48 protein-coding genes and 2 tRNA genes (2 of these 50 only partly in view) are annotated in these 56,540 nt (G+C 65.5%); 28 read left to right on the forward strand and 22 right to left on the reverse strand.

All coding sequences use genetic code 11. The annotated features are described in order from the left end of the window. From lon to ACODRW_RS16220, 8 genes are all read left to right on the forward strand, one after another. Window positions 1-713, forward strand: the end of a protein-coding gene (lon, locus tag ACODRW_RS16185; protein WP_107799210.1) for an endopeptidase La. 1,705 nt of this gene lie to the left of the window's left edge; 713 of the gene's 2,418 nt are visible here — the last part of the coding sequence; its start codon lies beyond the left edge, outside the window; it ends in the stop codon at window positions 711-713. Window positions 714-767: 54 nt separating this feature from the next. Next, window positions 768-1,157: an HU family DNA-binding protein gene (locus ACODRW_RS16190; protein WP_474456863.1), complete on the forward strand. Its 390-nt coding sequence runs from the start codon at window positions 768-770 to the stop codon at window positions 1,155-1,157. A gap of 44 nt (window positions 1,158-1,201) precedes the next feature. Beyond that, window positions 1,202-1,277, forward strand: a tRNA-Val gene (locus ACODRW_RS16195). A 10-nt stretch (window positions 1,278-1,287) separates the two neighbouring features. Beyond that, window positions 1,288-1,364: transfer RNA gene (locus tag ACODRW_RS16200), tRNA-Asp, on the forward strand. A gap of 72 nt (window positions 1,365-1,436) precedes the next feature. Then, window positions 1,437-3,272: a SurA N-terminal domain-containing protein gene (locus ACODRW_RS16205; protein ID WP_488906174.1), complete on the forward strand. Its 1,836-nt coding sequence runs from the start codon at window positions 1,437-1,439 to the stop codon at window positions 3,270-3,272. A gap of 370 nt (window positions 3,273-3,642) precedes the next feature. Further along, window positions 3,643-4,380 (forward strand): methionine ABC transporter ATP-binding protein, encoded by a 738-nt coding sequence (locus ACODRW_RS16210; protein WP_107799208.1) that lies wholly within the window; start codon window positions 3,643-3,645, stop codon window positions 4,378-4,380. Further along, window positions 4,380-5,066 carry a methionine ABC transporter permease gene (locus ACODRW_RS16215; RefSeq protein WP_107799207.1) on the forward strand — a complete coding sequence of 229 codons (687 nt, stop codon included), beginning with the start codon at window positions 4,380-4,382 and terminating at the stop codon, window positions 5,064-5,066. The genes ACODRW_RS16210 and ACODRW_RS16215 overlap by 1 nt, the downstream gene beginning before the upstream one ends. 67 nt (window positions 5,067-5,133) lie before the next feature. Continuing rightward, window positions 5,134-5,943, forward strand: a complete 810-nt coding sequence (locus ACODRW_RS16220; protein ID WP_107799206.1) for a MetQ/NlpA family ABC transporter substrate-binding protein — start codon at window positions 5,134-5,136, stop codon at window positions 5,941-5,943. 338 nt (window positions 5,944-6,281) lie between these two features. On the opposite strand, the gene ACODRW_RS16225 is transcribed toward ACODRW_RS16220, so the two are convergent. Next, on the reverse strand, window positions 6,282-6,557 hold the full coding sequence (locus ACODRW_RS16225) for a metal/formaldehyde-sensitive transcriptional repressor (RefSeq protein WP_107799205.1): 276 nt from the start codon (window positions 6,555-6,557) through the stop codon (window positions 6,282-6,284). 125 nt (window positions 6,558-6,682) lie between these two features. On the opposite strand from ACODRW_RS16225, the gene ACODRW_RS16230 reads away from it, so the two are divergent. Continuing rightward, window positions 6,683-7,825: a HoxN/HupN/NixA family nickel/cobalt transporter gene (locus ACODRW_RS16230; RefSeq protein ID WP_488906175.1), complete on the forward strand. Its 1,143-nt coding sequence runs from the start codon at window positions 6,683-6,685 to the stop codon at window positions 7,823-7,825. 141 nt (window positions 7,826-7,966) lie between these two features. Here ACODRW_RS16230 and ACODRW_RS16235 read toward each other — a convergent pair whose 3' ends face one another. From ACODRW_RS16235 to ACODRW_RS16250, 4 genes are all read right to left on the reverse strand, one after another. After that, window positions 7,967-10,411, reverse strand: coding sequence for a S9 family peptidase (locus ACODRW_RS16235; protein ID WP_488906176.1), 2,445 nt, complete (start codon window positions 10,409-10,411; stop codon window positions 7,967-7,969). Window positions 10,412-10,513: 102 nt separating this feature from the next. Then, window positions 10,514-11,509 carry an LD-carboxypeptidase gene (locus ACODRW_RS16240; protein WP_233246670.1) on the reverse strand — a complete coding sequence of 332 codons (996 nt, stop codon included), beginning with the start codon at window positions 11,507-11,509 and terminating at the stop codon, window positions 10,514-10,516. Window positions 11,510-11,718: 209 nt separating this feature from the next. Further along, complete coding sequence (fliD, locus tag ACODRW_RS16245; protein ID WP_107799201.1) at window positions 11,719-13,077, reverse strand: flagellar filament capping protein FliD; 1,359 nt, start codon at window positions 13,075-13,077, stop codon at window positions 11,719-11,721. Between the two features lie 216 nt (window positions 13,078-13,293). Further along, a complete protein-coding gene (locus ACODRW_RS16250; protein ID WP_488906177.1) occupies window positions 13,294-15,342 on the reverse strand; it encodes a site-specific recombinase in 2,049 nt (682 codons plus the stop codon). A gap of 223 nt (window positions 15,343-15,565) precedes the next feature. On the opposite strand from ACODRW_RS16250, the gene ACODRW_RS16255 reads away from it, so the two are divergent. From ACODRW_RS16255 to ACODRW_RS16265, 3 genes are read left to right on the forward strand one after another with little or no spacing between them, the layout of a single operon-like run. Beyond that, window positions 15,566-16,150, forward strand: coding sequence for a TetR/AcrR family transcriptional regulator (locus ACODRW_RS16255; protein ID WP_488906178.1), 585 nt, complete (start codon window positions 15,566-15,568; stop codon window positions 16,148-16,150). Window positions 16,151-16,206: 56 nt separating this feature from the next. Next, window positions 16,207-16,701, forward strand: coding sequence for a DUF4442 domain-containing protein (locus tag ACODRW_RS16260; protein WP_227108215.1), 495 nt, complete (start codon window positions 16,207-16,209; stop codon window positions 16,699-16,701). After that, window positions 16,698-17,513: a crotonase/enoyl-CoA hydratase family protein gene (locus ACODRW_RS16265; RefSeq protein ID WP_488906179.1), complete on the forward strand. Its 816-nt coding sequence runs from the start codon at window positions 16,698-16,700 to the stop codon at window positions 17,511-17,513. The genes ACODRW_RS16260 and ACODRW_RS16265 overlap by 4 nt, the downstream gene beginning before the upstream one ends. Before the next feature lie 150 nt (window positions 17,514-17,663). Here the strand turns inward: ACODRW_RS16265 and ACODRW_RS16270 are convergent, their stop codons facing one another. The 5 genes from ACODRW_RS16270 to ACODRW_RS16290 form a co-directional block, all read right to left on the reverse strand. Next, window positions 17,664-18,887, reverse strand: a complete 1,224-nt coding sequence (locus ACODRW_RS16270; RefSeq protein WP_019101420.1) for a branched-chain amino acid ABC transporter substrate-binding protein — start codon at window positions 18,885-18,887, stop codon at window positions 17,664-17,666. A gap of 279 nt (window positions 18,888-19,166) precedes the next feature. After that, the gene (gene hemH / locus ACODRW_RS16275) at window positions 19,167-20,255 is read right to left on the reverse strand and encodes a ferrochelatase (protein ID WP_488906180.1); all 1,089 of its coding nucleotides are present in this window, start codon (window positions 20,253-20,255) and stop codon (window positions 19,167-19,169) included. A gap of 59 nt (window positions 20,256-20,314) precedes the next feature. Further along, a complete protein-coding gene (locus tag ACODRW_RS16280) occupies window positions 20,315-22,612 on the reverse strand; it encodes a DNA translocase FtsK (RefSeq protein ID WP_488906181.1) in 2,298 nt (765 codons plus the stop codon). Between the two features lie 116 nt (window positions 22,613-22,728). Then, complete coding sequence (locus ACODRW_RS16285) at window positions 22,729-23,826, reverse strand: anhydro-N-acetylmuramic acid kinase (RefSeq protein WP_107799196.1); 1,098 nt, start codon at window positions 23,824-23,826, stop codon at window positions 22,729-22,731. Next, entirely contained in the window at window positions 23,826-25,160 is a 1,335-nt protein-coding gene (locus tag ACODRW_RS16290; RefSeq protein ID WP_107799195.1) for a M23 family metallopeptidase, read from the reverse strand. Before ACODRW_RS16290 ends, ACODRW_RS16285 begins: the two co-directional genes overlap by 1 nt. A gap of 240 nt (window positions 25,161-25,400) precedes the next feature. Between ACODRW_RS16290 and ACODRW_RS16295 the strand changes: the two genes are divergently transcribed. From ACODRW_RS16295 to ACODRW_RS16335, 9 genes are all read left to right on the forward strand, one after another. After that, window positions 25,401-26,408: a hypothetical protein gene (locus tag ACODRW_RS16295; protein WP_488906182.1), complete on the forward strand. Its 1,008-nt coding sequence runs from the start codon at window positions 25,401-25,403 to the stop codon at window positions 26,406-26,408. 6 nt (window positions 26,409-26,414) lie between these two features. Continuing rightward, complete coding sequence (gene recJ / locus ACODRW_RS16300) at window positions 26,415-28,130, forward strand: single-stranded-DNA-specific exonuclease RecJ (RefSeq protein ID WP_107799193.1); 1,716 nt, start codon at window positions 26,415-26,417, stop codon at window positions 28,128-28,130. 19 nt (window positions 28,131-28,149) lie between these two features. Further along, window positions 28,150-28,419 carry a hypothetical protein gene (locus ACODRW_RS16305; protein WP_488906183.1) on the forward strand — a complete coding sequence of 90 codons (270 nt, stop codon included), beginning with the start codon at window positions 28,150-28,152 and terminating at the stop codon, window positions 28,417-28,419. Then, window positions 28,416-29,897, forward strand: coding sequence for a DNA recombination protein RmuC (locus tag ACODRW_RS16310; protein ID WP_233246669.1), 1,482 nt, complete (start codon window positions 28,416-28,418; stop codon window positions 29,895-29,897). Before ACODRW_RS16305 ends, ACODRW_RS16310 begins: the two co-directional genes overlap by 4 nt. Window positions 29,898-30,031: 134 nt before the next feature. After that, window positions 30,032-32,743: a DNA gyrase subunit A gene (gene gyrA, locus ACODRW_RS16315; RefSeq protein ID WP_488906184.1), complete on the forward strand. Its 2,712-nt coding sequence runs from the start codon at window positions 30,032-30,034 to the stop codon at window positions 32,741-32,743. Then, window positions 32,740-33,207 carry a PaaI family thioesterase gene (locus ACODRW_RS16320; protein ID WP_107799189.1) on the forward strand — a complete coding sequence of 156 codons (468 nt, stop codon included), beginning with the start codon at window positions 32,740-32,742 and terminating at the stop codon, window positions 33,205-33,207. Before gyrA ends, ACODRW_RS16320 begins: the two co-directional genes overlap by 4 nt. A gap of 8 nt (window positions 33,208-33,215) precedes the next feature. Continuing rightward, a complete protein-coding gene (locus ACODRW_RS16325; RefSeq protein ID WP_319792930.1) occupies window positions 33,216-33,644 on the forward strand; it encodes a PaaI family thioesterase in 429 nt (142 codons plus the stop codon). A gap of 107 nt (window positions 33,645-33,751) precedes the next feature. Next, on the forward strand, window positions 33,752-34,840 hold the full coding sequence (serC, locus tag ACODRW_RS16330; RefSeq protein ID WP_488906185.1) for a 3-phosphoserine/phosphohydroxythreonine transaminase: 1,089 nt from the start codon (window positions 33,752-33,754) through the stop codon (window positions 34,838-34,840). 136 nt (window positions 34,841-34,976) lie between these two features. After that, complete coding sequence (locus ACODRW_RS16335) at window positions 34,977-35,321, forward strand: MliC family protein (RefSeq protein ID WP_199225858.1); 345 nt, start codon at window positions 34,977-34,979, stop codon at window positions 35,319-35,321. Window positions 35,322-35,360: 39 nt separating this feature from the next. Here ACODRW_RS16335 and ACODRW_RS16340 read toward each other — a convergent pair whose 3' ends face one another. The 8 genes from ACODRW_RS16340 to ACODRW_RS16375 all read right to left on the reverse strand — a co-directional run bounded on the left by ACODRW_RS16340 (window position 35,361) and on the right by ACODRW_RS16375 (window position 44,108). Further along, window positions 35,361-36,965 carry an EAL domain-containing protein gene (locus ACODRW_RS16340; RefSeq protein WP_488906186.1) on the reverse strand — a complete coding sequence of 535 codons (1,605 nt, stop codon included), beginning with the start codon at window positions 36,963-36,965 and terminating at the stop codon, window positions 35,361-35,363. Window positions 36,966-36,998: 33 nt separating this feature from the next. Next, entirely contained in the window at window positions 36,999-37,523 is a 525-nt protein-coding gene (locus tag ACODRW_RS16345) for a DUF2165 family protein (RefSeq protein ID WP_488906187.1), read from the reverse strand. Between the two features lie 122 nt (window positions 37,524-37,645). Then, window positions 37,646-40,402 (reverse strand): magnesium-translocating P-type ATPase, encoded by a 2,757-nt coding sequence (gene mgtA / locus ACODRW_RS16350; protein ID WP_488906188.1) that lies wholly within the window; start codon window positions 40,400-40,402, stop codon window positions 37,646-37,648. Window positions 40,403-40,644: 242 nt separating this feature from the next. Then, window positions 40,645-41,004: a hypothetical protein gene (locus tag ACODRW_RS16355; RefSeq protein WP_107799183.1), complete on the reverse strand. Its 360-nt coding sequence runs from the start codon at window positions 41,002-41,004 to the stop codon at window positions 40,645-40,647. A 231-nt stretch (window positions 41,005-41,235) separates the two neighbouring features. Further along, window positions 41,236-41,601: a hypothetical protein gene (locus ACODRW_RS16360; RefSeq protein WP_107799182.1), complete on the reverse strand. Its 366-nt coding sequence runs from the start codon at window positions 41,599-41,601 to the stop codon at window positions 41,236-41,238. A 292-nt stretch (window positions 41,602-41,893) separates the two neighbouring features. After that, complete coding sequence (locus ACODRW_RS16365; protein WP_048414716.1) at window positions 41,894-42,265, reverse strand: hypothetical protein; 372 nt, start codon at window positions 42,263-42,265, stop codon at window positions 41,894-41,896. A gap of 664 nt (window positions 42,266-42,929) precedes the next feature. Then, the gene (locus ACODRW_RS16370; RefSeq protein WP_227108252.1) at window positions 42,930-43,604 is read right to left on the reverse strand and encodes a glutathione S-transferase family protein; all 675 of its coding nucleotides are present in this window, start codon (window positions 43,602-43,604) and stop codon (window positions 42,930-42,932) included. A 30-nt stretch (window positions 43,605-43,634) separates the two neighbouring features. Continuing rightward, entirely contained in the window at window positions 43,635-44,108 is a 474-nt protein-coding gene (locus ACODRW_RS16375; RefSeq protein ID WP_227108254.1) for an Lrp/AsnC family transcriptional regulator, read from the reverse strand. 136 nt (window positions 44,109-44,244) lie between these two features. Between ACODRW_RS16375 and ACODRW_RS16380 the strand changes: the two genes are divergently transcribed. Further along, window positions 44,245-45,285, forward strand: a complete 1,041-nt coding sequence (locus tag ACODRW_RS16380; RefSeq protein ID WP_488906189.1) for a histone deacetylase family protein — start codon at window positions 44,245-44,247, stop codon at window positions 45,283-45,285. 131 nt (window positions 45,286-45,416) lie between these two features. Beyond that, window positions 45,417-45,611 carry a hypothetical protein gene (locus tag ACODRW_RS16385; protein WP_488906190.1) on the forward strand — a complete coding sequence of 65 codons (195 nt, stop codon included), beginning with the start codon at window positions 45,417-45,419 and terminating at the stop codon, window positions 45,609-45,611. Between the two features lie 220 nt (window positions 45,612-45,831). On the opposite strand, the gene ACODRW_RS16390 is transcribed toward ACODRW_RS16385, so the two are convergent. Continuing rightward, complete coding sequence (locus tag ACODRW_RS16390; protein ID WP_235088768.1) at window positions 45,832-46,938, reverse strand: acyl-CoA dehydrogenase family protein; 1,107 nt, start codon at window positions 46,936-46,938, stop codon at window positions 45,832-45,834. 210 nt (window positions 46,939-47,148) lie between these two features. Here ACODRW_RS16390 and ACODRW_RS16395 point away from each other — a divergent pair, with 210 nt between their 5' ends. The 3 genes from ACODRW_RS16395 to sbcC all read left to right on the forward strand — a co-directional run bounded on the left by ACODRW_RS16395 (window position 47,149) and on the right by sbcC (window position 52,338). Then, the gene (locus ACODRW_RS16395) at window positions 47,149-47,622 is read left to right on the forward strand and encodes a hypothetical protein (protein ID WP_107799176.1); all 474 of its coding nucleotides are present in this window, start codon (window positions 47,149-47,151) and stop codon (window positions 47,620-47,622) included. A 73-nt stretch (window positions 47,623-47,695) separates the two neighbouring features. Beyond that, window positions 47,696-48,916 (forward strand): exonuclease subunit SbcD, encoded by a 1,221-nt coding sequence (gene sbcD / locus ACODRW_RS16400; RefSeq protein WP_488906191.1) that lies wholly within the window; start codon window positions 47,696-47,698, stop codon window positions 48,914-48,916. Continuing rightward, window positions 48,913-52,338 (forward strand): exonuclease subunit SbcC, encoded by a 3,426-nt coding sequence (gene sbcC, locus ACODRW_RS16405; RefSeq protein WP_488906192.1) that lies wholly within the window; start codon window positions 48,913-48,915, stop codon window positions 52,336-52,338. The genes sbcD and sbcC overlap by 4 nt, the downstream gene beginning before the upstream one ends. A gap of 141 nt (window positions 52,339-52,479) precedes the next feature. On the opposite strand, the gene ACODRW_RS16410 is transcribed toward sbcC, so the two are convergent. Next, on the reverse strand, window positions 52,480-52,959 hold the full coding sequence (locus tag ACODRW_RS16410) for a GNAT family N-acetyltransferase (RefSeq protein WP_107799173.1): 480 nt from the start codon (window positions 52,957-52,959) through the stop codon (window positions 52,480-52,482). Between the two features lie 83 nt (window positions 52,960-53,042). On the opposite strand from ACODRW_RS16410, the gene ACODRW_RS16415 reads away from it, so the two are divergent. Further along, entirely contained in the window at window positions 53,043-53,981 is a 939-nt protein-coding gene (locus tag ACODRW_RS16415) for a LysR family transcriptional regulator (protein WP_235088764.1), read from the forward strand. A 152-nt stretch (window positions 53,982-54,133) separates the two neighbouring features. On the opposite strand, the gene ACODRW_RS16420 is transcribed toward ACODRW_RS16415, so the two are convergent. Next, on the reverse strand, window positions 54,134-54,802 hold the full coding sequence (locus ACODRW_RS16420; RefSeq protein WP_488906193.1) for a class I SAM-dependent methyltransferase: 669 nt from the start codon (window positions 54,800-54,802) through the stop codon (window positions 54,134-54,136). Between the two features lie 144 nt (window positions 54,803-54,946). On the opposite strand from ACODRW_RS16420, the gene ACODRW_RS16425 reads away from it, so the two are divergent. Beyond that, the gene (locus ACODRW_RS16425) at window positions 54,947-55,612 is read left to right on the forward strand and encodes an O-methyltransferase (protein WP_488906194.1); all 666 of its coding nucleotides are present in this window, start codon (window positions 54,947-54,949) and stop codon (window positions 55,610-55,612) included. A gap of 179 nt (window positions 55,613-55,791) precedes the next feature. Here the strand turns inward: ACODRW_RS16425 and ACODRW_RS16430 are convergent, their stop codons facing one another. Beyond that, window positions 55,792-56,540, reverse strand: the end of a protein-coding gene (locus tag ACODRW_RS16430; RefSeq protein WP_488906195.1) for an MFS transporter. The gene runs 805 nt beyond the window's last position; the window shows 749 of its 1,554 coding nt (coding positions 806-1,554); its start codon lies off the right edge, out of view; it ends in the stop codon at window positions 55,792-55,794.

Below are 56,540 nucleotides of genomic sequence, written 5' to 3' on the forward strand. Positions count from 1 at the left end.
AGGTGACCGTCAGCGGCCGCAACCTGGACAAATTCCTGGGCGTGCGCCGTTTCGATTACGGCATCGCCGAGGACGAGAACCGCATCGGCCAGGTCACCGGCCTGGCGTGGACCGAGGTGGGCGGCGAACTGCTGACCATCGAGGCGGTGTCGCTGCCGGGCAAGGGCAACATCATCCGCACCGGCCAGCTGGGCGAGGTGATGCAGGAGTCCATCACCGCGGCGATGAGCGTGGTGCGCAGCCGCGCGCGTTCGCTGGGCATCAAGCCGGACTTCTACGAGAAGAGCGATATGCACATCCACGTGCCGGAAGGCGCGACGCCCAAAGACGGGCCCAGCGCCGGCATCGCGATGACCACGGCCCTGGTGTCCATCCTGACAGGCATTCCGGTGCGCGCCGACGTGGCGATGACCGGCGAGATCACGCTGCGCGGCGAGGTATTGCCCATCGGCGGCCTGAAAGAGAAGCTGCTGGCGGCGCATCGCGGCGGGATCAAGCACGTGTTGATCCCCAAAGGCAACGAAAAAGATTTGGTTGAAATTCCCGCCAATATCAAGCATAAAATCGAAATCCATGCCGTTAAGTGGATAGACGAAGTCTTGGCTTTGGCCTTGGAGCGGCAACCGGAGCCTTTGTCGGAAGAAGAAAAGCCGGCGGAGGAGTTGCGAGGGACGCAGGAGGCAGCGCAAGGCGTGTCCGTGATGAAGCATTAAGAATCATGGCCTTAGCCGAACGCTGAATAACTTGTGTTCAAGCGGCTTTCCAGTGTGTTTGCGAAATGGCAAAATGCCCGTCAAAGCCGCTTGACACAAGGATTTCGCCCTTGCTATAAAGCAAGCGGTTTTTATCCGAATTACGTAGACCGAGAACGACGAAAGGGGACTTACGTGAACAAGTCTGAACTGATTGACGCTATTGCCGCTGAGGCCGATATCTCCAAAGCCGCCGCCGCCAAGGCGCTGGACGGCATGGTGGCCGCTGTAACCGACGCTCTGAAAAAGGGCGACACCGTGACCCTGGTGGGCTTCGGCACCTTCTACGTTGGCGAACGCGCTGAACGCAGCGGCCGCAACCCGAAGACCGGCGCCACCATCAAGATCCCGGCAGCTCGTTCGCCGAAGTTCCGTGCTGGCAAGGCACTGAAAGACGCGCTATAATTAGCGGCCTTGGCAGCCCCTAGCGGCTGGCAAGGTGTTTCGAGGGGCGTTTAGCTCAGTTGGTAGAGCGTCTGCCTTACAAGCAGAATGTCGGCGGTTCGACTCCGTCAACGCCCACCAAGTTTCGGTTGGAGTGGTAGTTCAGTTGGTTAGAATACCGGCCTGTCACGCCGGGGGTCGCGGGTTCGAGTCCCGTCCGCTCCGCCAGAACTCACAAAAAGGTGAACGAAATACAGCGTTCACCTTTTTTTTTGACAAGGGTGGCTCAAGCCAATCGCCATGTTCGAGTTTGTCCAGAACAATAAAGTCTTCATTCAGGTTGTATTGGGAGCTGTTGCGTTGACCTTCGTGGGCTTCGGCGTGGGCAGCTATGAAGCAGCTTCCGACGACCCTTATCTCGCCAAGGTAGGTTCCGCCAAGATTTACAAGCGCGATCTGGATCGAGCCTTGGAGGGCCAGCCCACCGATCCGGCCAGCCGCCAGGCCGCGCTGGAAAACCTGATCCGCCAGGAACTGCTGCTGTCCGACGCGCATGACCGCGGCGTCACCGTCAGCCCCGAGCAGCTGCGCAAAGTCATCGCCTCCATTCCCGCCTTCCAGGACAACGGCAAGTTCAGCCCGGAACGCTATCGCGAATTCCTGCAAAACCGCTATCCGTCTCCGGAAGCCTTCGAAGCCCAGGTCAAGCGCGACATCGTGCTGCAAAGCCAGCTGACCGGCATCGCCGGCACCGAGTTCGTCGCCGGCACCGTGGTCAACCGTCTGGCCGGCCTGTTGGGCGAGGGCCGCGAAGTGCGCTCTTTGCTGTTGAAGCAGGCGGATTTCGCCGCCGAGGTCAAGACCGACGACGCCGCGCTCAAGGCCTTCTACGACGCCAACCTGAAGCGTTTCCGCGTGCCGGAGCGGGTTAAGCTCGACTACGTGCTGCTGTCCCAGGACGCCTTGGCCCAAGGCCTTAAGCCCAGCGACGCCGAGCTGCAGAAATACTACGAAGAACACAAGGCCGAGTTCAGCAATGAACAGCGCCGCGCCTCCCATATCTTGCTGACGGTGGCCAAGGACGCCAAGCCGGAGCAGAAGGCCAAGATCAAGGCCGAAGCCGAGGCCTTGCTGAAGGACGTGCGCGCCAACCCGGCCCGTTTCGCCGAACTGGCCAAGGCCAAGTCGCAAGATCCGGGCTCCGCGGCCAATGGCGGCGATCTGGGTTTCTTCGGTCACGGCATGATGGTCAAGCCTTTCGACGACGCGGTGTTCCGCATGAAGCCGGGCCAGATCAGCGAAGTGATCGAAACCGAGTTCGGTTATCACATCATCAAGCTGGACGAAGTGAAGGCTCAGGACTTCGCCGAAGTGAAGGCGGCTATCGCCGAGAAGCTGCAGCGTCAGCAGGCGGGCAGCCTGTTCCGCAGCCAGGCCGACAAGCTGACCGAACTGGCCTACCAGCAGGGCGATTCGCTGAAGGCGCTGCAAGAGCAGCTGAAGCTGCAGCCGCAGCATTCCGATTGGCTGAGCCGCGGCAAGCCGGCGGCGGACCCGCTGCTCAACAGCCCCAAAGTGCTTGAGGCGGCGTTCAGCGAAGACGTGCTGAAGAAGAAGCACAATAGCGAGCCGGTGGACATCGGCAACAGCCGCCTGTTGGTGGTGCGCGTGGCCGAACATCAGCCGGAGCGTCAGCAGACGATGGACGAGGTGCGCGAGGTGATCAAGGCCGAGCTGGTGGCCAAGGAAGGCGCCAAGCTGGCCGAGAAGAAGGGCCAGGCGCTGTTGGCCGAGCTGAAGGCCGGCAAGGGCGAGGGCAAGGCTTGGAGCGAAGCCAAGACCCTGCTGCGCCGCGATCCGGCCGGTCTGCCCATCGCCGACGCGCGGGCGGTGTTCGCCGCTCAGGCGGGCAAGCTGCCGGCCTTCGCCGGCGCCAAGCGCGACAACGGCGAATACGCGCTCTATCGCATCGACAAGGTGATTCCGGCGCCGGCGGCCAGCGAGGCAGAACGCGGCCAGCTGAGCGCGATCCTGGGCGAGATGAACGCCAACGCCCAGCTGTCCAGCTATCTGGACACCTTGCGTCAGAAGTACAGCGTGACGATGGGCAAGCAGGGTTTGTCCGACGCGCAATAAGTCCGGTTTGAACGATGTCCGATCGCCGCCGTCAGCGTTTGCTGGCGGCGGTTTTTCATATGCCGCGCGCTGATTTGCTTATAAGTTTGAGCGCTAAGCGGGCGGTTTTTTTGAGCGGGATGAGATAATTTCAATCTTTTTTAGTCGGAACTATTGACTGGAAACGAAAATAGATGTTCAATCATAAACAAATTTAGTCGCCGATTTGAACACAGCTTGCGGGCGTAAAACAGCTAAAGCGTGGGTAAGCAGCCCCAGGACGTGATCCAGCATCTGCTTACAGTAATCTCGATTCCGTAGTGATTCCGAAGATTCCCATGCAAGGCCCGCCAAGTTCATTGGCGGGCCTTGTGTTTTTGGAGTATTTGGAATGATTCATCTGCAAAATGTTCGTAAGCGTTTCCGTCACCCCGAGGGGGGCTGGTTCGATGCGGTCACGGACACCTCTCTCACGATTCGTCCGGGCGAAGTCTTCGGACTAATCGGCTTTTCCGGCGCCGGCAAATCCACCTTGCTGCGCCTGATCAATCTGCTGGAGCGTCCGGACCACGGCGCCGTCATCGTCGACGGCGAAGACCTGACCAGCCTGTCCGCCAAGGCCTTGCGCCGCGCGCGCCAGAATATCGGCATGGTGTTCCAGCAATTCAATTTGATGGCCAACCGCACCGTGGCCGGCAACGTCGCCTTCCCGCTGGAAGTGGCGGGCTGGGCCAAGGCGGATATCGACAAGCGCGTCCATGAATGCCTGGAAGTGGTGGGCCTCTTGGACCGCGCCAATCACTATCCGGCACAATTGTCCGGCGGCCAGAAGCAGCGCGTCGGCATCGCCCGCGCGCTGGCGCCCAATCCCAAGGTGATCCTGGCCGACGAGCCCACGTCGGCGCTGGACCCGAAAACCACTCAAGCCGTGCTGGATTGTCTGAAGGACATCAATCAACGCTTTGGCGTCACCATCGTCATCGTCACCCACGAGATGGGCGTGGTGAGGGCGATCTGCCATCGCGCGGCGGCCCTGGACGCCGGCCGGGTGGTGGAAGTGGTGGATGTGTCGAATAACGAGGTGGCGGCGGATTCCGATCTGGCGCGCTCGCTGCTGGAGGCCGCGTAATGGATGCCGCAACCCTGAACGAAGCATTGCAAAACCTGGTGAGCATGGGGCCGGAAATCTGGCAGGCCTTCCAGGAAACGCTGGTGATGCTGGGCATAGGCCTGAGCGCGGCCGTCTTGCTGGGCGGTCCGCTCGGCATCGTGCTCTACCTGACCCAGCCGGGCCAGCAGTTCGCCAACCGCGCGCTGAACGGCGTGCTGGGCTGGGTGGTGAACCTGGTGCGTTCCTTCCCCTTCATCATCCTGATGGTGTCGCTGGTGCCGCTGACGCGAGCGCTGGTGGGCAGCACCATCGGTCCGGTGGCGGCTTCGGTGCCGCTGGCCTTTGCCGCGATTCCGTATTTCGGCCGTCTGGTCGAGCAGACGCTGCGCGAGATTCCGCGCGGCGTGGTGGAGGCGGCCGAGGCGATGGGCGCCAGCCCGCTGCAGATCATCTGCAAGGTCTTGCTCAACGAGGCGCGCTCCGGCCTGATTTCCAGTCTGACCATTCTGACCATCAGCTTCCTGAGCTATACCGCGGTGGCGGGGGTGGTGGGCGGCGGCGGCATCGGCGATCTGGCCATCCGTTACGGCTACTACCGTTATCAGACCGATGTGATGGTGGCCATGGTGCTGATGCTGGTGGCGCTGGTGCAAGTCATCCAGTTGCTGGGCAACCGGCTGGCCGCCAAGCTGGACAAACGTTGACATCCGCCGGCGCCAGGCGCCGGCAGGGCTAAGCTTTTACCTATCAATGGACAAGCAGGAGAAACAAATGCGTAGATTCGTGATCAAGGCAGTGGCGGCGTCGGTATTGGGCTTGGCGACGGCGGGCGCGGCGCTGGCGGCGGACCCGGCCAAGAAGGACATCGTGATCGGCACCACCGTCGGCGATTTCGGCGACATGGTCAAGCAGTCGATCAAGCCCATCCTGGAAAAGCAGGGTTACAAGGTCAAGCTGGTGGAGTTCACCGATTACGTGCGTCCTAACCTGGCCTTGCAGGAAGGCGCGCTGGACGTGAATGTGTTCCAGCACAAGCCCTATCTGGACAACTTCGTCAAAGAGCACAAGCTGAACCTGAAAGAAGCGTTCCAGGTGCCGACCGCGCCGCTGGGCATCTACGCCGGCAAGATCAAGGCGCTGAAAGACGTCAAAGTGGGCTCCACCGTGGCCGCCCCCAACGATCCGTCCAATTTCGCCCGCGCGCTGGTGATGCTGGCCGATCTGGGCTGGGTCAAGCTGAAACCGGGCATCAACCCGCTGACCGCTTCCGAGCGCGACATCGCCGTCAATGTGAAGAAGATCAAGATCATTCCGCTGGAAGCCGCGCAACTGCCGCGTTCGCGCAGCGATGTGGACTTCTCGGTGATCAACGGCAATTACGCCACCAGCTCCGGCATCAAGCTGACCGAGGCGATCTATCAGGAAAAGAGCTACGCCTACGTCAACTGGGGCGCGGTGCGCACGGCGGACCTGGCCAAGCCCTGGGCCAAGGACGTGGTGGCGGCTTACAACTCGCCGGCGTTCAAGGCTTTCGCCAAGCAGAAGTACGCGGGCTACAAGCTGCCGCAGAACTGGAACTAAGCGAGATCGCTTATTTGCGCGCCGGCAGACGGCCGGCGGTGCAGGATTTCTTGTAACACTCCTGGCTACAAGACTTGATGGGAGGGCTTAGCCCTCCCAATTTTTTTGCGCGCTTAGAACGTGTTTACGATCTCGCGAGCTAAAGTGTACACACGGTACATGAGCATTTCGAAGGGGCACTCACCGTGTAACGCTCCACAACGCGCAGCAGATCGTAAACAGGTTTCTCAGGCCCGCTGACAAAACCTCTGATCCTGCGTTGCGCCTCCTTGTCGTACTGGTACTGTCTGTGTCGGCGCGCCTTGGCTCAGGTGCGCAGCGCGGTTTTGTTAGGGCTCTTATTTCAGATAGGAGCGCAAGACGCCCACCACCTGTTCCAGGTCCCGGCTGCGCTGCAGCGGGTCGTCGGCCTCAGGGCCAAGATGTTCGCGCAGATGGCCCTCCATCACTTCCATCATCAGCCCATTGACGGCGCCGCGCACCGCGGCGATCTGTTGCAGCACGGCCGAGCAATCGACTTCCTGTTCCAGCGCGCGTTCCAGCGCTTCCGCCTGGCCCTTGATGCGGCGGACGCGGGTCAATAATTTCTTCTTGTCTTTCACGGTATGCGGCATGCGCGCAGCTTCCTTCTATTGATAATATACTGGGGTATAGTATATTGACGCCAATCCGCCACTGGACGCATTGATTCCAATCGTCCACGGCGGCCAAACGGAACTCATTGTAAAGAAGGTCAAAGATGCCGCCAATCGCCGAGCTGATCCAACAGGGCAACATCAATCTCTGGCTGTTCATTCCGTCCGCCATCCTGTTGGGTGCGCTGCACGGGCTGGAGCCCGGGCACTCCAAGACCATGATGGCGTCTTTCATCATCGCCATCCGCGGCAGCATAGGCCAGGCGGTGCTGCTGGGCTTGTGCGCGGCCTTGTCGCATTCGCTGATCGTCTGGCTGCTGGCGGCGCTGGCGCTCCAATACGGTAATCAGTTGATCGCCGAGCAGGCGGAGCCGTATCTGATGCTGTTTTCCGCCGTAGTGGTTTTGGCGGTGGCGGCCTGGATGTTGTGGCGCACCCGGCGGGACAATCTGGCGGCGCGGGCCATGCGGCGGCCGCCAAACGGCGGCAGCATGATAGACACCGGCCATGGTCTGGTCGAGGCCTTGCTTCTGCGCGAGGACGGTCTGCGCGTGGCCTTGTACCAGTACGGCGCCGGCCTGCGACGGCTGAAACCCGATGGGCGCGGCTTGGCGCTGGCGTGGCAAGGCGAGGAGGAGGCCGGGGAACTGGCTTTTGAAACTGAGGGGGAGTATCTGCTCAGCCCGCGCTTGCCGGCCGGGGCGATGGCGAAGGCCTTGCTCCTAAGCCATGGCGGCCACGTTCATCGCTATCCCGTGCGTTTCGCGCCGGCGGTGGCCGGCGTCGAGGGGGCGGGGACGTATCGCCGGGCGGTGAGCGCGGGGCCGGCCAAGCCGGCGCGAAGAGCGACGGCGACGCTGCCCGCCTATCAGGACGCGCATGAACGCGCGCACGCCGAGCACATCCAGCGGCGCTTCGCCGGCAGGAAGGTGGGTAATGCGCAGATCGCCTTGTTCGGCCTGACCGGCGGGCTGATACCGTGTCCGGCCTCGGTGACCATTTTGCTGCTATGCCTGCATCTGAAGCGCTTCTCCCTGGGCGCCACCATGGTGGCTTCGTTCAGCCTGGGGCTGGCCTTGGCGCTGGTCAGCGTCGGCGTGCTGGCGGCCTGGGGCGTGCGCCAGGCGGGCGCCCGTTTCGGCGGCCTGGGCGAGTGGGCGCGGCGCGCGCCCTATCTGTCCGCCGGCCTGATGTTCCTGGTGGGCTTGGCGATGGCCGCGCAGGCCGCGCGCGGCCTCGCCGCTTAGCGCTTGTTCAAGGTCTGCCGCGCTTCGTGGGACGCGGCGCGGCGAGTACGGCTTCGAAATGCCCATGCAGCGCTTGCACGCTCCGCTTTCTCCGCCGCAAGGCCTTGTCCCGCTCGTGCTCGCGCGACTCTGAACGGTTTCCTAGGACGGCTGCCGCGCGGCGCCGGCGCGGCCCAGGTAACGTCCCAGCCAGCGGTCCTGTTCCCACAGCATGTGCAATATCGATTCGCGAGCGCGGTAGCCGTGGCTTTCCGCCGGCAGGGTCACCAGCCGCGCAACCGCGCCCAGGCCTTGCAGCGCCTGGTATAGACGCTCGCTTTGCAGCGGGAAGGTGCCTGGGTTGTTGTCCATTTCGCCGTGGATCAGCAAGAGCGGGTCCTTGATCTGATTGGCGTAGTTGAACGGCGACATGGCTTGATAAACCTCTCTGGCCTGCCAGAAATTGCGTTCCTCCGATTGGAAGCCGAAGGGCGTCAGCGTGCGGTTGTAGGCGCCGGAGCGGGCGATGCCGGCATGGAACAGCCGGGTGTGCGCCAGCAGATTGGCGCTCATGAAGGCGCCGTAGGAATGGCCGCCGACGGCGATGCGGGCCGGGTCGGCCACGCCCAGGCGCACCACTTCGTCCACCGCGGCCTGGGCGTTCATTTTCAGCTGCGGCAGATAGCTGTCGTTCGGCTCTTTCTCGCCTTCGCCGACGATGGGCATGCCCGGATCGTCCAGCACCGCGTAGCCGCGCGCCAGCATGGCCAGCGGTCCCCAATAGCTGATCCGATTGAAGCGGTAGGGCGATTCCGTCACCTGGCTCGCCGCGGCGGCGGTTTTGAACTCGGTGGGATAGGCCCACATCAGCAGCGGCAGCGGGCCGTCGCGCTTGGCCTCGTAGCCGGGCGGCAAATAGAGGGCGGCGGTCAGCGCCACGCCGTCGGCGCGCCGGTAGCGCAGCAGTGTCTTGGCGACGTCCTTCAATTGCGGCGTCGGGTGCGGCACATGGGTCAGCGCCAGCGGTCCGGACGCTTGCCCCAGCGCCAGACGGTAGAGATTGGGCGGCTGGCTGACGGATTCGCGGCTGAGCAGCAGGTCCCGGCCGGCGTCGTCCAGCAGCGCGGCCGGCCGTTCGAACCAGGGCGCTTGCGATTGCCACAGCCGCGTGGCGGGTTTGTCGTCCAGCGCGTAGCGGTCGACGAAGGGACGGTCGCCTTCGGGGCCGGCGCCTTCGCCCAGCAGATAGATGGCCTTGCCGTCCGGCGTGGTTTGCAGTACGGATTGTCCGTTGGCGTTGCTGATCATGGCCGCCTCGCCGGGGTCGCTGTAGCGGTCTTCCGATTTGCGGCTGCTCAGCAGTTCCGGCGGCCGGTCCTGGTCGGGGCGCGCGCGCCAGACTTTCAGTTCACGGCTTTTCCACCAGTGTTCGCGCACCAGGGCCAGGTCGCCGCGGCCCCAGCGGACGTCGGCGAAGCGGCTGGCCAGCCGCTGCAGCTGCCGCGGCGCTTGCTGGAAGGGCGCGGCTTGCAGATAGAGCGCGTCGCGTTCGGCGGCGTTTTGTCCGGGGTCGCCGCCGTCCAGCGCTTCGACCCAAAACAGGCTGGCCGGCGCGTCGGCGCGCCAGGCGATTTCGCGCGGGCCGGTCTCCACCGCGTCGTTGCCGGAAGGCATGCGTTCCAGCAGCGGCCGCTGGGTCACGGTATGCGCGATGCGGCCTTGCCGGTCCAATACGTCGACGCGCTTGGGGAAGCGGGAGATCGGCACCAGGCCGGAGTAGGGGCGTTGCAGGCGGGTGGCCAGCAGGTATTGGCGATTGGGCGAAGCGCTGACGCCGAGATAGCGGTCGGGTTGGCCGATGGGGCTGAGCTTGCCGTCCAGGCTGAGCAAGGCCAATTGGCTTTGCAGCTGGTAGTCCAGCAGGTCGGCGTCGTAGGGGGTCTTGAGCAGGTCGGGATAGGTCCGGGTCTGGGACGGCGCGCCGCCTTCGCTTTGCTGGATATTGGGGCCGCTCGGAGCCTGGGGCGGCCGCGGCGCCGGGCCTTGCTTCGCCGGCACGCGCTTGATCAGCAGCTGTTCGCCGAACCAGGCGAAGCCGGGGCCGGTGGCGGCGTTGAGGTGGACCTCGCCCAGCCGGCGCGCGCGGGCGTCGGCCACGTCCAACAGCCACAGCTCCACGCCCTTGGCGCCCCATAGGCTGAAAGCCACGCGGCTTTCGTCGGCGGACCAGGCGCTGTCGGCGATGCGGGCCCCGGCGGGCAGGCCGCGCACCGCGCGGCTGCGGCCCTGTTTCACGTCCAGCAGGCTTAGCGCGTTGCCGAAGTCGAAACGGCTGGCGGCGCGCATGGCGGGATTCAGGCGCAAGCCGGCCAGCTTGAGTTCGGGCTGGGCGACGTCGGCGATGCCGGGCAGACCGGGGCGATGGATTTGCAGCAGGGTCCGGCGCTTGGGGCCCAGGCTTTGCAAGGGCGGGCGCGGCGCGTCCACCAGGGCGCGCAATTCGGCGGGCGGGGTCTGATAGCCCTGTTCGGCGGCGCTTGACGGCGCAGCGGCCAGCAGGCCGGCGATCAGCGGCGCGCCGGCCAGCAGCGGAATACGAGGGGGCATGCGGGGCTCCTGTGAGGGATGGCGGGCAAGCGGAAAAACTTGCCCTAGTCTCGCAGGAGCGTCAAGGCGCGCCGCGCGCGGGCGGCGGGAGGCGCGAGCGCCCTAGAGCGGCGCGGAAACGCTAAGTAGTTCTTTTTGTTGCGGATTGGCCGGCGTCACCGGGTAGTCGAAGAACTGCAGCGTCAGGCCGCCGCCGTCCGCGCTGAAGCGGGCCGGGAAGCCCATCGGCAGCGTGGTCTTGTCGTGGACATGACCAAAAGGAATGCCTGTCAGCACCGGAACGCCGGTCAGACGGCGGATTTCCGCCAGCACCGCGTCCAGGGTGTAGCCGGGGTCGTAGAGGTCGACCTGGCGGCTCATATTGAAATCGCCGATGAAAATGGCGCGCTGTTTGGCCAGTACGCCGGCCAGATGCAGCTGCTGCAGCATGCGTTCGATGCGGTAGGGCTGTTCGGCGACGTCCTCCAGGAACAGCAGGCCGCCCTTGATGTCCGGCAGATAGGGCGTGCCGACCAGGCTGCTGAGCACGCTGAGGTTGCCGCCCCAGAACACGCCTTCGCCGCTGGCGTTGTGGCGCTGCGGCGCGTCGACGCGCAGCTGGCGGTTGGCCGTGGTGGTGGTGGTCAGGAATTCATTGAGGGTGAAGGCGCTGGGTTGTTTGGCGCCGAAGTCGCTGACCATGGGGCCGGCGAAGCTGCCCAGCCCGCCCTTGGCCAGCAAGGCCAGCTGAATGGCGGTGAAGTCGCTGTAGCCGATCAGCTGGCTGCCGGATTCGCGCAGCAGCGGGCAGAGCCGGCCGTAGTCGATGTGGGGCAGCAGTCGCGTGGCGCCGTAGCCGCCGCGGCCGGCCACCAGCAGCTGCGGCGCGCTGCGGCGCGAGATCAGCTGATTGAGGTCGGCCAGCCTTTGCGCGTCGCTGCCGGCGAAACGTTGATGGCGGCGGTCCAGCGCCTGGACGTTTTCCAGCTGATAGCCGGCCAGGCGCAGCCGCTCCACGGCTTGCTGCTTTTGGCGCGCGTCCGGCAAGGGGCCGGAGCAGGCGGTGAAATAGAGGCTGCTGCCGACGGCTGCCGGCGCGGGAAGGGATTGGTCAACCATGGTGCGACATCCTTGCAAGAGGCCAAGGCCGGCGCTGAGCGCGCCCATCTGGAGTAGTTGGCGACGAGAGTATTGAATGCGGGCAGTCATTGAATCCGGGGCCGAAGGGCCGGTGCAAACGGGGTTCGACAGCGCGAGGCTGCGTGAGTTGCGTCAGTATACGGCAAACGCCGCGACGGCGCAGAGCGCCGCCGCCGGCGTCGCCGCGCTCAAGCCAGCAGATTGGCCAGGCTGGAGGTGGACTGCTGCATGGCCGACAGCTCGCTGTTGAGCGCGGTGTATTCGTTCAGCAGCGAGCTTTTCTCGTTGGCCAACTGGTTGTTGAGCTGAGCCTGCAGATTGGTTTCGTCGTTGATCTTGACGTTGATGTCGCCCTGATCGGCGGTGATCATGCCGTTGGGGCCCAGCAGATTGTTGATGGCGGTGTTGAAGGCGTTGGCGTAGCCGTTGTTCTGGGCGTTGCCGAACAGATTGGCCACCGCGCCGGGATCGGCGTTCAGCGCGGTGGTGAAGGCGCTGGAATCCAGTTTCAGCGTGCCGTCCGCCTGCTGAGTGATGCCGACCTGGGCCAGGTAGGCATAAGAGGAGGAGGCGTTGACGCCCGGCACCGGCGTGCTGAGCAGGCCGGACAGCTGCTCTTGCAGGCCGATGACGTCGCTATTGTTCTTCATGCTGCCGTTGAGGGCGGCGTTGCTGGCGCTGATCACCTGGTTGTAGGCGCTGACGAAGGTTTGCAGCGTGGAGGTGACGTTGGCGGTGTTCTGGCTCATGTTCAGCGTCACCTGGCCCAGCTTGTTGAGGTTGACCGTGGCGCCGTTGATCACATTGCTCAGGGTGTTGCTGCTGCTGGACACATTGACGCCGTTGACGGTGAGCAAGGCGTCCTGGGCCGCCGCGGATTCGCCGGCGGCCGCGCTGCTTTGGCTCAGGCCGGCCAGAGTGTTGCCGGACGCGGCGCCGCTGTCGCTGCCGCCGGCGGCGATGCTGAAGGCGTTGGCGGGGCCGGATTGCGCGGAGGCCAGTACCAGCGAGAACTTGCTGTTGTACTCCACCACCGAGGCGTTGACGCCGATGCCGGCGCTATTGATGCTGTCGGCAATGGAGGACAGCGAGACGGCGGAGCCGTTCTGGCCCAGTTGCACGGTGCTGGTGGTCCCGTTGACGGTGAAGCTCAGCGCGCCGGGCGCGCCGGCCAGCGCGGCGTTCTGGTCGGTGATGGCTTGCCCGCCCGAGGTTTGGTCGAACACCAATTGTCTCGGCTGGGCCAACTGGGTGACGTTGAGCGCGTAATTGCCGGCCACGCCGCCGCTGGTGGCGCTGGCGCTGGCGATGGTGTTGTCGGTGGAGGCGATCTGGAATTGCTGCAGAAAGCTGCCGGAGGCCATGGCGGTGGAGGCGGTCTGCAGGCTGGACAGCGCGGAGCTGATCTGGCCGATGGAGCTGAGCTGGGACTGATAATTGCTGACCCGGCTCTGGCTTTGGGTCAGCGGTTGCGAGTCCACTGCGATCAGCTGGCTGACAATGCTTTGCACGTCCAGCGGCCCTACGCTGGTGGTGATGGATGCCATGACGACGCCTCCCTGGCGCGCCGCTGCCGCTGGCGCGCTTGTCTTGCGAGAAAATCAAGCGTTGTGGTCGTTGCGTGTTCCATCACGGGGCCGCCGGCTGCCAGCCGGCGGGGGAATACTGTCATGTTATCGGCCGTTTGGCCGTCAACTTTAATCCCCGGCCCGACTCTCGCAATAACGCGGGCCGGGCCGGGCGGTTGACGGCCCTGCAGCGGCTCAAGAGTGGTTTTTGAGCTCGGCGGCGGGGTCCGCGGCGGCGTCTTCCTGCGCAACGGTCTTGGGCGGCAGGAAGAAGGACAGCGGCGCGCTGAGGAAGCGCTTGAGCAGCATCGGCACCAGCGGCCACAGCAGGCTGCCGGACAGCTTGCGCGAGCGCAAGGCCACCCACAAAGCCAGCGAGAAGCTGACCGCCAGATTGGTCAGGCCGATCAGCGCCACGCCGGCGCAGCCGAGCAGCACGGTGGCCAGGGGCAGCTGGAAGTCCTGCGCCACGGTGGCGAAGGCCAGATTGGCGGCGGAGAAGGTGATGTGGCGGATATCGATGGGCAGGCCGAGGATGAAGCCTATGGTGCCGGTCAGGCCCAGGAACATGCCGAAGTAGAAGTTGCCGGCCAGTGCGCCCAGATTGTGTTCGATATAGTTGCCCAGTCTCCAGGCGCGGTTTTCGCCCAATAGCCGCTTCAGCCCGGCGTGGGAGGCGATGCGCTCAGGAATGCGGCGGTAGATCGCCTTGTTGTCGTAATAACCGGCGATCAGGCCGGACAGGAACAGAAACACCCCGGCGATGGCGGCGTGGGGCAGCGCCAGGCTGTGGATGGGGTCGATGTCGTGCAGCAGACTTTGCGCCTTGGCCACGTCCACCACCGGCGCGCCGAAGGCGGCCTGCCAGGCGAAGGCGATCAGGCCGGCGGTGGGGATGGCCAGCAGCACATTGCCGAGGATGGCGACGAACTGGGTGCGCATCACTTTGACCACCAGGTCGGCCAGGTCCTCCAGCTGCTTCTTTTGTCCGTTGTTTTCGTGCAGCACCGCGGCGATGCGCGCGGCGGTCATCGCCGGCTGCTTGGTGGCGATGGTCAGGTGCAGGATTTGCACGATGATGAAGCCGATCGCGTAGTTGAGGCCGAAGGCGATGCCTTCCCACAGCGGCGGCAGGTGGCCGCGGCTGAGCATCAGCTTGATCAGCGCCATGAAGCCGACGATGAGGCCGGCGCCCATCGCCGCCTTGGCCATGGCGGACCACTCCTTGCGGCTTTCCGCGATGTAGTGCTCGCCGTGGCGGCCGGCGTGCTCGGTGACTTGCAGCGCCAGCAGCTCCACATTGGATTTGAACAGATCGCGCAGGCTGTATTTGCGGTTTTCCGCGCGCGCGAAGGTGACGATGAGCTGGAACAAGTGCGGTTCCGCGGCCGGGTCGTGTTCCGGGTCCAGGATGGCCAGCAAGGCGCGGATGCGGGCGATGCTCTGCGCCAGCCGCAGGCCGTGGTAGGTGAGGTTGACCGAGATGCCGAAGCGGCGCGCGTTCTTGCGCACCTTGTTGAGTATGCTTTCGCACTGGTCCAGCAGCACCAGCACGTGCTTGTCGTCCTCGGCGCGCGGCAGGCCCTCGATCAGATCGCGGCGGTAGCCGTCGACGTAGCGCTGAACCTCGGCGTTCAGATTGAGAAATGGCGATTCGAAGCGTTCGATGTCCGGATTGATGCGCACCAGCTCCGGCTCCAGGCCGATGGCGGTGATCTGGGCCGACAGCACTTGCACCGATTCCAGCAACTGCAGGCGGGTCTGCTGCCAGCCGTCGGCGTTGTCGTTCTCCTGCCAGGCCATCGCCCGCCACAGCGCGTGCCAGGTGGCGTCGGGGATGGCCGCCAGCCAGATGTAGTCCTGCTTCCAGCTAAACAGCCGGCTGAAGCGGTCCTGCAGCGAATCCGCCTTATAAGGCATGGGCAAAATGCGTTCGCCGACGCGTCGCAGCAAGGTGGAGCCGAAGCCTTCGTTGGCCAGGATGCCGCATTCGGTGTACAGCGGAATCTGCCGGGTTTCGGTCAGCAATTGCAGCAGCGCCTTGCGCAGGGCCGCGCGGTATTCGGCATGGTGTTCCAGCAGATAGGACAGCGCCTGCAGATTGACGACGGCTTGTTGCGGCTTGCCGGCGTCGTCGGGGCGCAGGCACTGCAGCAGCGCGGACAGGGCGTCGAGCTGGGCCGGCGCTTGGCTGACCTGGCGCAAGGCCTGCTCCAGGCTGGGGGACTGATTGTTTTCGCTCATCTAGGGTGCTGGTTAGGGGGCTAGTGGGTGATGGGGGCGCGATTCCGGCCCATGACCTTAATGGTAGGCGCAAGCGGGCTGATTTTCCGACGCGGCGCGGACGGCCGGCGGCGCGTGGAATCGGCATCGGGGTTTAGAGATGGGGACGATTGATTCAGTTTCCAGCTTTGCTTGCAAAATCGCGCAATTGACACCTTACTGACCAGTAAGTAGAGTGCTTCGCATGACTCAAGGCCCAGATCCCAAGACCGACACCCGCAAGCGCATCCTGGACATCGCCGAGCAATTGCTGCTCAGCCGGGGCTTCAACGCTTTCAGCTACCAGCACATCAGCTCGGAGCTGGGCGTGCGCAACGCCGCCATTCATTATCACTTCCCCAAGAAAAGCGATCTGGGCGTGGCCTTGATCCAGCGTTACCGCCGGCGTTTCCAGCGCTTCATCGACCAGCAGGCGGCGCTGGATCCCCAGGCGCAGCTGGAGGCGTATTTCGGTCTGAGCGACAGCTATTACCGGCAGCACCGGCTGATCTGTCCCAGCGGCATTCTCAGCACCGAATTCCTGACGCTGCCGGAGGAAATGCAGCGGGAAGCGGCGGCCTTCATCGACGAGATGCGGCTGTGGGCGGTGGACATCACCAGGCGCGGCGCGGCCAGCGGCCAGATGCGTTACGCCGGCACGCCGGAGGCCATCGGCATGATGCTGTTTTCCGCCTTGCAAGGGGCGCTGCAGCTGGCGCGCATAGACCAGCACGCGCTGGAGACCATCAAGCAGCAAGTGCGCGCGGTGCTGGGCCTGGGCGGGCATTGAGTGCCGGAATCACGACAACAACAGAGGGGCGCTACATGGAGTACAAGAAAAACAGCATGAGCCGCATTGCCGACAAAGTGGGCAAGTTGCCGGCGGGAATGCGCAGCACGGTATTGAGCATGATGTTCGGCAAGATCGTGCCGTTTCTGTCCACCGCGGGCCTGCGTTTCGAGGAGGTGGGCCATCAGCGTTTGACGGTGTCCATCCGCAACCGCAAGAAGGTGCAGAACCACATCCGCGGCGTGCACGCCGCGGCGATGGCCCTGCTGGCGGAGACCTCGACCGGCTTCGTCGTCGGCATGAATATGCCGGACGACAAGCTGATGCTGCTCAAATCGATGAAGGTCAACTATGTGCGCCGCTCGCAAGGCGATATGCGCGCGGTGGCCAGCCTGAACGCGGAGCAGATCCAGCTGATGCACGACACGGAAAAGGGCGAGGTGCTGGTGCCGGTGCTGGTCACCGACGAGTCCGGCGAATCGCCGATCGAATGCGAAATGCTGTGGGCGTGGATTCCCAAGAAACGTCCGGAACAAGGAGCGGCGGCATGATCAATCTGGAAACGATACGGATCGAGCTGAACGAACACGTGGCCTTGATCCGCCTCAATCGCGCGGACAAGGCCAATGCGCTGAACCAGCGGATGTGGCAGGACTTGCGGGCCGCCTTCGAGTGGCTGGACGACACCCCGGCCGCGCGCGTGGGCGTGCTGGCCGGCGAGGGCCGTCATTTCTGTTCCGGCATCGACCTGGGCATGCTGATGGGCGTGCAGGCGGAGATCGCCGACGACTGCGAGGCGCGCAAGCGCGAGAAATTGCGCCGTCTGATCCTGGATCTGCAGGGCTGCGTCAATAGTCTGGAGCGTTGCCGCAAGCCGGTGATCGCCGCGGTGCACGGCGCCTGCGTCGGCGGCGGCCTCGACATCGCGCTGGCGGCGGATTTCCGCTTTGCGGCCGCGGACGCGGTGTTTTCGGTGCGGGAGATCGACGTCGGCATGGTGGCGGACGTGGGCTCGCTGCAGCGGCTGCCGCGGGTGGTAGGCGAAGGCCTGGCGCGCGAGCTGGCCTTGACCGGCCGCGACGCGACGGCGGAAGAAGCGTTGGCCATCCGCCTGGTCAACCGCGTGCTGCCGGATGCGAACGCGGTGCTGGCGGCGGCGTTGGAATCGGCGCGGCTGATCGCCGGCAAGTCGCCGCTGGCGATGCGCGGCTGCAAGGAGGTGCTCAATTACAGCCGGGACCACTCGGTGGCGGACGGCCTTGAATATGTGGCGAACTGGAACGCGGCGATGCTGATCTCCGAAGACATCCAGAAGGCCGGCATGGCCATCCTGACCGGGCACGCGGCGCAGTTCCGCGACTGAAGCGAGGCTTGTCTCGCGGGTTTCCAATGGCGCCTTAGGGCGCCATTGTTCGTTCTTGGCCCCGTTCACCCGCCGCCGCGCTTCGAGAGCGGCGGGGCGTAAAAAAAAGAGGCGCGGAGCGCCTCTTCGGTTCAAGCGGTAGGACTGGGCTTACTGGGCGGCGCTGGCGGCCGGCGCGGCGGCGGCTTCGCCGCCGACGGTGGACACCACTTCCCACTTGCCGCCCTTGACCTGGTACACGGTCACCGCGCCGTTCTTGATGTCGCCCTTGTCGTCAAAGGCGATCTTGCCGGTCACGCCGGTGTAGCCGGTCTTGCCCACTTCGGCCAGATAGGTTTTGGGGTCGGTGGATTTGGCGCGTTTCATCGCGTCCACCAGCACCATCACCGCGTCGTACTCATACGGTGCGTAGATCTGCACCTCGGTGTTGAATTGCTTCTTGAACTTGTCGTTGAACGCCGCGAAGCCCGGCATCTTGTCGCGCGGCACGCCGCAGCTGGACGCGTACTGGCCGTCGGAAGCCTCGCCGGCCAGCTTGATGAATTCCGGCGTCTGCCAGCCGTCGCCGCCCATCAGCTTGGCCTTGAGGCCCAGGCGCTGCATCTGCTTGGCCAGCGGGCCGGCTTGCGCGTCCATGCCGCCGTAGAAGATCAGGTCCGGCTTGCTGGCCTTGATCGAGGTTAGAATGGCGTTGAAGTCGGTGGCGGTGTTGGTGGTGAACTCGCGTTTCACCACTTCGGCGCCCTTGCCCTTGACCGCGGCCTCGAACTGATCGGCCAGGCCCTGGCCGTAGGCGGTGCGGTCGTCGATGATGGCGATCTTCTTGGCTTTCAGACCGGTGGCAGCGAATTCGCCCAGCGCGCGGCCTTGCTGCACGTCGTTGGCGATCACGCGGAAAGTGGTCTTGAAGCCTTGCTTGGTGTAGTCCGGATTGGTGGCGGACGGAGAGATCTGCGGAATGCCGGCGTCGGAGTAAATCTTGGACGCGGGGATGGTGGTGCCGGAGTTCAGGTGGCCCACCACGCCGGCCACGCCGGCGTCAACCAGGCGCTGCGCCACTTGGGTGCCGATCTTCGGGTCGCCCTGGTCGTCTTCCGACACCAGTTCGAATTTGAGCTTCTTGCCGCCGATCTCCACGCCGGCGGCGTTCAGGTCGGCAATGGCCAGCTTGGCGCCGTATTCATTGTCCTTGCCCAGATGGGAAATCGGACCGGACATCGGCGATACCTGGCCGATCTTGACGACGGCGCCGTCGCCTGCGGCTTGAGCCGGGGCCGAAGCCGCCTGGTTGGCGGCCGGTTGCTCTTGCTTGCCGCAGGCGGCCAGGGTCATGGCGGCAGCGGCAATGACGCTGAGGCGGACATATTTGTTCATGTGATGTATCCCCTGATTCTCTATTCTGTAGACTCTAGTCATCTCTTTGTGGCCAACGGTATTTGGTGAAAATGACCATTGGTTGCGTTTGATTATGGGTAGCTGTTTGCGCGAGTGTCAATGTCAAAACCGGGGAGGGGTGCAACTATTTGTAAACTTCTTGGGTAATGGTGTGTCTAAAGCGCAAACGCCACCTGGAATAACTGCCAGGTGGCGTTTCTTGTTTTTCAAGTTTTTGAATTTAAACGACTTGTTCGGATTTTTGCCGGCAGTCCGGTTTCAGATTTTGGCGCCCAAGGCCTTGGCCCGTTCCTGGCGCAGCGGGGCGTTTTCCTCCGGGGCCTCGCACCATCCCGCCAGATTCTGTTTGATCATAGTCGAGATTGCGTGAATCCATTGCGGGTTTTCATTCAAACACGAAATGTATCGATATTCGCCGCCGCCATGGCTGAGAAAGGTCTCCTTGCCTTCCATCGCGATTTCTTCCAGCGTTTCCAGGCAATCGGCGATAAAGCCGGGACAGAGAATATCCAGCTTGCCGGTCTTGTCTTTGCCCAACTGAGCCAATACTTCGCTGGTATAAGGCTGCAGCCATTCCGCGCGGCCGAAACGGCTTTGGAAACAGACTTGGTACTCCTGTTGCGTCAAGCCCAGCGCTTCCGCCAATAAGCGTCCGGTTTTCTGGCATTCGCAGTGATAGGGGTCACCCTTGTCGCGGGTGAAGCGCGGCACGCCGTGGAAGCTCATCACCAATTTGTCGCCGCGGCCGTGTTCGCGCCAATGCGCGCGCACTTGTTCCGCCAGCGCGCGGATATAGCCGGGGTCGTCGTGGAAATGGCGAATGGTGCGCAGCTCCGGCATATTGCGCAGCTTCATCAGCGCGCGGAAGACCTGGTCCAAGGCGGTGGCGCTGGAGGAGGCCGCGTATTGCGGATACAAGGGCAGCACCAGCAGCCGTTCCACGCCTTGTTCGCGCATGCGGGCGATCACATTTTCCACCGAAGGCTCGCCGTAGCGCATGGCGAAGTCCACCACCAGATTGCGCAAGCCCATCTCGCCCAGCTGGCCCTTGATCAGCGCCGCCTGTTGGCGGGTGTGGGTGTAGAGCGGCGAACCGTCCTTTTCCCAGATCGCCGCGTATTTCTTGGCGGATTGGGCCGGGCGGGTGTTCAGGATCACGCCGTTGAGGATCAGCCACCAGAGCGCGCGCGGGATTTCGATCACGCGGCGGTCGGACAGGAATTCTTTCAGGTAGGGGCGCAGCGCCTTGGCGGTGGGCGCTTGCGGCGTGCCCAGATTCATCAGCAGCACGCCGGTCTTGGGCGCGTAGTCGTGACGAAACGGGGGTTCGGGCTTGAAATCCGCCATGCGGGACCTCTTGGTTGAGGCCGGGCGGCATGGCGCCCGGCCGGGTTTGGTGGCTTGTCTTAGTCTTCGCGGGACGGCGCCAGCACTGCGCGGTTGCCGTTGCTTTCCATCGCCGAAACCAGGCCGGCGGACTCCATTTGCTCGATCAGCCGCGCGGCGCGGTTGTAGCCTATGCGCAGATGACGCTGCACCGAGGAGATGGACGCCTTGCGCGTCTTGAGCACGATGGCGACGGCTTCATCGTAAAGCGGGTCGGCTTCGCCGTCGGATTCGCCGTCGAGGCCGGAGGACGCGCCGTCGTCGCCCTCGCTTTGGCCGGTGAGAATGCCTTCCACGTAGTCCGGTCCGCCGGTGCTTTTCAGGAACTCCACCACATGGTGGACTTCCTCGTCGGCGACGAAGGCACCGTGCACCCGCACCGGGTAGCCGGTGCCCGGCGGCAGATAGAGCATGTCGCCCTGGCCCAGCAGGGTTTCCGCGCCCATCTGGTCCAGAATGGTGCGGCTGTCTATCTTGCTGGACACCTGGAAGGCGATCCGCGTCGGGATATTGGCCTTGATCAGGCCGGTGATCACGTCCACCGACGGCCGCTGGGTGGCCAGGATCAGATGGATGCCGGCGGCGCGCGCCTTCTGCGCCAGCCGCGCGATCAATTCCTCGATCTTCTTGCCGGCCACCATCATCAGGTCGGCCAGCTCGTCGATCACCACCACGATCAGCGGCAGGGTGTCCAGCGGTTCAGGCGTTTCCGGCGACAGGCTGAAGGGGTTGGGGATCTTCTCGCCGGCCTTGTCCGCGTCCTTGATCTTTTGGTTGAAGCCGGCCAGATTGCGCACGCCCAGCTTGGACATCAGCTTGTAGCGGCGCTCCATCTCCGCCACGCACCAGTTCAGCGCGTTGGCGGCCTGCTTCATATCGGTGACCACCGGGGCCAGCAGATGCGGAATGCCTTCGTAGATCGACAATTCCAGCATCTTGGGGTCAACCATGATCAGCCGCACTTCCTTGGGCGTGGACTTGTAGAGCAGGGACAAGATCATCGCGTTGATGGCCACGGATTTGCCGGAGCCGGTGGTGCCGGCCACCAGCACGTGCGGCATCTTGGCGAGGTCGGCGGACACGGGCTGGCCGGCGATGTCCTTGCCCAGCGCCATGGTCAGCCGGGAGGCCATGTTCTGGTAGCCGTCGGAGCCGACGATTTCCGACAGACGCACGATCTGGCGTTTGGGATTGGGCAGCTCCAGGCCCATATAGGTTTTGCCGGGAATGGTCTCCACCACGCGGATGGACACCAGGGACAGCGCGCGCGCCAGGTCCTTCATCAGGTTGACCACCTGAGCGCCCTTGACGCCCACCGCGGGCTCCACCTCGTAGCGGGTGATCACCGGGCCGGGATAGGCGGCCACCACTTTGACGTCGACGCCGAAGTCGGCCAGCTTGCGTTCGATTAGCCGCGAGGTGTATTCCACCGTGTCCTGCGATACCGGCTCCTGCTGCTCCTTGGGCGCTTCCAGCAGCGTCAGGCCGGGCAGCGCGCCGTCCTTGGGGTCGGCGAACAAGGAGTGCTGCACCGGCTTTTGCGCCTTGGTGGACAGCGGCACGTCCAGCACCGGCGGTTCGATGCGCAGAGGGATTTTCTCTTCGTTCTTCTTTTTCTCGGTGGTGATCTTGGCTTCGCGCTTCTGCGCGATTTCCTTGCCGATTTCCCTGTCCTTGCGCGCCTGCCAGCTGTGCCACAGCTTCAGGGCGCCGTCTTCCAGCGCGCCGCCCAGGCGTTCCATGATGTCCAGCCAGGACAGGCCGGTGAACAGGGAGAAGCCGATGGCGGCCAGCACGCTGAGCAAGAGATAGGCGCCGGACAGGCCCAGGCCGTGGGCGATGCCTAGGCCGATGAAATGTCCCAGCATGCCGCCGGCGGACAGCGGCAGATTCAGCGCTTTTTCGGCCAGGATGATGGCTTCAATGCTGGCGCTGGAAAACAGTAGCAGCAGAAAGCCGCCGATGGCGGCGACGGTGATGGGATTGAGCTTGAAGCCCAGGGTTTCCATCCGCTGATAGCCCCAGGCGATGGCCACCAGGCAGAACACCACCAGCCACCAGGCGGACAGGCCGAACACATAGAGCAGCATATCGGACAGCCAGGCGCCGAAAGCGCCGCCGTAGTTGCGCACCGTGGGGTCGGAAGAGCTGTGGGACCAGGAGGGGTCGAGCGGGGAGTAGCTGGCCAGCACCAGCACCAGATAGACGGCCAGCACGGCCATCAGCAGCCACCACGCCTCGCGCAGCAGCGAGGCCAGCTGCGGCGGCAGCGGCGTCTGGCTGTTTTTGACTACGGCTTTGCGCTTGAAAAGTCGCATTTTTCTCTTGTTCGGCTATGACTGTCGCTGATTATAGCCTGACACGCCCGGTTTAAGCGTGTCGGAATGTATTCAGCTCCGCTGACAAGACTTGATGGCGTTCCCTATTGAAACGCTTAGCGGGGATACAGCGCGCCGAGCACGCGTCCGCCGGCGGCGCCGGTCACTTCCGGCAGGTTGCCGGCCAGGCGGCGCAAGAAGCGCCAGCCCAGCCAGGCGAAGGCGGCGGCCTCCACTTGGTGCTCGGGCAGGCCCAGCGCGGCGGTGCCGGCGATGGCTTGCTCCGGCAGCAGCGCGGCCAGCCGGCGCATCAGCGCGCCGTTGCGCGCGCCGCCGCCGCAGACGAAGACCGTCTGATTGCCGGGGCAGTGCAGGGCGATGGCCTGGGCGATGCCGCGCGCGCTTAATTCCAGCAGCGTGGCTTGCACGTCCGCGGCGGGCACATGGCGGCCCAGCAGCTTTTGCTCCAGCCAGGGCAGGTCGAACAGATCGCGTCCGGTGCTCTTGGGCGGCGGCAGACGGAAGAAGGGTTCGTCCAGCAAGGCCTGCAGCAGCGAGTTCTCCACCGCGCCCTGGGCCGCCCACTGGCCGTCGGCGTCGTAGGGCCGGCCCTGGTGGCGCAGGCACCAGGCGTCCATCAGCATATTGCCGGGGCCGCAGTCGAAGCCGACCACCGCCTGGCCCGGATGCAGCCGGGTCAGATTGCTGATGCCGCCGATGTTCAGGATCACGCGGTTTTGTTCCGGCGCGCCGAACACCGCCTGGTGGAAGGCCGGCACCAAGGGCGCGCCTTGGCCGCCGGCGGCCAGGTCGCGGCTGCGGAAGTCGGCGATCACGTCGATGCCGCTCAGTTCGGCGAGGCGGGCCATATTGCCGATTTGCCAGGTGTAGCCGGCGTCCGGCGCGTGACGTATGGTCTGGCCGTGGCTGGCGACGGCGGCGATGTCGGCCGGCTTCAGCCCCTCGGCCGCCAGCAGGCCGTTGACGGCCTGAGCGTAGAGTTCGGCCAGTTCATTGGCCAGCCGGGCGGCGCGGTCCAGTTCGTTGTCGCCGATCGCCTGCAGCGCCAGCGCCTGTTCGCGCAGCCGCGGCGGGTAGGCGACGAAGTGGTCGGCTTCCACGCTGGGCGCGCCCTGTTCGTCGAAGCGCACCAGCACGGCGTCGACGCCGTCCAGGCTGGTGCCGGACATCAGTCCGATCAAGCGTTCATTCATCAGTCTAGCAATGCGATATTGGTGGGCAGTTCGCGCAGCAGTTTCAGGTGCGCGGTCAGCGATTGGTTGCCGGATTTGAACTCGGCCAGCTGGGTGGCGCTCAGGCCCGGGGTCGGCAGCGCGTTGGTGGCCGGGTCCACCGCCTGGCCGTTGATCCGCACTTCAAAGTGCAGATGCGGGCCGGTGGAGCGGCCGGTGCTGCCGACATAGCCTATCACCTCGCCAGCCTTGACGCTCTTGCCGGAGCGGGCGCCTTGGGCGAAGCGGCTCATGTGCGCGTACAGCGTGGTCATTTTCTGATTGTGGCGGATTTCCACCATATTGCCATAGCCGTTTTGACGCTCCACCTTGACCATGGTGCCGTCTGCCGGGGCGATGATGGGGGTGCCGGTGACGGCGGCGTAGTCCACGCCGGAATGCAGGCGCAGAGAGCGCAGGATCGGGTGTTTGCGGAAGCCGAAGCCGGAGCTGATGCGGGCGTTGGCCACCGGCTGGTGGCTGAAGCCCTGTTTGATCGGCTTGCCTTGCGCGTCGTAATAGGCGCCGGATTCGCTGTCGTGGGCGAAGTAGAACGCCTGGTGCAGCTTGCCGGAGCGCTGGATTTCCACCGCCAGCAGGTTGCCGGCGGCGATGGGCGCGCCGTTGTAGAGCAGGGTTTCGTACACCAGATTGATGCGGTCGCCCTTGCCCAGGGAGTTGATGTTGAACTGATCGGCGAAGATTTCCGTCAGCTGGGCGCGGATGTCGCGCGGCACCTGGGCCTTGGCCAGCGCGGCGCCGACCGAGCGGGTGATCAGCAGCGAGCGCACCGTCTGCACCGCCTCGGTGGCGATCGGGTCGGCGCTGGCCTGCCATTCGCCTTTGACCTTTTCGATGGCCACCAGCACCTGTTCGCCGTTCTCGTCGTCATTGAGGAAGCGCAGGCCGAAGAGTTCGCCCAGATCGTTGGTTTGCACCGACAGCGTGGCGCCGGTCTTCAGCTTGAGCAGGTCCTTGGACAAGGGGCTGGAGTGCAGGAAGCGGTTGGCTTCGCTGTCGCGGATGCCCAGCCGGTTCAACACGCGGGCGATGGTGTCGCCTCGCTGTATCGCCTCGTCCCGCCAATAACGGGTGCCGCTCTCGCTGAAGCTGAAGGCGGGCAGGCTGAGTTGTTCGGTCACTTCTTTTTGCTGGATGTCCGCGGCGGCGGGTTGGGCGCCGTTCTGAGCTACGGCGAAAGCGGTGGCCATGCCGAACAAGGGCAGGGAGGCGGCCGCGCCGATCAAGCTCAGATGGTGGTTCATCAGCTTGTGGAAGCATTTTTGCGGGATATGTAGCAGTTTGCGATAATCCATCGTTCACTATAAAAGGCTGGCCATGAGCCAACCTTATGTAAATTCCGTATTTGCCAATCACAGGCCTTGCGGCCGCGTCTCAACATTTGGGGAGCTTGCGCGGCATAAGTTCCTGTGCAAACTGTAAATTATAGCCGCGATTCCGGATGCTATCCGCCTGATTTCGCCGGGCGCCCATGCCAGGGCGTTTTTGCAAGGCTTTGATATTACTTCGATCTTGTCATCCATGTGTAGCGATAAATGAAATTGACATTGTTGTTGCCCGGTCTGCTCTGGCTGGACGGCCACGACGGCGCCGATGTGTGCAAGGGCCTGGATTTGCCCGCCTTGCAGCGTCTGCTGGGCCAGGGCGAACGCGCCGCCAGGCCGGCGGCGCTGAGCGAACTGTTGACCGCGCCGTGGCGCGGCTCCGCGGCGGGTCTGGCGCGGCTGCGGGCGCGCGGCGCCGGCCTGCCGGCGGAGCGGGGGGACTGGCTGCTGGCCGATCCGGTGCATGTGCGCGTGGACCGCGACCGCGCCTTGCTGGCCGATATCGGCGTGATGAGCTTGAGCCAGGCCGAGGCTGAAATCCTGGCCGACGCGGCGAACCGTCATTTCGCCGACGACGGCTGGCGCATCCACCCGCTGGAGCCGGGCCGCTGGCTGCTGCAGCTGGACGCGCCGGCCGCCGCGAGCTTCAGTCCGCTGCCGGACGTGGTGGGCGAGGACATCAACGCGCATTTGCCGCAGGGCGAGCGCGGCCTGGACTGGAGCCGGCTGCTGAATGAATTGCAGATGCTGTTGTACGCCCATCCATTGAACGACGAGCGCGAGGCGCGCGGCGAACTCGGCGTCAACAGCCTGTGGCTGTGGGGCGGCGGCGCGGAGCCGGGCTGGCGCGCGCCGGCCGAGCAGGTGTTCGCCGACGAGGACTGGCTGGGCTGGATCGCCGCCGAGGCCGGCGAACCCTGCTTGCCGGCGCCTTACGATTTCTCCGGCTTCGTCGAGCAGGCCGGCGGCCGCGACAGCCTGCTGGTGCTGGACGCGCTGCAGGCTGCGGCGCAGTACCGCGACGCCTGGGGCTGGCGCGAAGCGCTGCAGCGCCTGGAGAGCGACTGGTTCGCGCCCTTGCTGCAGGCGCTGCGCCAGGGCCGGATCGACAGCCTGGTCTTGCGCGCGCACGGCCCCGAGGGGCTGGAGCTGAGGGCGCGCCGCAACGACCTGTGGAAATTCTGGAAGCGGCCGCTGCCGCTGTCCGCCTTGTATTGAGAAAACATGTCCCAAATCGTTTCCCGAACCATTCCCGCCGACACGCATGAGCAATTGCTGCGCCAGGGCCTGAGCCCGCTGATGGCGCGGCTGTACGCCGCGCGCGGCATCTGCGACTGCGCCGAGCTGGATTACGGCCTCAAGGCCTTGCTGCCCTATCAGAGCCTGAAAAACATCTTGCCGATGGCGCGCCGCCTGGCCGACGCCATCGCCGGCCGGCAACGGCTGCTGGTGGTGGCCGATTACGACGCCGACGGCGCCACCGCCTGTGCGGTGGCGGTCAAGGGCCTGTCCATGCTGGGCGCGCGCGTCGACTTCATCGTGCCCAACCGCTTCGAATACGGCTACGGCCTGACGCCAGAGATCGTTGAGCTGGCCGCACGCCAAAGCCCGGACATCATCGTCACCGTGGACAACGGCATCGCCAGCGTGGACGGCGTACTCGCCGCCAAGGCGCGAGGCATCGAGGTGCTGGTCACCGATCACCACCTGCCCGGCGACACCTTGCCGGAGGCGCTGATCGTCAACCCCAATCAGCCGGGCTGCGAGTTCCCGTCCAAGAACCTGGCCGGCGTCGGCGTGATGTTCTACGTGCTGATGGCCTTGCGCGCCGAAATGCGCCAGCGCGGCGTCTTCGACGAGCGCGGCCAGCCCAATCTGGGCGAACTGCTGGATTACGTGGCGCTGGGCACGGTGGCCGACGTGGTGCGGCTGGACCAGAACAACCGCACCCTGGTGGAAAACGGCCTCAAGCGCATGCGCGCCGGTCGCATGGCGCCGGGCATCGCCGCCTTGTTCCGCGTCGCCGGCCGCGCCCATTACAAGGCCAACACCTTCGATCTGGGGTTCACGCTGGGCCCGCGCTTGAACGCCGCCGGCCGTTTGGACGATATGAGCCTGGGCATCGCCTGCCTGCTGTCCGGCAACGAGGAGCAGGCGCAGCGGTTGGCGCAGCAACTGGATCAGCTCAACCGCGAGCGGCGCAGCATAGAACACGGCATGCAGGACGAGGCGCTGGCGGCGCTGTCCGGCATCGACGCCGACAACCGCTATACGCTGACCCTGTTCCGCGACGACTGGCATCAGGGCGTGGTGGGCATCGTCGCCTCCCGGCTCAAGGAGCGCTTCCACCGGCCGGCCATCGTGTTCGCGCCCGGCGACAACGGCGAGATCAAGGGCTCGGGCCGCTCGATTCCCGGCTTCCATCTGCGCGACGCGCTGGACCTGGTGTTCAAGCGCCATCCCGGCCTGATCCTCAAGTTCGGCGGCCATGCGATGGCGGCCGGCCTTAGCCTGCGTCAATCGCGCTTTGACGAATTCCAGCGCGCCTTCGAGGCGGTGGCGCGTGAACTGCTGGAAGAGCGTCACCTGACCCGCACCATAGAAACCGACGGCAGCCTGGCGCCGCGCGAATTGAACCTGGCGTTCGCCGAGCAATTGGCGGCTGAAGTGTGGGGCCAGGGCTTCCCGGTGCCGTATTTTCACGACCGTTTCGCGGTGATGAGCCAGCGCGTGGTCGGCGACAAGCACCTGAAGCTGCGGCTGGCGCGCGACGGCGAGGAGTTCGACGCCATGCTGTTCAATCAGGTGGAGTGGCTGCCGGACAATGTCGACGCGGTCTACCAGTTGATCGCCAACGAGTGGCAGGGCCGCAAGGAACTGCAAGTGTATTTGCAGCACTGGGCGGCGACGGATCTGGAGCGGAAGATTCCTGGTGTTTAACGATCTTTCGCTCTGGAGGTTGGCGTGGCTGCTGGCCCTGCTTGCTTGGCCGCTGGTGCTGGGCATCCTGCTCTTGCTGATGGCCTGGGGCTTGCTGAGCCGGGGGCGGTTCGGCGCGGCGCTCAAATGGGGAGGCGGCGTCCTTGCCGTGGTTTTCAGCGTTTGCGTGTGGCTCGCCCCGGCCGAAGCCGTCTGGAGTGAGCCTTTGCAACTATTCGGTGTGTTTCTCGCGCTGGCCTTGTTGTTCTGGAGCGCCGCTTTAATTCATTTATGGAGAGCCCGGCAATGAGCATGCCGTTGGTCGCAATACTGGCTGCGCTGGTCGCGGGTTTGGGGGGCTGGGCCGCAGCCGGAATCATGGGCGCGCGCCGGCGCGAGTCGGAGTTGCAGGATTGGACGCAGCGCCTGGCCACGCAGACGGCGCAGTTGGAAAGCGCCAGGGAGTTGTTGCAGGAGGCGCGGCATAAGGAAGGCAAACTGGCGGAGGCCCAGCAGCAGGCCGCGGCCTATTGGTCGGCGATGCAGGAGCATTCCAAGCAACTGGAGGATATGCGTCAGCAGCGCGGCAAGCAGGCGGAGCGCTTGGAGCAACTGAGCGCTGAGCTGACCCGGCTCACCGCGCGCGAGCAGGAGCTGGCGACCTTGCTGGAGCAGGAGCGCGGCCAGAACGCCGAAAAGCTGGCCTTGTTGACCGAGGCGCGCGAAAGCATGGCGGGGCAGTTCAAGGCCTTGGCCGGCGACATCCTGGAAGAGAAGGCCAAGCGCTTCACCGAGCAGAACCAGCAGAACCTCGGCCATCTGCTCGGGCCCTTGCAGCAGCGGCTGCAGGATTTCGGCAAACTGGTGCAGGACAGTTATGAAAAAGACAGCCAGGGGCGCTTGTCACTGGAGGCGGAGCTCAAGCGCCTGCAAGAACTCAACAGCCGGCTGGGCGACGACGCCATCGCGCTGACCAGGGCCTTGACCGGCGCCAGCAGCAAGGCGCAGGGCTCCTGGGGCGAGATGGTGCTGGAGCGGGTGCTGGAAACCTCCGGCCTGCACAAGGACCGCGAATACCGGGTGCAAGTGTCCGACGTGGTGGCCGGCGAGGACGGCAACCGCCGCTACCAGCCCGACGTAGTGATAGACCTGCCGGAAGGCAAGCAGCTGGTGGTGGATTCCAAGGTGTCCTTGAACGCCTATGTGCGCTACACCGCCGCCGAGGACGAGGCCGAGCGCGCGGCGGAAATGAAGGCGCATGTCGCGGCCATCCGCAACCACATCCGCACCTTGTCGGAGAAGCGCTATCAGGACCTGTACCGCTTGAACACCCTGGACTTCGTGTTCATGTTCATCCCGGTGGAGCCGGCCTATCTGCTGGCGGTGCAGCAGGACATGAGCTTGTTCAACGAGGCCTTCGAGCGCCGCATCATGATCGTCGGCCCCAGCACCCTGCTGGCGACGCTGCGCACCGTGGCCAGCATCTGGCGCTACGAATACCAGAACCAGAACGCCCAGGAGATCGCGCGCCAGGGCGGGGCGATGTACGACAAATTCGTCGGCTTCGCCGCCAATCTGGAAAAGCTGGGCAAACAGCTGGACGTGGCGCGCGACAGCTTCGGCGACGCGATGAAGCAGCTGTCCAGCGGCCGCGGCAACCTGGTCGCCAGCGCCGAGCGCCTGCGCAAGCTGGGGGTGCGCAATAACAAGCAATTACAGCAGCATCTTAAACTGGGCGCGGCGGAAGACGAGGGCGCGGAAGGGGCGGAAGAGCCCGGTCCGGACTGACGGAAGTCCGTTGGAGATGACCGTTTCGTGATAGAATACGAGCTGTCATTACCTATGCTGGCCGCCCTGCGGCGGGCGCGTGAATGCACCCGCAATCGCAGCGCGGCCTGTTCATCCTTACGAATCAAGAAACTATGACCGATAACCAGTTCGCCAAGGAAACCATCCCCATCAGCCTCGAAGAGGAGATGCGCCGCTCTTATCTGGATTACGCGATGAGCGTGATCGTGGGCCGCGCCTTGCCTGATGTGCGCGATGGCCTGAAGCCGGTGCACCGTCGGGTGCTGTACGCCATGCACGAGCTGTCCAACGACTGGAACCGCGCGTACAAGAAATCGGCGCGTATCGTTGGCGACGTGATCGGTAAATACCACCCGCACGGCGATAGCGCGGTATACGACACCATCGTGCGTCTGGCGCAGGATTTCTCGCTGCGCTACCCCTTGGTGGATGGTCAGGGCAACTTCGGTTCGGTGGACGGCGACAACGCCGCCGCGATGCGGTACACCGAGATCCGCATGGCGCGCATCGCCCATGAGCTGCTGGCCGACATCGAGAAGGAAACCGTGGACTTCGGTCCCAACTACGACGGTTCCGAGCACGAGCCGCTGATTCTGCCGGCCAAGATCCCCAATCTGCTGATCAACGGTTCCTCCGGCATCGCCGTGGGCATGGCCACCAATATTCCGCCTCACAATCTGAACGAGGTGGTGGACGCCTGCCTGGCCTTGCTGGCCAACAGCGAGCTGACCATTGACGAGCTGATCGACATCATTCCGGCGCCGGACTTCCCCACCGCGGGCATCATCTACGGCACCGCCGGCGTCAAGGAAGGCTACCGCACCGGCCGCGGCCGCGTGATCATGCGCGCGCGCGTTCATTTCGAAGACATCGGCAAGGGCGACCGCCAGGCCATCATCGTCGACGAGATCCCGTACCAGGTGAACAAGGCGCGGCTGCTGGAACGCATCGGCGAGCTGGTGCGCGACAAGCAGATCGAAGGCATTTCCGACCTGCGCGACGAATCCGACAAGTCCGGCATGCGCGTGGTGATCGAGCTCAAGCGCGGCGAAATGCCGGAAGTGGTGCTCAACCACCTGTACAAGCTGACCCAGCTGCAAGACAGCTTCGGCATCAATATGGTGGCGCTGGTGGACGGCCAGCCGCGCTTGCTGAACCTGAAGCAGATCCTGGTGGAATTCCTGCGTCACCGCCGCGAAGTGGTGACCCGTCGCACCATCTTCGAACTGCGCAAGGCGCGCGAACGCGGCCACATCCTGGAAGGCCTGGCCGTCGCGCTGTCCAACGTCGACGAAATCATCGCGCTGATCAAGGCGTCTGAAACCCCGCCGCAAGCCAAGATCGCGCTGATGGAGCGCGAATGGCGTTCGCCGCTGGTGGAGGAAATGCTGTCCCGCGTGGATCAGGACAAGGCGCGCCCGGACGGGCTGGCGGAAGAGTTCGGCCTCAAGGCCAGCGGCTACCGCCTGTCCGACGCCCAGGCCCAGGCCATCCTGGAGATGCGCCTGCAGCGCCTGACCGGTCTGGAGCAGGACAAGATCGTCGCCGAATACCGCGACATCATGGCGGTGATCCTGGACCTCCTGGACATCCTGGCCAAGCCGGAGCGCATCAACCAGATCATCAGCGAAGAACTGACCGCCATCCGCGCCCAGTTCGGCGACGCGCGCCGTTCCGAGATCGAGCCTTTCGGCGGCGACATCAATATCGAGGACCTGATCACCCCGCAGGACATGGTGGTGACCATTTCCCATACCGGCTACATCAAGGCCCAGCCCATCGACGACTACAGCGCCCAGCGGCGCGGCGGCCGCGGCAAGCAGGCGGCGGCCACCAAGGACGACGATTTCATCGACACCTTGTTCGTGGCCAATACCCACGACTTCGTGCTGTGCTTCTCCAGCCGCGGCCGTTGCTACTGGCGCAAGGTTTACGATCTGCCGCAGGGCGGTCGTCAGAGCCGCGGCAAGCCCATGGTCAACGTGCTGCCGCTGGAAGAGGGCGAGAAGATCAACGCGCTGCTGCCGGTCAAGGAATTCCGCGACGACCAGTACGTGTTCATGGCCACCGCCGACGGCACCGTGAAGAAGACGCCGCTGCGCGCCTTCTCCAAGCCGCGCGCGGCCGGCATCATCGCCATCAATCTGGACGAAGGCAATTATCTGATCGGCGTGGCGCTGACCTGCGGCAAGAGCGTGGCCGGCCAGGGCGACGAGGATGACGAGGCCATCGTAGAAGAAGACATCGCGGTTGAAGGCGAGCTGATCGAGGACGGCCTGCCGGTCGAGGGCGATCAAGTGATGCTGTTCTCCGACGCCGGCAAATCGGTGCGCTTCAGCGAAAGCCAGGTGCGGCCGATGGGACGCACTTCCAGAGGCGTGCGCGGCATGAAGCTGGGCGAAGGCCAGAAGCTGATCTCCCTGCTGGTGACCAACTCCGAAGACCAGATGGTGCTGACCGCCAGCAACGGCGGCTACGGCAAACGCACCCGCACCGGCGACTTCCGCCTGACCAGCCGCGGCACCCAGGGCGTGATCGCCATGGACCTGACCGACAAGACCGGCTTCAAGCTGGTGGCCGCCAGCCTGGTGGAGGAAACCGACGACGTGATGCTGATCACCACCGGCGGCGTGCTGATCCGCACCAAGGTGGCCGAAGTGCGCGAAACCGGCCGTTCCGCCCAGGGCGTGCGCCTGATCAATCTGGACGAAGGCGAGCAGCTGATCGGCCTGGAGAAAGTGGCCGAGAGCGATAGCGACGACGAGGCGGACGCGCTGGAAGGCGAAGACGGCGTCGAAGCCGCCGACGAGGGCGGCGAGGCATGATTCCGACGCCGGCCAATCCCGAAGTGCTGGAGGCGATGAGCCAGCTTTTCGTCTCCTTTCCGCACTGTCGCGCCCTGGGTTTCCAGTACATCGGCACCGAGGGGCGCCGGCCCACTCTGAAAGTGGACTGGCGCGAGGACTTGGTCGGCAATCCGGTCACCGGCATCCTGCACGGCGGGGTGATCACCTCGCTGGTGGACACCTGCAGCGCGGTGGCGGTGACGGCGCATCTGCCGGAGATGGAAACCATCGCCACGCTGGATCTGCGCATCGACTACCTGAAGGCGGCCACGCCGGGCAAGCCCATCTTCTGCCGGGCGGAATGTTATCGCCTGGCCAGCCAGATCGCCTTTACCCGCGCCGTGTGCTACCACGAATCGCCCAGCGATCCGATCGCCCACGGCGTGGCCACCTTCATGCGCGAATCCAGCCGCACGCCGATGTTGCCGGAGGCCGCCGCATGAGCCGCTTCATGGAACGTTTCAACACGCTGCGCGATCAAAAAGCCTATGCGCTCATCGTGGAAGAACTGCCCTACATCAAGCTGATGGGGGTGGAGCTGGGCGAGGACGAGGCCGGCGAGCTGTTGTTTCAGCTGCCCTTTTCCGAGCGCAACGTCGGCAACACCGCCTTGCCGGCGCTGCACGGCGGGCTGATCGGCGGCTTTCTGGAAAGCTCGGCGATGCTGCACCTGATGTGGAACCGGGAATCGCTGGAAACGCCGAAAATCGTCGATTTCTCGCTGGACTATCTGCGTCCGGGCCGGCCGCAAACCCTGTACGCCAAGTGCGAGATCACCAAGCAGGGCAAGCGGGTGGCCAATGTGCTGATCGAAGCCTGGCAAGAAGACCGGCGAAAGCCGGTTGCCGTGGCGAGAGCCCACTTCCTGCTCAGTCAGTAAGCTATAACAAAGGCCCGGCGCTTAGCGATCGGGCCTTGTCGCATACCAAGGCCCGAAAGTTCGCCGGTGCGGGCGCCAAGGGCCGTCAACGCAAATAGAGGATGAACATGGCCAAAGTGTACAACTTCTCCGCCGGCCCCGCCGTGCTGCCGCACCAGGTGCTGGCCGAAGCGCAAAGCGAAATGCTGGACTGGCACGGCTCCGGCATGTGCGTGATGGAAATGAGCCATCGCGGCAAGGAGTTCATGGAGATCATCCATGACGCCGAGCACGATCTGCGCGAGTTGATGGGCATTCCCGCCAACTACAAAGTGCTGTTCCTGCAAGGCGGCGCCTCGCTGCAGTTTTCCCAGGTGCCGCTGAATCTGCTGGGCGAGCGCGACAGCGTGGACATCGTCAACACCGGCCACTGGTCCAAGCTGGCGATCAAGGAAACGCGCCGCTACGCCAAGGTGAACGTGGCGGCCAGCAGCGAAGACCGCAATTTCGCCTACGTGCCGGACGAAGCCGGCTGGCAGCGCGATCCCAAGGCGGCCTATCTGCATTACACCTCCAACGAGACCATAGGCGGCCTGCAATTCCCCTTCGTGCCGCAAAGCCTGCCGGACGTGCCGCTGGTCTGCGACATGTCCTCGGACTTCCTGTCGCGGGAAGTGGACGTCAGCCAGTTCGGCCTGATCTACGCCGGCGCGCAGAAAAACATCGGCCCGTCCGGCCTGGTGGTGCTGATCGTGCGCGAAGACCTGCTGGGCAAGGCGCGGGCCGATTTGCCCACCATGCTCAACTACCAGGTGCACGCCGACGCCGATTCCATGTACAACACGCCGCCCACCTTCCCGATCTACATCTCCGGCCTGGTGTTCAAATGGCTGAAGGAGCAGGGCGGCGTCAAATCCATCGCCACCCGCAACGAGGAAAAGGCCGGCTTGCTCAATCATGTGATCGAGTCCAGCGGCGGCTTCTACCACACTCATATCGATGCGCCGTTCCGCTCGCGGATGAACGTGGTGTTCCGCTTGAGGGAAGAAGCGCTGGAGGAGACCTTTTTGCTGGAAGCGCGCAAGAACGGCCTGATCCAGCTGAAAGGACACCGCGCGGTGGGCGGCATCCGCGCCTCCATCTACAACGCGATGCCGATCGAGGGCGTCAAATCGCTGGCCAACTTCATGCAGGACTTCGCCCGCATGCACGGCTGAGCCGTAGCGCACGCCTTCCAGCCCGCCGTCAGGCGGGCTTTTTCATGGCGGAGGCGAACGAAGCCGCCGCGCCGCGGTCTATCCCCGGTCGCCGCCGAATGGCCGGCGGCCGGCAGCCAAGAACAGGAGTGAAATGATGAAATCCGCCGTATTCGCCGTACTGGCCCTGAGCAGCGCGGCCGCGCTGGCCAAACCGCTGACCTTGCCGGAGATCCCGGCCGGACAGCGCCAGATCGTCAACTACGTCTGCGCCGACGGCGCCAAGCTGACGGTCAAGTATTACAACGTCAAGAACGGCCAGAGCTTCGCCGTATTGCCGATCAAGGGCAAGACCATGCTGCTGAGCAATGTGCTGTCCGGTTCCGGCGCCAAATACGCGGCCGAGCAATACAGCTGGTGGACCAAGGGGCCGGAAGGCTCGTTGCGCGACGAAATCGCCGACAAGGCCTTGCTGGACGACTGCAAGGAAAGCCGGCGCTAAGAGCCGGGTCTCAGACGCGCGGCAGATCGTAAACAGGTTCTAAGGCGCCGCGTCGGCGTCGGGCGCCGCCGCCCGCGCGGCGTCCAGTTCCGGGCGCAGCAGAAACTCGCGCAGCGGCATCGGCCGCGCAAACAGATAGCCTTGTAGCCAGCCCACGTCCAGGCGGGTCAGGTAGGCGCGCTGGGCCTCGGTTTCCACCCCTTCCGCCACGATTTCCAATTTCAATTTGTGCGCCAGCTCCGCCACGCTGTCGACAATGTGGCTGGACGGCGCGTCCGCGCCTATGCTGGCGGTGAAGCTCTTGTCTATCTTGATGCCGTCCAGCGGCAGCTGTTGCAGATAGACCAGGCTGGAATGGCCGGTGCCGAAATCGTCTATCGCGATCTTTACCCCCAGCTCGCGCAGCCGCGCCAGCCGCGCGCAGGCCTCCGGCGTGGGCTCCACCATCTCTCTTTCCGTCAGCTCCAGCATCAGATTCAGCCCCCCGGGCGGGAAGTGGGCGAGAAATTGTCGGCAGTCCCCCAGCAAGACGTCGTCGCGCAGATGAGCGGCGGTGATGTTGATGCCCAGGTGAAATTGAGGCGGCAGCCGGCTCCGCCCCAGGGTCCGCGCCAGTTGGCGCATCATCTGCCGCGTCATCGGCACGATCATGCCGCAATCCTCGGCGCGCGGAATGAACAGGTCCGGCCGGATCAGGCCGTCGCGCGGATGGCGCCAGCGCATCAGCGCCTCCGCGCCTTGCCAGCCCAGCCCGTCCGAGCGCACCACCGGTTGCAAAAAGGGCTCGAACTCGCCGTTGTCCAGCGCGCGCTGCAATTCCACGGTGGGCGAGGCCGGCCGGTTCAGCTGCCAGCGCAGCGCGGCGGCCAGCACCAGGCCCAGGGCCGCCATGCTGAGAAACACCAGCTCGTAGCTGTTGGCCATCTGGCGGTACAGGTCGCGGTGGTTGAAGCCGCTGATCACGGCATAGGGGTGGCGGGGGGAGGCGCGTTCTATGGTGAGCAGATCGAAGGACGGGCTGGGGTTGAGGTGTACCGCGTGGTCCGGCCCTATCCAGTGCGGACCTACGCGCATATAGACCGGACTGTAGTCGCTGGCCATGTCCAGGCTGAACTGCAGATGCACGCCGTCGATGGCGATGTAGATGGCCGTCGGACCCGCTTGTTTGCGGTAGATGATCAAGGGCCGGTCCGGCGTCAGCTCGTTGCCGGACATCAGGCGCAGTTCGGTGGCCGACCGCGGCGTGTCCGGCGGCGAAATCTGCCGGTGGTAGACGCCGAACAGCGAGGAGCAATAGAGAATGCCGTCGCGTTCCAGGGTGACGCTGCGGATGAAGGGCACGATGGTGACTTGTTTGCGCAGCGCTTGTTCAATCCGCGAACACGGCTGGCCGGTCAGCGGAGCGACGGTGACGGTGGCCTGTTCCGCGTAGTCCAGCATCAGATCCAGCATGTTTTCCGCCTGGCTCGTCTGCAGGGTGGCCTGCTGCCGCAGCCGGTTGCTTTCCTGCCAGTAAACGATGGGGGTGATCACGGCCAGCGGCAGGAGCGCGGCGACGCCGATCAACAGCCAGCGGCTGATGCGGGCGGGCAGGGTGAGGCGGCGGGACATCATGGCGCGGATGCGGAAGTCGGCATGGTTCATGATATACGAGGGCCGCCGCCGTTGCCGGGCCGGCTAGCGCTCCGCCGCTTCCGGCTGCGACAGGTAGACCAGGCTCAGCAGGATGAAGCCGATGAAGGCGTAGGCCTTCATCTGGCCGTTCCACTGGCTGGCCCACATCGCGAAGTATTCTCCGCCTATCACCGCGAAGCCGGTGTACCAGACCAGCAGCGCCGGAACGCAGCCCAGCGTGAACAGCGTCTTGCCACGCAGATAGGCGTCCTCGCGTCCGCATAGCGCGCCGCGCAGCATGGCGCAGCCGCCCCAGGCGCAGATCAGGCCGAACAGCAGCTCGCCGGCGATGATGGCCAGATAGGCGGCCTGCTGCAAGCCGGGATCGGTGATGGCCCGGCTTTTCAACGCGTGGCCGCTAAACCAGGGTTCCATGCCGTCCATGGCCAGCACATGGCGGACGAACTGCCAATTGCTGTCGTAGTCCAGCATATTGCCGCTGGCCGCCAGCAGGCCGAACAGGGCGATGGAGAGCGCGAGCAGGCTTTTCAGGCCTTGCTGGGCGCGGCGCAAAGAGGGCAGATGCATGGGATTTCCTTATCGTGAGGGATGGGGCGATTGTGCCAGCGCGGCAAGACGCTGGGAATGGCCGGCGCCGGCGTAAAAAAACCCCGCGCAAGCGGGGTTGGGACAGCTTTGGACGCACTGGCTTAGAACCAGCGGCCGTAGCGTTTGATGTAAAGGGTTTTGACGATCTGGGTCAGCGTCATATAGCCCAGCATGGTCGCCAGCAACCACCAGAAGTAGCTGGGGTCCAGCTTGACGAAGCCGATGCTGTCCGCCAGCGGCGAGAACGGCAGGTAGCAGCCGATGGCGATGGCCACCGAGGTGGACAGCAGGACCGGCAACGAGGCGGTGCTTTGCAGGAAGGGGATCTTGCGCGTGCGCAGCATGTGCACCACCAGGGTCTGCGACACCAGGCCTTCGATGAACCAGCCGGAGTGCATGATGCTGGCGCCGCCGTCGCTGACGCCGTGGGCCAGGCCGGCGTAGTAGGCCGCGCCGGCGCCGAACACCGTCCACATCAGCGTGTAGGTGGTGATGTCGAACACCGAGGAGGTGGGGCCCAGCCACAGCATGAAGCGCTTGATGTTGTTGGCTTCCCACTTGCGCGGCTTCTTCAGGAACTCCGGATCCATCTTGTCCCAGGGCAATACCATCTGCGATACGTCGTAGACCAGGTTCTGGATCAAGAGGTGCATCGCCAGCATCGGCTCCCAAGGCAGCCAGGCCGAGGCCACCAGCACCGAGAACACATTGCCGAAATTGGAGCTGGCGGTCATGTTCAGGTACTTGAGGATGTTGCCGAAGGTTTCCCGGCCCTTGATCACGCCTTCTTCCAGCACCATCAGGCTCTTTTCCAGCAGGATGATGTCGGCGGTTTCCTTGGCGATGTCCGCGCCGCTGTCCACCGAGATGCCGACGTCGGCGTCGCGCAGCGCCGGCGCGTCGTTGATGCCGTCGCCCAGGAAGCCCACGGTGTGGCCGTTGGCCTGCAGGGCCTTGACCACGCGGGACTTCTGCAGCGGAGTCAGCTTGGCGAAGATGGTGGTGTGCTTGACCGCGCTGCACAGCGCCACGTCGTCCATCGCCTCGATGTCCTTGCCGATCAAGGGCACGCCGGGGCTGAGGCCGACGTCGCGGCACACTTTGGCGGTGATGATGGGATTGTCGCCGGTCAGCACCTTGACCGCCACGCCGTATTCCTTCAGCGCGCGGATGGCCGGCGCCGCGGAGTCCTTGGGCGGATCCAGGAAGGTCAGAAAGCCGCGCACCACCAGCTGGGCCTCGTCATTGGTCTTGTAGTTGCGCTTGGCTTCTTCGGCGGGGATGTCGCGGGTGGCGACCAGCAGCACGCGGTAGCCTTCGGCGTTGTAGTCCTGGCTGCGCTTGAGCAGGGCGGCGCGCTCCTCGGCGGTCAGCGGCTTGATCTGCGAACCGTCCTGAACATGGCTGGAGACGGCCAGCATTTCCTCCACCGCGCCTTTGGAGATCATCAACTGGCGGCCGCGCTGGTTTTCCACGATCACGGACAGGCGGCGGCGTACGAAATCGAACGGCATTTCGTCCACCTTGTTATAGCCGTCCGGCTTGACCCGGCTGCCCAGTTCGTCCGCGTGCTCCACCACGGCAATATCCATCAGGTTCTTCATGCCGCTCTGGTGGAAGCTGTTCAGCCAAGCCAGTTGCAGCACGCCTTCGTCTTTGAGCCCATGGATATTGTAATGGTGTTCCAGGATGATCTTGTCCTGGGTCAGGGTGCCGGTCTTGTCGGTGCACAGCACGTCCATCGCGCCGAAGTTCTGCACCGAGTTCAGCCGCTTGACCACCACCTTGCGCCGCGCCATCGCCACCGCGCCCTTGGCCAGGTTGGCGGACACGATCATCGGCAGCATTTCCGGGGTCAGGCCCACGGCCACCGCCAGTGCGAAGGTGAGGGCGGACATCCAGTCGCCCTTGGTCAGGCCGTTGATCATGAACACCACCGGCACCATCACCAGCATGAAGCGGATCAGCAGCCAGGATACGCTGTTGACGCCGCGGTCAAAGCTGGTTTCCACGCGCTTGTGGCTGACCACGCTGCGCGCCAGCGAACCGAAATAGGTGTCGGTGCCGGTGGCCACCACGATGGCGGACGCCTTGCCGCTGACCACATTGGTGCCCATGAGGCAGACATTGGGCAGGTCCAGCAGATCGGCGTCGCCCTTGGCCTGGCCGTTGGCGGATTTCTCGGCCACCGCGCCCAGGGTGTCGTACTTCTCCACCGGCAGCGCTTCGCCGGTCAACACCGCCTGGCTGATGAACAGATCGCGGGATTCGATCAGCTTGATGTCGGCCGGAATCATGTCGCCGGCCTGCAGGTGGACGATGTCGCCCACCACCAGCTCGCTCATCGCGATTTCCTGGCGGATCGGGCTGCTGCCGTTGGCCGGGCGCCGCTGCGCGGTGGCGGTGTTGCGCACCAGCGATTTCAGCTTTTCCGCCGCCTTGGCGGAGCGGAATTCCTGCCAGAAACGCAGCAGGCCGCTGATGCCGACCATGGTCAGCAGAATGATGATGCCGGTCCATTCCTCGTCGCCGGGGCTGGCGAAATAAACATCGGTGAAATAGCTGATGGCGGCCAGCACCATCAGCACCACGACAAAGGGGTTCTTGAACGCTTGCGCCAGCTGGATCAGCGGGTGCGGAGCCTTGTCGTGGGCCACCTCGTTGGGTCCGAACTGGGCGTAGCGCTGATGCGCCTCCGCCATGGTCAGACCGTCCTGGTGGCCGCGCACGCGTTGCAAGGTTTCTTCCACGGAGCTTTCGGCTTCCTGTACCGCGCGGATAACCGGTTTTTCCTGTTTTGCGCCTGGGGTGGCGACATAGCCTTTCAGCTTGTGTCGGCTGCTAGTGTGTTTCGTCATTGTTTCGTCTCCTGCGCGCCTGTTTCGCGCAGAGCGGTCGGGCCTGTTCAGGCCGGCCTGGTGTCTGGCGGACGCAGCACGGCGGGTGTTGCGGATGTTCCGGGTTGTTGTTTTGCGCCCGCCTGCGTTGTTGTCGGTGTGTGCAGGGCGGGCGGTAGCGGGTAACTGTCGTCGGTCATGGTGTTTCCTTCATGTGGGCTTGAAGCCCGCGCCGCCGCGGCTGGGCGGCGCGGGAGGGTGAATCAGGATTGGGCCAGCGGACGGACTCCGGCGGACCACTCGGGCCGGACCTGGCCGGGCAGGATGTCCAGCCGGACCCGGGCCAGCGGCAGGTTGCCGAGCCGCTGCATGACGGCTTCCAGGAAATGCATGGAGGCGTCGCCGCGGGAACGGAACTCGGTGGCCAGCATCCAGTTGGCCGGCGCGCCGGAGGCGTGGCATTCGCCGGCCAGCAGGGTTTCGTTCCAGCTGGACACTTTCAGCCCGTGGCCTTGGGCGGCGGCGCGGATTTCCCGGCGCGCGGCCTTGACCGCTTGCGTGGGGCAGATGACCGACAGTTGATAGCGCTGCGGCCGGATGTTGTGGCGGATGATGTCGTTCATGGCGATCTCCTTGCGATCCGGCTTCCGTCGCGTGCGGACGTGCCGGCCCCTGCCTGGCGGCATGCGATGACAGGGTTGTTTTTGACGGTGGCGAGGCGCGCGGGCCTATCCCGCCGCCGTCAGGCGGAGGAGATCAGGCGGTGCGGGCGGCCTCGGGTCTGCAAGATCGGGGTTCCGGTTCTTCAGACATGGCTGGCCTTTCTTGGCGGTGGGGTTGAACTCAATGGACGCTCAGGCGCTGGCCGCCCAGCGACGGGGCGTGGCCCGCGTCTCCGGCTTGCGGCGTCCCCAGCGGACGCGGTGAATCTCCGGCATCTTGCTCAGGCGCAGCGCCATTTCATTGAAGGCGCGGCGCAGGGCGACCGGGCAATCCAGGCGCACGCTCAGGCAGGCTTGTCCGGAGGCGGCGGCCGGGGTGATGGCGACGTGGGTCGCCGCCAGGCCCAGGGTGTGCATTTCCCAGAATAGTTGTTTGCGCAGCGCGGTAATGACCGGGATGTCGCAAATCACATTCAGGTGGCAGCTGGTTTCGTCTTGGCGTTTGCTTGGATTGCGCGCGAGATAATTGAATAACCAAGCCAGTTTATTGTGGCGCATATTTCACTCCCTCATTTTCATTTTGAAAATGCGACGGACAGCATTATTCCCTTTCTGTGTTTTATAGACGCAGAAATAAAAATAATTTAATGGTCGATTGCGATGGTCGGCGGCGGCTAATTGGCCGGTCCCGTTGTCGCAATAAGGGAGGGGCTCAGATCAGCAATTCGCCAAGGGCCGGCGCGGTCGCGGTTCAGGGTCTTCTATCAACATCGGAACCTCCTGCTGGCTGGCAGCGTTTGCGTTTATAGGATCGCGCGGACATGGCCGCGCGCGGGAAGTCGGGGTGGGTTCAGTGCGCCAAATGGGCCCGTTGGGCCAGCAAAAAGGCGCGGTTGGGCACGCGCGGGCGCTGCGCGTGGCGCGCCCAGTGAACCCGGTTGACCTGGGGCAGCTGGCAAAAATGCGCGGCTAGCTGGTTCAGGCAACGGCTGGCCACGTCCGGACAGGCGAAGAGCACGCTCAGACAGGCCAGGTCGTTGTCGCCGGCGGTCAGGGCGATGCGTTCCACCTCCAGGCCGCGGGCGTGCAATTGCTTGGCCGCTTGCACGCGCAGCATGGTCAGGTCCGCATGGACGCAAAAAATGTTCAACTGGTAAACGGCGGCCGGGGCGGTGGTTTTGCCTGGGCGCAGCAGGGCTGCCAGTTTAGTGATCAAGCGCATGATGATTCCTCCCATTGGCGATGCAAGGAGGACGCGACGAAATCCGAAGGCAAACGCCGTCAAAGGGAATCCGTGCGCAATCAGGCGGCAAGCCGCCTGCGCGGCGCGAATCTGGGGATGTCTGAAAAGCTTGGCCGTTCGGCCTGGGGTCCGGCTCGCACTGGGCCGCGCGCTAGGCGGGTCGCTGATGTGCGTTGTTGCCGAATTTTAGACACCACACCCTGTCATTGCAGGATGTGGCAGAGAAAAGGTTCTGCTAAATCCTGCAAGACGGCGTTGCGATACAAGATCGACTACTTCCGTCGTTGTCCACGATGAACCTTTGCAGTATTTGAGATGCCCGGATTATAGGGGGCTTTACGAGGATAGGCAATCCTGAATCAAACTTTTTTACATTTTTGTGTGCGGCGCAACACTAAATAAGCCATGGGCATGGGGTGGAATGAAAAACGGCGTCGCAATGCCTGAAGCCAGGTCTTCAATGCGGCGGATATTCGCCGTTTATTAATATAAGAAACGGTTCAAAGTCTCGCGAGCCAGAGCAAGACAAGGCGAAAACGAGCGTAAGAGCGGAGTTGCTCGTGGCGCATGAGCATGTTGAGCTCGCATTCACCCTGCAAGGCTTCACAAAGCGCTGCGGACTTGGAGCCGGTTTCAGCAGGAATCAATCGTCGCCGTAAGCGTAAGGCCCGCCTTTTTCCAGCGCGGCCCGATAGGCCGGCCGCGCATGGACGCGGCGCAGGAAGTCCAGCGCATGCGGATGTTCCCGATTCAGATAGCCGCGCGCGCGCGCGGCTTCCAGCGGAAAACTCATCTGGATGTCGGCGGCGCTGAAGACGGGGCCGGCGAACCAGCCGTGGCGGGCCAGGCAGCGGTCGGCATGGCTGAGCAGCGCGTCCAGCTGCGGTTGCAGATAGGCGCGACGGACGCCGGCGGCCAGTTTGCGCGCCAGCGGCCGCAGCAGCCAAGGGACCGGCGGCCGGTCCAGCCGCGAGAACACCAGGCTCATCACCAAGGGCGGCATCAGCGAGCCTTCGGCGTGGTGCAGCCAGAACAGGTAGTCGCTGTGCTCCGGCGCGCCGGCGGCGGGCTTGAGCCGGCCTGAGCCGTAGGTGTCCACCAGGTAGTCGACGATGGCGCCGGATTCGGCCAGGGTCAGCTCGCCGTCGCTGATCACCGGGGACTTGCCCAGAGGGTGCGCCGCCTTGAGTTCCGGCGGGGCGAGCAGGGTGAGCGGATCGCGCTGGTAGTGCTGAATGCGGTAGTGCAGGTTCAGCTCCTCCAGCAGCCAGAGCACACGTTGCGAGCGGGAATTGTTCAAGTGGTGGACGGTGATCATGGGCGGGTTCTTCCATTGCGCCGGAGCGCGCTAGATGGGGAGCCGGCTGCCGGCCTTGACTTCGCGCAGCGCCAGGCTGGAGTGGATGGAGTGCAGGCCCGGGGTGCGGCGCAGCACGGTTTCGATGAAGTCGCTGTACGCGTCCAGATTAGGCGCGACCACTTGCAGCAGATAGTCGGCGTCGCCGGTGATCTTGTGGCAGGACAGCACCTCCGGGCGCTCCCGCATCCGGTCTTCAAAACGATTGGGCGCGTCGTCGGCGTGCTGGCCGAAGCTGAGCCGGACAAAGGCCAGCACATCATAGCCCAGCTTGCGGCGGTCCAGATTGGCCTGGTAGTCCTTGATGTAGCCGGCTTCCTCCAGCCGCTTCAGCCGCCGCCAGCAGGGGGTGACGCTGAGGGACAGCCGTTCGGCCAACTTGGGGTTGGACATCGCTCCGTCCTGCTGCAGCAAGCGCAACAGAGTTAGATCCGTATCATCCAGCGGGGTTTTGAGTCTATTCATGCTCAATAATCGCTTTCAATATTGCTTTCTTGCTCCAGATTAGCGCCGAAGGCGGGGCAAAAGCAAAACTATTCCAGCGGCCGCGGCGCATACTGGGGCCTTGCCTTATTCAAGCGAGAAACGAGGAGGGACGGGGATGTTGACGATTTACAGCGACGCGCACCATCTGCACCATGGTTGCGAGTTGAAAGACGGGGTCTTGATGCCCTGTTTCGAGCAGCCGGGGCGCGCCGACACCATCTTGGCGCGAGTGAGGGCGACGGGGCTGGGCCCGGTGGCCGCGCCGAGCGAATACGATAGCGAACGTTACGCCCGCGTGCACAGCCAGCGCTATGTACGTTTTCTGGAACGGGCCTGGGACGAATGGACCGCCGCCGGCCGCAGCCACGACGCCTTGCCGCTGATCTGGCCGGTGCGCGATCTGCGCGGCGACATCGAACCCGAATTCATCGACGGCAAGCTGGGTTTTTACGCGATGGACGCCGGGGTGGCGATTACCGTCGGCACCTGGAGGGCGGCGCGCGCCAGCGCCGACGTGGCCTTGACCGGCATGGACGCCTTGCTGGCGGGAGAGAAAAGCGCCTTCGCGCTGTGCCGGCCGCCCGGCCACCACGCGGCCGCCGAGTATATGGGCGGCTACTGCTATCTGAACAACGCGGCGATCGCGGCGCAGTCCTGCCTGGACGGCGGCGCGGCCAGGGTGGCCTTGCTGGACGTGGACTACCATCACGGCAACGGCGGGCAGAGCATTTTTTACGAGCGCGACGATGTGATGTTTCTGTCCTTGCACGGCGATCCCAAATCCTCCTACCCGTATTTTTCCGGCCATCGCGACGAGCGGGGGCGGGGCGCCGGCCTGGGCTTCAATCACAATTACCCGCTGCCGCACGGCACCGGCTGGCCGGCCTACGGCGAAGCCTTGCGCCACGCTTGCGGGCAAATAGCCGCTTATGCGCCGGACGCGCTGGTGGTGTCGCTGGGCGTGGACACCTTCAAGGATGATCCGATCAGCCAGTTCCGCCTGGAGAGCGAAGACTTCCTGCGCCTGGGCGCATGCATCGCCGAGCTGGGCTTGCCGACGCTGTTCGTGATGGAGGGCGGTTATATGGTGGACGATATCGGCGTCAACGCGGTGAATGTGTTGACGGGCTTCCAGGCGGGCGGCGTAGGCGTTTGACCTGGGTCAGCCCGGCGGCGAATAAATCGCCGGGCCGCCTGCCGGCAAGCCGAACTTGTGAAAAAAATGTAAAAAGCATAGAGTGGCGGGTGTAAAATTGCTTACACCCGACAACTTCAGAGTTATTTCTCATGAAAAGCGGCCATCCCGACTCCGCAGATCGAAGTCCCAGCGCGTTTTATCAGCATTTTTCGCCCAACCTGCCCCTGGTGGGCAAACGCCATGTCAAATGGCGGCTCAGCGCCCGACAGGAGGAAGTCTTGCTGCATGCGGCGTTGATCGCCTGTATCGCGCTGGTGGGGCTGTTCGCCTATCTACGCCACTAAGCGCCCGTTCCAAGGAATCCACTCAAAGTCCGCCGCGCTTCGTGAGGCGCGGCGAGCGCCGGCGTTCGGCATGTTCGCGCGCCCCTCGTACATTCCGCTTCTTCAGCCGCAACGCCTTGTCTCGCTTTAGCTCGCGAGATCGTAAACACGTTCCAAGGCCCGCCGGCAAAGCCTTATCCTGCGTTGCGCAGCGCGAGGCGGGGCGGATTTTGAACGGCTTCTAAGCCGGCTGCGCCTGTTCCGCGAGATCGATTTCGCGTCGCAGCTGTTTCAGCGTCGGCGTCACGATGGCGATGAAGCTGGCCTCGCGCAGCCGGCGCTGCGCCGAATGCGACAGCAGAAAGCCGGCCGCGCCGGCGTGCAGCTGAGCCGACATCGCCGCGCGCAGACACAATTCGCCCACCGCGGCGCGCAAGCGCAGCACGCTCAAGGGTTGAACCTGGCCCGCCTCGGCCTGAGGCGCCAGCGTTTTCGCCTCGCGCCACAAGCCGGCCAGTTCGGCCGCCAGATCCTGATACGAGTGGTCCAGCCAGCGATTCTGCTCGCCGTCGCGCAGATTGGCTTCCTGGATGTCGTCCAGGCAGCCTTGCACAATGCCCAGGCCCGCCGCCGCCTGCGCCAGCACGAAGCCGGGGCGGACGCGCCGTATGAAGGCGGCGAAGTCGGCCGGTTCCGCCGCCACCCGCTCGGCGGGCACCAACACCTTGTCCAGCCTCACGCTCAACGTGCGGGTGCCGGCCATGCCGGCGGTGGGCGGCCCGTCGCAGAGCCGTACCCCCGGCGCGTCGCAATCGGCGACGAAGACCAGCTTGCCGCCGTCCGAGGCGGCCGCCGCCGCGGCGAACACATGGCCGCCGCCGATATTGGACACCCAGGGCAGATCGCCGGATATCCGGTACCCGCTGGGGCAAGGTTCGGCATGCAGCCGCAGCGGCTCAAGGCCGGCCAGGTGCTTGATGGCGTTGGACAGGCCGGGGCCGCCCAGGCGCCGGCCCGCGGCCAGTTCCGTCATCAGCGATCTCAGCTCCGCCCGCGGCGCCGCGTGGCGCAGCAGCCATACGCTGGCGCTCTGGCACCAGGCCAGAAAGGCGGTGCTGCCGCAAACCGCGCCGACTTCGGCGATGGCCGCCATCGCCGCGGCCAGGCCCGGCCCGTCGCCGGCTTCCGTCGGCAACAGGGCCGCGTAGGCGCCGTCTTCGCCCAGGCCGCGCAATATCTCCTCCGGATAATGTCCTTGCTGGTCGATGGCGGCGGCCAGCGGCGACAGTTGCAGGCGGACGCGTTGGTCTACGCGGCGGAGCAGGGCGAGGGATTCGGCTTGGTGCATGGCGCGGGGAGGGGCGTGGTTGATTTCAGCGGCATTCTGGGCGGGATAGACGGCGCTGTCTATGTGTACAGCATGACATCTGTCCCTGCCGATTGAGCGCGCGGCGGAACTTGTCCGCGCCATCGCGGCTCTATCTTTTTTTTCATTGACACCGTTCCCGCCGCGCTTTGGCGCGGGCAGTTCATAAGCGCGGAACGGGGAAAGGTTCCGATGAGCGCATCTCCCATTCTATCTCTTGGCCTGCTGCTGGCCGCGCTAGGCCTGGCAGGCCCCAGTCTGGCGCTGGACCTGGACCTCAAGCCGACGCCGCCCGAAACGGCGAGCCCCGCGGCCAAGCCGCCGCCGGGCTGGAGCCTGGGCTACGACAGCAAACGCTTCAGCTATCCGCCGTCCGAGCGCACCCGCCTGCTGGCGGACCAGGCGCTGCGCAGCAAGCAAGAGCCCAAGACGCCGGTGGACTGCCAAAGCCATCCCGGCTATGCCTATTGCCAGCCCAAGGGCGCCGAGCGCGCCTACGCCTCCGCGCCGCCCCAGCCCATGGGCAGCGCCAAGCTTTGCGATCAGGACCCTTATTCGCCGCAATGCGCGGACAGCGCCTTGCAGCTGCATACCCGCAACAGCAATTGCGCGCCGGACGACAGAAACTGCCAGGGGCTGGGTCTCAGCCTCAAGTGGGGCGACTGAGCGGAGGCCCGGGACTGGACGGGACGCGGCAAGCCGGTAAACTGCCGGGCATTGAACCCACTCAGCGGCCGGCATGCGCATCCTCCATACCTCGGACTGGCACTTGGGCCAGCATTTCATCGGCAAAACCCGCCTGGCGGAGCACCAGGCCTTCATCCACTGGCTGCTGGAGCAGGCCGACGTCCACCGGGCCGACGTCGTGCTGGTGGCCGGCGACATTTTCGACACCGGCGCGCCGCCCAGCTACGCGCGCGAACTCTACAACGGCCTGATCGCCGCCGCTCATCGCGCCGGCGTGCAACTGGTGCTGCTGGGCGGCAATCACGACTCCGTGGCCACGCTGGCGGAAAGCCGCGCGCTGTTGTCCTATCTGTCTGCCAGCGTGGTGCCGGCCCTGAGCGAGGACCCGGCCGATCAGGTCCTGATACTCAAGCGCCGCGACGGCGAGCCGGGCGCGCTGCTGTGCGCTTTGCCCTATATCCGCCCGCGCGACGTGCTGCGCAGCCAGGCCGGCCAGAGCGCCGAGCAAAAGCAGCAATCCTTGCAGGACGCCATACGCGAACGCTACCGGCAGGTGTACGAGCAAGCGCTCCGCCGCCGCGAACAATTGGGCCTGCCCCTGCCCATCGTCGCCAGCGGCCACCTGACCACGGTGGGCGCCAGCGCCAGCGAATCCGTGCGCGAAATCTACGTCGGCGCGCTGGAAGCCTTTCCCAGCAACGCCTTCCCGCCGGCCGACTACATCGCCCTGGGCCACATCCACCGGCCGCAGAAAGTGGGCGGCCACGAGCACATCCGTTACAGCGGCTCGCCCATCCCGCTGAGCTTCGACGAAGCCGGCCAGGGCAAGGAGGTGTTGCTGGCGGAGCTGGACGAGCAGGGCCTAAGCTCCGTCCGGCCGCTGGCGGTGCCTTGCTTCCAGCCCTTGCGCTCGGTGCGCGGCAGCCTGGCGCAGTTGCCGGCGCTGTTGGCGCAGGCGGCGGAGGCCGGCAGCGCGGAACGGCCGGTCTGGCTGGAGATCGTGGTCAGCGCCGACGACTACCTGAGCGATCTGTCCGCCCGCGCGCAGGCGCTGTGCGCCGACCTGCCGCTGGAGCTCTTGCGCGTGCGGCGCGACCGCGGGCAGGCCGCCTCAGGGCTGGCCTCGGCCGCCGGCGAAACCCTGGACGAACTGACGCCGCTGGACGTGTTCGAGCGCCGGCTGGCGCTGGAAACCCTTGATCCGCCGCTGCAGGAGCAACTGCGGCTGCGCTATCGCGAAACCCTGGCCGCCTTGCGGGAGGAACAGGCATGAAGATACTGAGCCTGCGCCTGAAAAACCTCAACTCGCTGCAAGGCGAATGGAAGCTGGATTTCAGCGCCGAGCCCTTCGCCGGCAGCGGCTTGTTCGCCATCACCGGCCCCACCGGCGCCGGCAAATCCACCTTGCTGGACGCCATCTGCCTGGCGCTCTACCACAAGACGCCAAGGCTGGACGCCGTGACCCAGGGCAGCAACGACATCATGAGCCGGCACACCGCGGACTGCCTGGCGGAAGTGGAGTTCGAAGTCAAAGGCCGGCGTTACCGCGCCTTCTGGAGCCAGCGCCGCGCCCGCGACAAGCCGGACGGCGCGCTGCAAGCGCCCAAGGTGGAGCTGGCCGACGCCGACGGCGAGATCCTCAGCAGCCAGGTGGCGGACAAGCTCAAGCGCGTCGAAGCCATCACCGGCCTGGATTACGAACGCTTCACCAAGTCCATGCTGCTGGCGCAAGGCGGTTTCGCCGCCTTCCTCAACGCCGACGCCAACGCGCGCGCGGAACTGCTGGAAGAACTGACCGGCAGCGAAATCTACGGCCTGATCTCGCAACAGGTGTTCGAGCGCGCCCGCGACGCGCGCCAGACCCTGGAGCAATGGCAGGCGCGCGCCGACGGCGTGGAGCTGCTGGAACCGGAGCGGCGCGCGGACATGGAGGCCAGGCTGGCCGCGCTGGGCGCGGCCTCGCGCCAGGCGCAGGCGGACTGGGAGCTGGCGCGCAAGCAATGGCAGTGGCGCGAAGCCCTTGAACAGGCGCGGCGTCAGAGCGCGGAGGCCGACGAGGCGTGGCGGCGGGCCAGCGAGCAGGAGGCGCGGGCGGAGCCGGAACTGGCGTGTTTGCGCCGCGACGAGCCGGCGCGGCGCATCCTGCCGCAATGGCGGGAAACGGAGCAGGCGCGGGCGGAGCTGCTGCGTCTGAGCGCGGAAAGCCAGGCGCTTGGCCATGCGCAAGCGGCGCGGAACGCGGACTGGCAGGCCGGCCATTGGCGGGCCTTGAGCCAGGCCCGCCGGCTGGAGCGGACCCAAGGAGCGCGTCTGGACGCGCTCAAGGCCGCGGCGGAGGAACAAGAAGCCGCCGCCCGGCGGCTGAGCCATCGCGCGCGCCTGGGCGAGTTGCTGGAACGTTGGCGCGCCGGTTTCGATCAACAGCAGCGCTTGCGGCAACAGCGCGACGGCTGCGCCGCGCGCGTCGCGGAGCTGGACGCCCGGACGCTGAACCAGCGCCAGGGCCTGGCGGCCTTGAACGCGGAGACCGAGGCGGCGGAAGGGCGCGGCCTGGAGACCGCCGCCGCGCTGCGGCGGGCGGAAGAGGGCGGCCGGGCGGCGCTGGACGGCCGCAGCCTGGCCGAATGGCGAGAGCAATGGCAGCGCGCGCTGCGCCAAAACACGGCCTTGCGCGGCCTGGAGACGCTGGCCGCCGAACTGAAGCCGCTGGAAGAGCGGCTGGCCGGACGGCGCGAGGAAAGAGCGGCGCAGGAGGCCGAGCGAGCGCGCCGCGACGCCGACTTGCAGCGGCTGCGCGCCGATTACCGGCTGGCGCAGGAACAAACGGCGGACAAGCGGCGGCTGCTGGAGCAGGAGCGGCGCATTCTCAGCCTGGAACAGCACCGCGCCGCCTTGCGGCCGGGCGAACCCTGCCCCTTATGCGGCGCTTGCGAGCACCCGGCGGTGGCCGCCTATCAGGCGCTGGACATCGGCGCCGCCGAAGCGGCCTTGAACGCCAAGGAGGCCGCGCTGGAGACGCTGCGAGAACAAGGCCAGCAGGCGGCGGCGCAGCTGGCGCGCGACGAAGCGCAGCTGCGCCAGCTGGACGCGGCGACGAAACAGGAACAAGCGCGCCGCGAAACCCTGGCCGCGCAATGGCTGAGCGAGGGCGCGCCCTGGGGGCTGGCGGACGGGGACTGGCGCGGACCGCGGCTGGAACAGGCCTGCCGGGACGCGGAAGGGCTGCAGCAGCGGCAGGAAAGCGCGCTGCGCGCCGCGGAACAGGCGGAAGCGGCGCTGGAACGGGCGCGCGCGGACGCGCAGCGGCAAAGCGAGGCCGTTCAGGCGCTGGGCCAGAAACGGACCTTGCAAGAACACGGCCTGCGTAGCCTGGAACAGAGCCTGCAAACGCTGCGGGACGAGCTCGCGCAGCGCGAGGCCGAGCTGCGGGAACTGGCCGGCGGTCGCGACGCCGACATCGCCGCCGCGGGCTTCGACGCCCCGGAAGCGGGGCAGGAGGCCGGCTGGCTGGAACAGCGCGCCGCCGATTGGCGGGACTGGAAAGATTTGGAACAGGCTCGCCGGCAAGCGGAAACCGACGCGGAGGCCCAGGCCGCCGCGCACCGGCTCGCCGGAGAACGCGTCGCGGATTGGGACGCGCGCTGGCGGGCGTTGCGGCTGCCGGACGGGGCGCCGCCGCAGGAGGACGGCGACGCCGAGGCCGCCTGGCTGGCCGCGGTCGCGGATTGCGAGGAATCCGCGCGGACCCTGGCCCAGATCCAGGGCGCGCTGGAACGGGCGGACAGCGACGCCGCGCGCCAGCGGCGGCGCGCCGAGGACGCGGAACAGGCCTGGGCCCAAGCCCTGGCCGCCAGCCCGTTTGCGGACGCCGCCGCCTTTCTGGCGGCGGCCTTGCCGGAGGCCGAGCGCGAGCGCTTGAGCGCGCTCGGCCGGCAACTGGAGCGGGAAAGGCTGGGCGCGGCGGCGCTGCGGCAACAGGCCGCGGAACGGCTGGCGGCGCTGGAGCGGGACAACGCCTCGCCGCAGCCGGAACCGGAATTGCGCCAGCGCATGGAAGCGCTGGACGCCGAGCGGCAAAGCCTGGCCGGCGAGGACGGCGCCTTGCGCGCCCTGCTCGACAACGACGCCGCGCGCCGCGACGGCCAGCGCGAGCTGTTCGCCCGCATCGACGGTCTGCGCGAGGAGGCCGACGTCTGGCAGCGCTTGAACGGCCTGATCGGCTCCGCCGGCGGCGACAAATACCGCCGTTTCGCCCAGGGTCTGACGCTGGAGCATCTGGTGGCGCTGGCCAACCTCCACCTGAGCCGGCTGCACGGCCGCTATTGGCTGCGCCGCCGCGCCGACGGCGAGCTGGAGCTGGAAATCGTCGACAGCTGGCAGGCCGACGCCGCGCGCGACACCCGCACCCTGTCCGGCGGCGAAAGCTTCCTGGTCAGCCTGGCGCTGGCGTTGGCCTTGTCCGACCTGGCCAGTCACAAAACCTCGATCGATTCGCTGTTCCTGGACGAGGGCTTCGGCACCCTGGACGGCGACACGCTGGAACTGGCGCTGGACGCCCTGGACGCGCTCAACGCTGGCGGCAAGACCATAGGCGTGATCAGCCATGTGGAGGCCTTGAAGGAGCGCATCCCGGTGCAGATCCGGGTGGGCCGGGCCGGCGCCGCCGGTTGCTCCGCGCTGACGGTGAGCGGCTAAGAGGCTGTTCACGATCGGCTGCGCGTCGTTGAGAGGCGGCCGGGTGAGCGCCGCTTCGAAATGCTGATGCGCCGCGTGTGCATTCGGCTTTCTCAGCGGTTTTCGCCTCGCTCTGGCTTGGAGACCATGAACAGGCCCGCCTCAGCCGGCGGCGAAGTCGGCGAGCGCGGCGCCGTCCATCCGGTAACGCACCCATTCCGCCTGCGGCTTGGCGCCGATGGACAGGTAAAAGTCTATGGCCGGCTGGTTCCAGTCCAGCACGCTCCATTCGAAGCGGCCGCAGCCGTGTTCCACCGCCAGCTGGGCCAGGCGGCGCAGCATCAGCTTGCCGGCGCCGCCGCCGCGTTGCCGCGGCGAAATATACAGGTCTTCCAGATACAGGCCCTGCTTGGCTTGCCAGGTGGAATAGCTGAAGAAGTAGACGGCGTAGCCGGCCGGTTCGCCGTCCACCTCGCAAATCAGCGCCCGCGCCGGGCTGTCCGCGCCAAACAGGCTGGAGACGATGCTGTCCTCGGTGGCGGCCACTTGATCGCCGGCGCGTTCGTAGACGGCCAGCTCCTTGATGAGGCGCAGGATCAGCGCGGCGTCTTGGGCTTGGGCGGGGCGGATATGGATGGACATGGACGGAACCTGAATAGTGGTGAATGGATTAAGCGCTATACTACGGCCAAGACAAACTGCATGCGCTGCATTGTTTTCAAGTCATGATGAACATCCTGCATTCCGACCTGCGCCGCTTGGACCTGAATCTACTGCTGGTCTTCGACGCCTTGCTGCGCCAGCGCTCGGTCAGCGCCGCCGCCGACGAACTGGCGATGAGCCCGTCGGCGTTCAGCCACGCGCTGGCGCGGCTGCGCGCCGCCCTGGGCGACGATCTCTTTGTGCGCATCGGCAATGCGATGCAGCCCACCGCCTACGCGGAAAGACTGGCCGGCGCGGTGAGCGCCGCGCTGGAAACGCTGTCGCAAGGGCTGGCCGAGGCCGGCGGTTTCCAGCCGGAGCGCAGCGAACGGGCTTTTGTGATCGCGGTGACCGACTACACCGCCTTCGCGGTGATGCCGCGCCTGCTGGCGGGCTTGCAGCGGGCGGCGCCGCGGCTGCGCTTCAAGCTGGTGCATTCCCGCGGCCGCGAGTCCGCGGAGGACCTGGCCGCCGGCCGCATAGACTTCGCGCTGGGTTATGTCGAGGAGATTGCGGAGCCGGCGGCCGGGATTGAAAGCTTCGACTGGCTGGAAGACCGCTACGTGGCCATCGTCAGCCGCGCCCATCCGCGCATCCGGGACGGCCTCAGCCTGGATCAATACCTGGCGGCGCGCCATGTGGTGGTGACGCCCTGGGGAGAAAGCCGCGGCGGCATCGATCGCGCGCTGGAGCGCCGGGGCCTGCGCCGCGACGTGGCGCTGCAACTGCCGTCGGTGCTGGCCGCGCCCTTCATCATCGCGGAGTCCGAATGGATCATGACGCTGCCGCGGCTGGCGGCGCAGGCCTTGAGCCAGGCCGCGCCCATCGCTGTCCACGCCGCCCCGTTCGATATCCCGTCCTACACCCTCAAGGTGTACAGCCACGCCCGCCACGGCCGCAGCGCCGCCCATGATTGGCTGCGCGCGCAATTGCGCGCCTGCGCGCCGTCGCTTCAGGCTTAGAAGGTGTTCACGCTCTTGCGAGCGAGAGCGAGACAAGGCGTTGCGGCTGAAGAAGCGGAGTGTTCCAGTGGCGGACGAGCATTCTGACGCGGTACTCGCCGTGTAAGGCTCCACGACGCGCAGCAGATCGTAAACAGGCTCTTAGCGCCGGCTCAGCCCAGCCGTCGCGTCCAATGCCCCTGGATGCGCAGGGCCTGGAAATAGCGCTCCGGCGCGGCGAAACCGGCGTTTTGCAGCAAGGCCCGCTGTTCGGCCTCGGTCAAGGGGTGGAAATCGCGCTCCAGCTTGAGCCGCATCTGGGCGGCGTCCTCCGCGCTCATGCCCAGGCTTTGAGAAGCGTGGCCGCCGGCGGCGGCCAGCGCGGCGGATGGGGCCGCGGCAAGGTCGGCCAGCAGCAGCGGGGCCTCCGGCCGCAGTCTGGAGCGGGCGGCGCTCAGCAGCGCCAGCTTGGCCGGAGAAGGCAGGAAATGCAGCACCAGCAGGCAGAGCGCCGCGTCGAACTCCGTTTCCGGCAAGGCGTCCAGCGCGCAGGGGCGGAAATCCACGCGGCCGGCGACATCCGCTTGCTCCAGGCGCCGCCGCGCAATGGCCAGCATGTCGGCGGACGGGTCTTGCGCGCAAAAGCGCCAGCCGGGATGCCGCCGCGCCAGCGCGAGGGTGTCGCTGCCGGTGCCGGCGCCGATGATCAGCACGCGCGCATCGGCGGGCAACAGGCCGGCGAGCAAGGCCTCGCTCAATTGGTGCAGCAGGGCGTAGCCCGGAATCAGCCTGGCGATGCGCTCGTCGTAGCCGTCGGACCCGCCGCCTTGAAATCTGTCCATACCTTTTCCCCTTAAAAACGAGGCGCCCTGGGCGCAATGACAGGCGTGGCGGCGGCTGGGCCTGAAATGCGCTTATCATGGTGGCTTCAAGCATGCGCGGTCAAGCCGGGCCGTTGTTCGGGGCGGCCGCGCCAGGAGAAGCCGATGCAAGCAGAATGGAGCGGTCTGGACCGCTATTACACCGCGGCGCTGCGGGTGGAGGACGGCGTCTTGAACGGCGCGCTGGCGGCCAACGCCGCCGCCGGCCTGCCGGCGCAGGACGTGTCGCCGCTGCAAGGGCGCTTTCTGCATATTCTGGCGCGTTTGATGCAGGTGCGGCGGGTGCTGGAGATCGGCACCCTGGGCGGCTACAGCACCATCTGGCTGGCGCGGGCGCTGCCGGCAGACGGCCGGGTGGTGACCTTGGAAGCCAATCCGGCGCACGCGGACACGGCGCGGGCCAATCTGGCCGCCGCCGGCGTGGCGGACAAGGTGGAACTGCGGGAAGGCCCGGCGCTGGACAGCCTGCCGCTGCTGGCCGGGGGCGAGCCCTTCGATCTGATTTTCATCGACGCAGACAAACCCAACAACCCGGCTTATCTGGAATGGGCGCTGAAGCTGGCGCGCCCCGGCGCCGCCATCGTCGGCGACAATGTGGCGCGCGGCGGGGCGGTGGCCAATGTGGTCAGCCAAGACCCCGGCGTGCGCGGCGTGCGCCGCTTCATAGAAGACATGGGCGCCGAGCCGCGGCTGACCGCCACCGCGCTGCAAACCGTGGGCGTCAAGGGTTGGGACGGGTTTTCCATCGCCATCGTCAATGAAACGGTCTGAGAATCTGTTTACGATCTGCTGCGCGTCGTGAGACGTGACACGGTGAGTGCCGCTTCGAAATGCTGATGTACCGTGACACTCTGCTTTCTCAGCGGTTTTCGCCTTGTCTCGCCTGAGCTCGCAAGATCATAAACACGTTCCGAGCGCCGGCTCGCGGGAAGGCAAACCGGCGCCCGCGCTCAAGAGCAGGCGGAGTCCAGCGCCGGATCCGCGTCCGTTTCCTCCGTCTGCGTCTGAGCGACGCCGCGCAGGAACAGCGCCACCACCAGCGCGCTGAGCACGGTCAGGGCGGACAGCACCGTCAGCAGCCGTTGGAAGGCGGCGGCGTAAGCCTGGGACAGCGCCTCCGGCGCGAGGCCGGGCAAGAACTCGCCGACGGCGGCCAGCTTGCCCAGCGCCCCCTGGCTGGCGGCCGCGGCCAGCGCCTGGGGCGCCGCCGCGGACAAGGGAGAGAGACGTTGTTGCAGCAGGGCCGCCAGCAGCGCGCCCACCAAGGCCAGCGCAATGCCTTCGCCCGCCACCCGCGTGGTGCTGAATATGCCGGCGGCCATGCCGGCGCGCTCCTTGGGCACCACGCTGACCGCCAGACCGTCCATCAGGCCCCAGGGCAGGCTGATGCCCACGCCTATCAGCAGCAAGGGCCACAAGGTCTGTTGCAGCGCGGACAGCTGCGGATAGCGGCTAAGCCACCACAGCCCCAGCGCGCACAGCAGCAGGCCGCCGGCGGACAGAACCGCGGCGGACAGCCAGCGCGTCAGCCAGGCCGCGCACAGCGGCAGCGCCAGCATGGGCGCGGACAAGGCCAGCATCACCCGGCCGGCCTCCGCCTCGCTGACGCCTTCCGCCCCCACCAGGCGCAGCGGCAGCAGCACCAGCAAGACCACGAAGGCGTAAGCCGGCGCGGCGGCCAGACATTGCACGCCGACAA

The organism is Chromobacterium sp. FG89, from assembly GCF_057808735.1.

Excerpts from the sequence above, each read along its gene's own strand:
- ACODRW_RS16420 (WP_488906193.1), bottom strand. The coding sequence starts at position 54,802 with ATGGACAGATTTCAAGGCGGCGGGTCCGACGGCTACGACGAGCGCATC.
- sbcD (WP_488906191.1), top strand. The coding sequence starts at position 47,696 with ATGCGCATCCTCCATACCTCGGACTGGCACTTGGGCCAGCATTTCATC.
- ACODRW_RS16295 (WP_488906182.1), top strand. The coding sequence starts at position 25,401 with ATGAAATTGACATTGTTGTTGCCCGGTCTGCTCTGGCTGGACGGCCAC.
- ACODRW_RS16325 (WP_319792930.1), top strand. The coding sequence starts at position 33,216 with ATGGAACGTTTCAACACGCTGCGCGATCAAAAAGCCTATGCGCTCATC.
- ACODRW_RS16260 (WP_227108215.1), top strand. The coding sequence starts at position 16,207 with ATGAGCCGCATTGCCGACAAAGTGGGCAAGTTGCCGGCGGGAATGCGC.
- mgtA (WP_488906188.1), bottom strand. The coding sequence starts at position 40,402 with ATGACGAAACACACTAGCAGCCGACACAAGCTGAAAGGCTATGTCGCC.
- ACODRW_RS16210 (WP_107799208.1), top strand. The coding sequence starts at position 3,643 with ATGATTCATCTGCAAAATGTTCGTAAGCGTTTCCGTCACCCCGAGGGG.
- ACODRW_RS16235 (WP_488906176.1), bottom strand. The coding sequence starts at position 10,411 with ATGCCCCCTCGTATTCCGCTGCTGGCCGGCGCGCCGCTGATCGCCGGC.
- ACODRW_RS16265 (WP_488906179.1), top strand. The coding sequence starts at position 16,698 with ATGATCAATCTGGAAACGATACGGATCGAGCTGAACGAACACGTGGCC.
- gyrA (WP_488906184.1), top strand. The coding sequence starts at position 30,032 with ATGACCGATAACCAGTTCGCCAAGGAAACCATCCCCATCAGCCTCGAA.
- ACODRW_RS16225 (WP_107799205.1), bottom strand. The coding sequence starts at position 6,557 with ATGCCGCATACCGTGAAAGACAAGAAGAAATTATTGACCCGCGTCCGC.
- ACODRW_RS16290 (WP_107799195.1), bottom strand. The coding sequence starts at position 25,160 with ATGGATTATCGCAAACTGCTACATATCCCGCAAAAATGCTTCCACAAG.
- sbcC (WP_488906192.1), top strand. The coding sequence starts at position 48,913 with ATGAAGATACTGAGCCTGCGCCTGAAAAACCTCAACTCGCTGCAAGGC.
- ACODRW_RS16390 (WP_235088768.1), bottom strand. The coding sequence starts at position 46,938 with ATGCACCAAGCCGAATCCCTCGCCCTGCTCCGCCGCGTAGACCAACGC.
- ACODRW_RS16375 (WP_227108254.1), bottom strand. The coding sequence starts at position 44,108 with ATGAATAGACTCAAAACCCCGCTGGATGATACGGATCTAACTCTGTTG.
- ACODRW_RS16320 (WP_107799189.1), top strand. The coding sequence starts at position 32,740 with ATGATTCCGACGCCGGCCAATCCCGAAGTGCTGGAGGCGATGAGCCAG.
- ACODRW_RS16415 (WP_235088764.1), top strand. The coding sequence starts at position 53,043 with ATGATGAACATCCTGCATTCCGACCTGCGCCGCTTGGACCTGAATCTA.
- ACODRW_RS16270 (WP_019101420.1), bottom strand. The coding sequence starts at position 18,887 with ATGAACAAATATGTCCGCCTCAGCGTCATTGCCGCTGCCGCCATGACC.
- ACODRW_RS16380 (WP_488906189.1), top strand. The coding sequence starts at position 44,245 with ATGTTGACGATTTACAGCGACGCGCACCATCTGCACCATGGTTGCGAG.
- ACODRW_RS16385 (WP_488906190.1), top strand. The coding sequence starts at position 45,417 with ATGAAAAGCGGCCATCCCGACTCCGCAGATCGAAGTCCCAGCGCGTTT.
- ACODRW_RS16230 (WP_488906175.1), top strand. The coding sequence starts at position 6,683 with ATGCCGCCAATCGCCGAGCTGATCCAACAGGGCAACATCAATCTCTGG.
- ACODRW_RS16240 (WP_233246670.1), bottom strand. The coding sequence starts at position 11,509 with ATGGTTGACCAATCCCTTCCCGCGCCGGCAGCCGTCGGCAGCAGCCTC.
- ACODRW_RS16285 (WP_107799196.1), bottom strand. The coding sequence starts at position 23,826 with ATGAATGAACGCTTGATCGGACTGATGTCCGGCACCAGCCTGGACGGC.
- ACODRW_RS16370 (WP_227108252.1), bottom strand. The coding sequence starts at position 43,604 with ATGATCACCGTCCACCACTTGAACAATTCCCGCTCGCAACGTGTGCTC.
- ACODRW_RS16280 (WP_488906181.1), bottom strand. The coding sequence starts at position 22,612 with ATGCGACTTTTCAAGCGCAAAGCCGTAGTCAAAAACAGCCAGACGCCG.
- ACODRW_RS16410 (WP_107799173.1), bottom strand. The coding sequence starts at position 52,959 with ATGTCCATCCATATCCGCCCCGCCCAAGCCCAAGACGCCGCGCTGATC.
- fliD (WP_107799201.1), bottom strand. The coding sequence starts at position 13,077 with ATGGCATCCATCACCACCAGCGTAGGGCCGCTGGACGTGCAAAGCATT.
- ACODRW_RS16355 (WP_107799183.1), bottom strand. The coding sequence starts at position 41,004 with ATGAACGACATCATCCGCCACAACATCCGGCCGCAGCGCTATCAACTG.
- ACODRW_RS16425 (WP_488906194.1), top strand. The coding sequence starts at position 54,947 with ATGCAAGCAGAATGGAGCGGTCTGGACCGCTATTACACCGCGGCGCTG.
- ACODRW_RS16255 (WP_488906178.1), top strand. The coding sequence starts at position 15,566 with ATGACTCAAGGCCCAGATCCCAAGACCGACACCCGCAAGCGCATCCTG.
- ACODRW_RS16335 (WP_199225858.1), top strand. The coding sequence starts at position 34,977 with ATGAAATCCGCCGTATTCGCCGTACTGGCCCTGAGCAGCGCGGCCGCG.
- ACODRW_RS16345 (WP_488906187.1), bottom strand. The coding sequence starts at position 37,523 with ATGCATCTGCCCTCTTTGCGCCGCGCCCAGCAAGGCCTGAAAAGCCTG.
- ACODRW_RS16215 (WP_107799207.1), top strand. The coding sequence starts at position 4,380 with ATGGATGCCGCAACCCTGAACGAAGCATTGCAAAACCTGGTGAGCATG.
- ACODRW_RS16310 (WP_233246669.1), top strand. The coding sequence starts at position 28,416 with ATGAGCATGCCGTTGGTCGCAATACTGGCTGCGCTGGTCGCGGGTTTG.
- ACODRW_RS16360 (WP_107799182.1), bottom strand. The coding sequence starts at position 41,601 with ATGCGCCACAATAAACTGGCTTGGTTATTCAATTATCTCGCGCGCAAT.
- serC (WP_488906185.1), top strand. The coding sequence starts at position 33,752 with ATGGCCAAAGTGTACAACTTCTCCGCCGGCCCCGCCGTGCTGCCGCAC.
- ACODRW_RS16250 (WP_488906177.1), bottom strand. The coding sequence starts at position 15,342 with ATGAGCGAAAACAATCAGTCCCCCAGCCTGGAGCAGGCCTTGCGCCAG.
- ACODRW_RS16395 (WP_107799176.1), top strand. The coding sequence starts at position 47,149 with ATGAGCGCATCTCCCATTCTATCTCTTGGCCTGCTGCTGGCCGCGCTA.
- ACODRW_RS16340 (WP_488906186.1), bottom strand. The coding sequence starts at position 36,965 with ATGAACCATGCCGACTTCCGCATCCGCGCCATGATGTCCCGCCGCCTC.
- ACODRW_RS16220 (WP_107799206.1), top strand. The coding sequence starts at position 5,134 with ATGCGTAGATTCGTGATCAAGGCAGTGGCGGCGTCGGTATTGGGCTTG.
- ACODRW_RS16365 (WP_048414716.1), bottom strand. The coding sequence starts at position 42,265 with ATGCGCTTGATCACTAAACTGGCAGCCCTGCTGCGCCCAGGCAAAACC.
- recJ (WP_107799193.1), top strand. The coding sequence starts at position 26,415 with ATGTCCCAAATCGTTTCCCGAACCATTCCCGCCGACACGCATGAGCAA.
- ACODRW_RS16205 (WP_488906174.1), top strand. The coding sequence starts at position 1,437 with ATGTTCGAGTTTGTCCAGAACAATAAAGTCTTCATTCAGGTTGTATTG.
- hemH (WP_488906180.1), bottom strand. The coding sequence starts at position 20,255 with ATGGCGGATTTCAAGCCCGAACCCCCGTTTCGTCACGACTACGCGCCC.